Raw genomic sequence first — 47,529 nt, forward strand, 5'->3', positions numbered from 1 at the left:
TCGCGGCGTTCACCGGCCCGCCCGCGCTGCACCGGTACCCGAGGTCGATGGCCGAGCGGGTCCAGGCGGTGTGCCGGGCCATCGTCGAGGACTACGGCGGCGACGTCACCCGGATCTGGACCGAGGCCGCCGACGGGCGCGACGTCTTCCGACGCCTCAACGCCCTCCCCGGCTGGGGGAAGATGAAGGCGCAGATCTTCACGGCGCTGCTCGGCAAGCAGCTCGGGCTCGACGCCGAGGGCTGGCGCGAGGCGGCCGGGAGCTACGGCGACGAGGGCTCGCGGCGCTCGATCGCCGACGTCGTCGACCAGACCACGCTCGCCGAGGTGCGCGACTTCAAGCAGGCCCAGAAGAAGGCCGCCAAGGAGAAGGCCGCCGCGCAGGACTGAGCACAAGTTGACACCAAGTCGTGTCAACTACGAGCATGCCCGTCGTGGCGTGCTGCGTGGCTCTGGGTCTGGTGGTCGCGGTCGTCCGTGACGTCCTGCATCGGCTGGTCCCGGGCACGGCGCCCGTGCAGGTCGGCTTCGCCCCGCCGGCCCGGCGTCCGGCGCCGTCCGAGGGGGCCCGATGAGCACCGCGACCGGCCGCACCACGACGGTCCTGCTGCCCGAGGTCCCCGCGTTCGCGCCCGTCACCGCCCGCCGGATGCGCCGCGCGCTCGCCGTGTACGGCGTGGTCTGGCTCGTCGGGTCTCTGCCGGGCTGGGTCGGCGCCGGGCCGGTCGTGACGACGCTCGGGCTGGGGCTCGTCGTGCCCGGTGGCGGGTTCGTGGCGACCGGCTCGCCGGTGCTCGCCGCGGTCGCGGCGGCGGCGTTCGTGGTGTCGCTGCTGGTCTGGTGGTACGCGGGCCCGGTCGTCCTGCCGCCGCTGGTCTGGCTCCTGGCGGCGGGTGTCGCGCCGCTCGCGTCCGCGGGCGGCGTCGAGCCGTGGGCGCCGGTCGCGGTCCCGGCGGCGGTCGTCGTCGCGCCGGCGCTCGCCTTCGTCGTCCACCGGGTGCGGCACGCCGGGCAGCGCCGCCGTGGGCGGGCGATCAACGCCGAGCTCGCGCGCGTCCGGTTCGCGGTCGGGGGCCCTCCGGACCTCACGAGCGCGCTCCCCGTCGCCGAGAGCTCCCCGGAGGACCTCGCGCACCTGCGGTACTCCCTCGACGTCGCCCTCCAGCCGGTCGACGGCTTCGACGGGCTCGTGGTGCTCGAGCAGTACCGCGAGGGCGCGCTGCGCTACCAGCTGACGGCGCTCGGCGACGGCATCGCGATGTCGCAGTACACCCGCACCCCGGCGTTCTCCGGCTACGTCGCCGAGGCCCAGCGCAACGCGATCGAGAAGATGCTGCTGCGCAGGGTCTGGGGCTACTGGCGCACCGAGAACCTGTGGGGCAACCTCTCGACGAACCGCGACCCGTTCGACACCGACGAGAACATCATGCTCACCGGGTGGCACGGGACGATGGTGGGCCTCTACGAGCTGCTCAACGACGACCGCTACTCGCGGCCGGGCGCCCTGACCTACCGCTGGTCCGACGACGAGGCCTACGCGCACGACTTCCCCGCGCTCGCCCGTCAGCTGCACGGCGGGATGTCCCGCTCGGACTACGCCCTGATCCCGTGCGAGCCGAACTGGATCTACACGGTCTGCAACGCCTTCGGGATCACCGCGCTGCTCGCGCACGACCGGGCGCGCGGCACGGCGTTGTTCGAGGACGTCCGGGACCGGCTGCACCACGCCTACGAGCACGAGTTCCTGCGCCCGGACGGGCGGATCGTCGGCGTCCGGGCCCGGCACCTCGGCCTGTCGTGGAACTTCTGGGCGGGCGCGGCCGTCGCGCTCAACACCACCTACTGGCTCCACCCCGCGTTCCCCGACCTGGCCCAGCGCACCTGGTGGCTGCTGCGCCGCACCGGGCTCGCGCTGCGGGACGGACGACCGCAGCTGCCGCCCCGCCTGGTCAACCGCCTCGACCCGGGCTACTACACGCTGGGCCGGGACACGTTCGGCCAGGTCGCGATCACGATGGCCGCGCGGGAGATCGGTGACGAGGAGATGGCGGACGCGGCCGCGACGCTGCTCGCCGAGCGGGAGGGCGTCGAGGAGAGCCACGGCGCCCGGCGGATCGCGGGCGTCTCCCCGATGGTGAACTTCTACGCCGTCCTCGGACGCTTCGGGCGTCCGCACGGGCTGCGGGACCTGGTCGGCCACGGCGCGGTCCCGGCGGCCTGGCGGACCGGACCACGCCTGGCCGGGGCGGCGTATCCCGAGGTCCTCGTGGCCCGGGCGCTCACCGACGGCGACGCGCTCGACCTGGTGCTGCGGCCGGGCGCCGGACCCGTGCGCACCACGCTCGCCGTCGACCGGCTCGTGCCCGGCCGGTGCTACGCCGTCTCCGGGGCGGCCGCGGGGGAGGTCGTCGCGGACGACGCGGGCCGCGCACACGTCGAGGTCGATCTCGGTGACCGGCGCGAGGTGCGCCTCCACCCGCGGGCGTGAGGTCCGGTCAGCGTCGCGGACGCAGCGGCGCGCAGGCCGCGATGCCGACGGCCGCGAGGTGGGACACGAGGGCCTCGTCGGCGATCGGCAGGTCGTGCAGCGCCCGCCGGTCGACCACCTCGGTCACCCCGGCCACGAGCGTCAGCAGGGTGACGGCGGGGTCCTGCCCGCTGGCCGGATCGGCCGCGAGCTCGCCGGACAGGGCGGCCACGAACTCGTCGATCACCCCGTGCCGCCGCGACCGCAGCGTCGCGTGGGCGGGCGCCTCGGCCCACAGACGCGCCCAGCCGCGGTCCGCCGCGAGGGCGGTGAGCACGGACCGCACGACGACGCGGATGCGGTCCTCGAGCTCCGGCGGCGCGTCGGCGAGGGCGGTCCGCAGTGCGGTGCGCAGTGCGGCCGTGGCGTCGTCGAACACCGCGACGAGCAGGGCGTCGAGCCCGGAGAAGCTCTCGTAGAAGTAGCGCTTGGTCAGCTCCGCCCGGGTGCACACGCCGTCGACCGACAGGCCCGTCGAGCCCTGCTCGGCGATCAGCCCCCGCGTCGCGTCCAGGAGCCGCGTCCGGCGCGCGGCCGTGCGTTCGGCCGCGCTCACCCCGCGATGCGGTCGTGTCACACCCGGTGCCATCGGGAGCCATCTTGACACGGCTCCGTGTCCGGAGCAGGGTGCAAAGCTGACACGAAACCGTTCCTACTTTGTGCGGAGGCGGCATGCGTTGGGTCCTGGGCGCGACGGAGCGCCACCGGCTCACCACGCTCGACCCGGAGCGCGACCACACCGAGATCGCGCGGACGAGCCTGGAGACCCTGCACGGACACCGGGCGCTCGTGCTGGCGATGTTCACGGTGTCGTTCATGAAGCAGGTCGCCGTCCCGACCATGGGCCGCATCCTGTGGCGGCGGGGCACCGGCGACATCATCACGGACACCGCGGGTCGCAACGACGACACCATCGTCTTCTTCGGCCGCTTCCTCGAGCACGGCCCGGACTCCCCGGAGGGCATCCGGTGGATCGAGCGGCTCAACGCGATCCACGCGCACTTCCCGATCCGGGACGAGGACTCGCTCTACACCCTCGGCACGCTCGCCCTCGACCCCGAGCAGATCGCGGCCGGCCTCGGGGCCCGCCCCTTCACCCGGGTCGAGCTCGAGGGACAGTGGCGGTTCTGGCGGGCGGTGGCCGTCCGGCAGCACCTGCGGGACATCCCGGGCAGCCGGGAGGAGCTCCGCACGTGGATGCACCGGTACGAGGAGCAGGAGTTCGCGCCGAGCGAGGCCGGACGGGCGGTGGCGGACGCGCTCGTGGAGGACTTCTCGCGCCGGGTCCTGCCGGCGCCGCTGCGTCCCTTCGGGCCGGAGGTCCTGGCGGCGATCTCCCCGGAGAACCTCCGGGTCACGCACGGGCTGCCCCGACCCCGGCCGGCCGTCACCGCCGCCGTGCGGGCGGTCGGGCGGGCCTACCTCGACGGGGTCGCCGTGCGGCCGGTCCCGCGCGACCGCTCACTGGTCACCCTGTTCGACCGCCGCGGCGGCGCCTCCGGCCCCGACCGGCTCGGGTACCGCAGCGTCTGACCCGGGTCCGGGGCGGCCCGTCGTCGTGCGGTGGGATGGCGGGCATGCGCACCGTCCTCGTCGTCGGCATCGGAGCCGGCTCGCCCGGCCACCTCACGCTCGACGCCGTCGAGGCGCTCGCGTCGGTGGACGTCGTCCTGCTGCTGCACAAGCGCGGCGCCGCGGACGAGCTGACCGACGCGCGCACCGCGCTCGCCGAGCGCTTCGCCCCGCAGGCGCGGATCGTCCGTCGGCAGGACGCGCACCGCGAGCGCGGCACGACCGAGGAGGGCCGCTACCTGCAGACGACGCAGGAGTGGCGCGACGAGCGCCTCGCGCTCTACGAGGAGCTGATCGCCGGCGAGGTCCCCGACGGCGGGTCGGTCGCCCTGCTGGCCTGGGGGGACCCGGGCATCTACGACGGGACCGTCGACACCGTGGAGCGGATCGTCGAGCGCGGGAACGTCGACGTCGCGTGGACGGTGATCCCGGGGATCAGTGCCCCGGCGGCCCTGACCGCGGCGCACCGGGTGACGATGACCCGGACGGGACGACCCGCCGTCGTGACCCCCGCCCGGCAGGTCATCGCCGGCACCCCGGCCGAGCGTGCCGACCTCGTCGTCATGCTCGACGGGGCCGACCAGCACGGGGTCGACGCCCTGCCCGACGAGGCGACCGTCTACTGGGGCGCCTACCTGGGCACGCCCGACGAGACGCTGATCGGCGGGCGCCTCGGCGACGTGCGGGACGAGATCCTGTCGACCCGGGCCGAGCTGCGGGAGCGCAAGGGCTGGATCATGGACACCTACCTGGTCCGACGGGACTGAGACACTCCCCGTCGCCGCCGCTCGCCCCGCTCGCAGGCCCTGCTCCCAGCGCTCCTCCACCCGGCCGAACCGCCAGGTGGCGAGGGCGGCCGCCCAGGCGAGGACGAAGAGCCCGACGATCCAGAACCCGACGTCGTCGAGGGGCAGGGCAGCGAGCCGGGCGAGCGGTCCGTCGGTGATGCCGAGCTGGTCGACGACGATCGAGTTCAGCTCGATCAGGCCGACGACCAGCGCGACCACGACCGACAGCGACGTGATCGTGATGTTGTAGAAGACCTTGCGCACCGGGCGCATGAAGGCCCAGCCGTAGGCGAAGCACATGAACGCGCCGTCGAGCGCGTCGAAGAGGCTCATGCCCGCGGCGAAGAGGACCGGCAGGACGAGCACGGCCCACCAGGGCAGGGTCGCGGCCGCGGCGCCGCCCGCGAGGACGAGCAGCGAGACCTCGGTGGCGGTGTCGAAACCGAGCCCGAAGAGCACGCCCACCGGGTACATGTGGCCGGGCCGGCGCACCGCCCGCGTCACGCGGCCGAGGACGCGGTTCATGAAGCCGCGCTCGTCGAGGTGGCGCTCGAGCTCGGCCTCGTCGTAGTCGCCGTGGCGCATCCGCCGGAAGATCCGCACGATCCCGACCAGGACCACGAGGTTGATCACGCCGATCAGGATCAGGAAGACGCCGCTCACGGCGGTGCCGACCAGGCCGCCGACGACCTTCAGCGGGGAGTCGTCGTCGCCGATCTGGCCGGCGACGGCGCGCACGCCGAGTCCGAGCAGCAGGACGAGGACGAACACGATCGTCGAGTGGCCGAGGGAGAACCAGAACCCGACCGTCAAGGGCCGGGGCCGGCTCCCGTCCTCGCCCCGATCGGCCAGCAGCGCGCGGGTCGTGTTGTCGATCGCCGCGATGTGGTCGGCGTCGAAGGCGTGCCGCACGCCGAGGAGGTAGGCGGTCAGGCCCACCCCGAGGCCGAACACGCCCGCGTCGCCGAGGGCGTACCGGTTCGGCGCGATCACGATGGCGAGGACGCCCCAGCCGACGACGTGGAGCAGCAGCACGAACCCGGTCATCCCGGCGACGGAACGCTTCTCCGGCCACGACATCGCGAAGCGACGGGCGTGGGCGGGCGCGGTGGCGGTCACGGGACGGGAGGGTCGCCCGGTCGGGTCGCAGATGCAAGACGACTGCAGGTGGGCATGTCCGGCAATGACGCCCGGTGGGCGTCGGTGTCCGGAAATCCGCGGCCGCATCACCCGGTCGGCCCCTGCCCGACGGGCCAGTGACGTCAGCTGCCGAGATCGCGGGCCGAGCGTGCGCCCTGCGCCCGCAACCAGGCGACGAGGTCGTCGGCGCCCTCCTCCCGGGCGGCGTCGAGGGGCGTGCCGTCGGACCACGGCGGCACGTGGTCGGGGTCGGCGCCGGCGGCGAGGAGCAGTTCCGCGGTACTGCGGCGTCCGCCGTGGCAGGCGCCCCAGAGCGCGGCGCCGATCTCGTCGCCCGTCGCGCCGGCCGCGAGGGCGGCGTGGACCCGGTCGTCGAGGCCGAGCGTGGCGGCGTCGATCAGCGTCGTCGTCGCGCCGCGCTCGAGGAGGCGTCGGGCGGCCGCCCACTGCGCGAACCCCCGCGCGTCCGCGATCGGGGAGCCGCCGCCCAGGACGGCGCCGGGCGCCTCGATGTCCGCTCCCGCGTCGAGCAGCGCGTCGAGGGCCTCGACGTCGTCGCAGCTCGCGGCCCAGTGCAGCGGGGTCTCCTCGTGCGGGCCGGCGAAGCGGGCGTCGACGTCGGCACCGTGCTCGACGAGCAGCGCGATCGTCGCGGCGACCCGGGGGTGGTGTCCGGGCCAGTCGGTGGCCACGTGCAGGAGGGTGCGCGACGTCGGCTGCGGCGTCGACGCCTCGATCCGGTCCGCGGCGAGCCCGGGGTGCTCCTCCAGCAGCCGCCGGAGCGCGGTCAGGTCGCCGCGCCGCACGGCCTCGGTCGCCGCGACCGCGACCGGGTCGCCGGCGGGGATCGTCGTCACGCGGGCAGCGTCCCACGGGCGGGGGCGGGCCGATCACCAATACTTCACCACCTGCTGAGATGATCCTCGATCGTGAGAGCCCTCGCGCCGGTCGTCGTCGTCCTCGCCCTCCTGCTGTCCGCCTGCGGCGGGTCGCCCGCCGGGGAGGGCGGGACGGCCGTCGCCCTGCAGTTCCCGCCGCGCGCGGGCTACGCCTTCGACGCCGACGACGGCGGGTTGCTGACGAAGCTCGGGGTCGCCGAGCCGCTCGTGGCGCTCGACCCGCGCGGGAACCCGGTGCCGGGCCTCGCGACCTCCTGGGCCCAGGACGGCACCACGTGGCGGTTCGCGCTGCGCGAGGGCGTGCGGTTCCACGACGGTGCCGCACTCGACGCGAACGCCGTGGTCACGGCCCTGACCTACGTGCTCGGCCGCCCCGCCCCGCCGCGGGCGATCACCGACATCGGCCTGCAGGTCGCGGCCGACGGACCGATGACCGTCCGCGCCACCACGACCGCGCCCGACCCGGTCCTGCCCCTGCGGCTGAGCTCGGGGTCCACCTCGATCCTCTCGCCGGCGGCCTACCGGGGCGGCGGGCAGCCGTCGCCGGTGAACACGGCGACCGGGCCGCTGCGCATGACCGAGGCCCGCGGCACCGAGGGCGCGACGCTGGAGCGGTTCGACGGCTACTGGGGCGAGCGGGCGCGCTCCGCGCGCGTCGACGTCCGGTACGTGGGCGATCCGCAGACCCGCGAGCTGGCCCTGCGCTCGGGCGACGTCGGGTACACCGAGGGCCTGCCGGAGACCTCCCGGGCCGGGCTCCGGGCCGACCCGTCGGTGACCTTCAGCGAGTTCCCGTCGGCGCGCACGATCCTGCTGCAGCTCAACCAGTCCGCGGCGCCCTTCGCCGACGTGCGCGTGCGGCGCGCGGTGACCGCCGCGCTCGACCGGAACGTCCTCGCGCAGGCCCTCGGCGGGGCCGCCGCGCCGGCGTCCGACCTGTTCGGGCCCGCCGTGCCCTACGGGTCGACGCAGGCCCCGCCGCCCGCCGACGTGCCGGCGGCCCGCGCCCTGCTCGCCGAGGCCGGGCACGGCCCGCAGAACCCGCTGCGCGTGCGCCTCTGGACCTTCCCCAATCGCCCGGAGCTGCCGGTCCTCGCCCAGGCGATCGCCGCGCAGTTGCAGGCTGCGGGCATCACCACCGACATCACGGTGGGGGAGTACGACGCGCAGGAGCCCGAGGTCCTCGCGGGTCGCTATGACATGTTCCTGAACTCGCGCAGCTACCTGTCCGACTACCCGGACGCCGCGAGCACGCTGACCTCGGACTACACCTCCGGCGGCGCCTACGCGATCGACCGGTACCGCTCGCCCGCCTTCGACGCCCTGATGGCGCAGCTGGGCGCCGTGACCGACACGGACGCGCGGGCGCGCATCTACCGACAGGCGGCGGCGATGCTGGTCACCGACGCCGTGGGCGTGCCGATCGTCCACCCGCGCAACACCGCCGTGGAGAAGGGCGTGACCGGCTTCGTCGCCGACCCGCTGGACCTCCGGCCCGTGCTCCCGGCCCTCGCCCCGGCCGGGTGACCGGACTCCTCCCGGTGGCTCACCCCGTCGCGGCGCTCGCCCTGAGGCGCCTGGCGCTCGTCCCGCCGGTCCTGCTCGTCGCGTCGGCGGTCGTGTTCTGCCTGCCGCGGCTGCTCGGCGGGAACGTCACGCGCTCGGTGATCCGGTCGCGCAGTCTCGCCTCGGCGCCCGACCCGGCCGCCGAGGCGCGGCTGGCCGCCGAGCTCGGCCTGGACCGGCCGCTGCGCGAGCAGTACCTCGCCTGGCTCGCCGGGGCGCTGCGCGGCGACCTCGGGCGGTCCTTCACGACGAGGGCGCCGGTCGCGCCGGACGTCCTCGGCGCGACCGGGGTCTCGGGGGTGCTCGCGCTGCTCGCGCTGGCGGTGGCCCTGGCCGTCGGTCTCCCGGCCGGGGTGCTGGCGGCCGACCGGCCGGGGCGGGTCGTCGACCGGGCCGTCGACCGGGTCGGCGCGGTCGCGCTCGCGGTCCCCGAGTTCGTGGTGGGGCCGGCCCTCGTGCTGGTGGTCGCGGTGTGGGCCGGGTGGTTGCCCGCGCTCGGCTGGGGCACGGCGGACCGCGCGGTGCTGCCCGTGCTGACGCTCGCGCTCTTCCCGGCCGCGCTCGCCGCCCGCCTGGTCCGCGCCGAGACGCGGGTCGCCCTGGCGCACCCGTCGACCGCGACCGCGGTGGCCAAGGGACTGTCCCGACGACGGGTGCTCGGGGTCCACGTGCTCCCGCGCTCGCTGACCGCGGTGCTGGCCGAGGCCGGGCCGTTCCTGACCGGCACGCTCGGCGGGGCCGTGGTGGTCGAGGTCGTGTTCGACGTCCCCGGGCTCGGCCGGACGCTCGCGGAGGCCATCGGCTCGCGGGACCTGCCGACGATCCAGGCGGGGCTCGTCGTCGTGCTCGCCGTGGCGATGCTCCTGACCCTCGCGACCGAGCTCGCGGGCCGGGCGCTGGACCCGAGGTCGCGGTGAGGGTCCTGCTCGTCGTCGTGGTCGCGGCGCTCGGTGTGGTCGAGTGGCCCACGGACGCGACGGACGTCGCGAACCGGCTCGACCCGCCGTCGGGACGGCACCTGCTGGGGACCGACCAGCTGGGCCGGGACGTGCTGGCGCGGGTGCTGGGCGGCATCCGGTGGACGGTCGGGCTCGGGTTCGGCGCGGCCGTCGTCAGCCTCGTGATCGGGGTCGGGGTCGGGCTGCTGACGGGGTGGCTGGACGGGACGCGGGCGCGGATCGTGGGGACGCTCGTGCAGTCGGTGGTCGACCTCGTCGTCGCCGTGCCGACGCTGCTGGTGGGGCTGGTCGTGGCGGCGCTCCTCGGGCCGGGGCTGACGCCCGCGGTGCTCGCGCTCGTGGTCCTGGGGTGGGCGCCGTTCGCGCGGCTGGCGCACCGGCTCACCGTCGCGGCGCGGGCCGAGGGCTGGGTGCTGGCGGCACGCTCGCTCGGGGCCGGACCGACGTGGATCCTGCGGGTGCACGTGCTGCCCGCGATCGCCGAGCCGCTCCGCGCGGCGTTCACCGCCCGCTTCGTGGGCGCGATGCTGACGCTCGCGGGCCTGTCGTTCCTGGGGCTGGGGGTGCAGCCGCCGACCCCGGAGTGGGGCGCCATGCTCGCCGAGGGGCGGACGGCCGTGTTCTCGGCGCCGTGGCTCGTGGTGGCGCCGGCCGGGGCGTTGGTGCTGGTGGCCGGACTGGTCAGCCGACCTCGCCGCGTCGTCGGGCCCGGATCAGCCGGGCGATGAGCAGCGGCGCCCCGGAGACCGCCGTGACCACCCCGACCGGCCACACCGGCACCGGCCGAGCCGGGCCGTGACCGGCCGGACGAAACACGGCGTCATCCGGACGCAGCCATCGGGAAACACGCGCTTGCCAGGGTCGACGCGTGCCCGAACTCCCCGTCGCCGACGCCCACCGCCATCTCGGCGTGCTGCCCTCCTACCCGTTCTACGGCGGCCCGCCCGTCAATCCGGACATCGGCGCGCGGGAGACGATCGACCAGCTGCGCGAGGACCTCGACGCGGAGGGGACCGAGCTCGCCGTCGTCATCCCGAACTACGGCGTGCCCGACCCCGGTCCGTCGTTCGCGCTGAACGAGCTCGTGCTCGAGGCGGCGGCCAAGGACGACCGCCTCCGGGCCGGTATCTGGGCCTCGCCCCGCCCGCAGGACGCGGCCGAGACCGCGAAGGCGCTCGAGCTGGCCGCCGAGGACCCGGTCCGTGTCATCAAGATCAGTTTCCTGCTCGGCGGGTCCGCGACGGACCCGGCGTGCAGTCCGCAGCTCGACGCGATCTTCGAGACCGCCCGGCGCCACGACCGCGTGGTCCACGTCCACACCTCGCCCGGTGCGGCCTCCGACATCGACCAGGTCGGCGAGCTGGTCGAGCGCTACGCCGACGACGTGAAGCTGCACCTGGTGCACCTCGGCGGCGGGATGAGTGGCCACATCAAGCTGGTCGGCGGCCGGTTCTTCGAGTGGATCGCGGCCGGCAAGCAGGTCTACACCGACACCAGCTGGGCCATCGGGTTCGCCCCGCGGTGGCTCGCCGCCGAGATCGAGCGCCGGGGGACCGGGCACGACCGCGTGCTGTTCGCGAGCGACGAGCCCTGGGGCGACCGGATCGGCGAGCTGGTGCGCCTGCAGGCCGCCATGGGCGACGGCGAGCTGGGCCGGCTCACGCTCGCGGAGAACGCGCGGGCGCTCTACGCGTGACGGGGAGAGGCCGTCAGGCCGCGTCCTGCCGGCGGGCGTCCTCGGGGAGACGCTCCCGGCCGTCGGGGGCGCGCGACGGCGGCCGGTCCGCCGCCGGACGCGGAGCGGGAGCGGGCCGGCGGCCCAGGTGGAGCGCCAGCACGAACCCCACGACGACGAGGCCGTGCGCGAGGATGCGGGCGGGCTCGACCCGGCCGGCGAGCAGGTCGACGGCGCTGAGCGTGCCGAGCACGAGGATGAACGCCCCGAGCACCGGCAGCAGCCCCGCGACGTGCCGGACCCACCGCGCGCCCGCGAGGAAGGCGACCCCGAGGGCGAGGTTCCACGCCGCGGACTCGTGGCCCATGTGCGCCACGTCCGCACCGAGCATGGCGGCGTCCCCGTGTCCGGTGGTGCCGGTCAGCGCGAGGACCCCGAGGACCAGCTGCGCGACCCCGACCGCCGCGAGACCGACCCGGGCCGCCCACGGGCCGACGCGGCGGCGGGGTGCGGCCGGGAGCACGAGCGCGACGAGGTCGGGTCCCGGGTCGGCGGGGGCGGTACGTGCCGAGCGCGTGACCACGACGGCGCCCTCCCGCCAGGCCCGGCACCCGGGGCAGGTCCCGAGGTGGGCCTCGACGGCGGCGCGGCCGTCGGCGTCGCTCTCGCCGTCGAGGTCGGCCGAGATCTCCTCGCGGCAGTCCTCGCAGGTCATCCCCGGGTCTCCCGCACGGCGGCGCCCGGCGCCGCGCCGAGCGCCTCGACGAGATCCGCCCGGGCCCGGGCGACGCGTGAGCGGATCGTGCCGATCGGGCAGTCGCACACCGCTGCGGCCTCCGCGTACCCGAGGCCCACGACCTGGGTGAGGACGAAGGCCTCGCGGCGGTCGGGGTCGAGGGCGTCCACCGCGGCGCGCAGCACCACGCCCTCGGCGACGTCGCCGTGGCGCGGCCGCCCGAGCGGTTCGTCGGCGTCGTGCAGCTCCATGGGCGTGGCGGGTCGGCGGGCGGTGCGCCGGAGGTGGTCGGCGGCGACCCGTCGGGCGATCGAGAGCAGCCAGGTCCGGGCCGGTGCCTCGCCGCGGAAGGAGGGCAGCGAGCGGAAGGCCCGCTCGTAGGTCTCCTGCGCGAGGTCCTGGGCGACGCCGCGGTCCGAGAGATGGGTCAGCAGCCGCCAGACCTGCTGCTGGGTGAGCTCGACGAAGCGCGCGGCCGCGGCCCGGTCGCCGTCCCGGGCGAGCTCGGCGGCCCGGGTCACGGCGGCGTCGTCCACGCCCCGCACGGTAGCCCCGTGCTCCCGGGCGACGCCGTGAGCACCCTCGCACGGTCGCCCGGGAACTCCCGGGCCGTCCCCGGCGACCCCGTCACATCACGAGGAGCATGACCGCCATGCCCGCGCTCATCACGAGGTGACAGCCGGCGTCCAGGCGCGGTCCGACCGCCGCACGCACGGTCGCGACCGACGGTCGGGTCGCCAGCGCGACCCGGCCCGGCCCGTCGTCGGGGACCGCCGGCGCGGGGCCGCAGCCCCCGCCGGGGACCCGCCGCACGACCCGGACCAGCCAGAACGCCAGGGCCGCCAGCGAGACGACGGCGAGGATCTCGGTCACCCCGGTGACCCAGCCGGGCGGGCCGCCCACCGCCGCCCCACCGCCGTGGTGGTGGCCCCCGGAGGCGCCGTCCGGGGCGCCCATCAGTGCGGGCATCGCCGCGACCATCCACGCCATCGCCGCGCACATCGCCGCGTGGTAGCCCTCGACGTGGCGCTCGTGCCCCGCCGGCGGCCACACGATCCGTCGCACGAACCACACCGTCAGCACCGCGAAGACGACGATCTGGAGGGCCCCGCCCGGGCTGGACGGGGCGCCGGTGAGACCCCACGTCATGGCGAGCATCGCGAGGCTCATCAGCAGGTGCGCCAGCTCCCCGACCCGGCTGCCGCCGCGGTCGCCGGTGGCGAGCAGTGCGACCAGGCGCACGAGCGAGTAGCCCGCGGTGGCGAGGAAGGCGACCGTGAACAGCAGGGTCAGGGCGGGGGAGAACACGTGAGCACAGTCGTCGCGCGGCTCCCGCGGGTTCCCGGGAACTCCGGCGGCGCCGGCGACGACCTGACCGTCGTGGACTGCGAGCGATGTCGTGAGGCGATCTCCGCCGGTCTCGACGGCGAGGCGGGGGTGCGGGAGACCGCGCGGGCCGAGGCGCACCTCGCCGGGTGCGCGGCCTGCCGGACGTGGGCGCAGCTGGCCGCCGTCGTCACGCGACGGGTGCGGACCCGACCGGCCGACCCCGCGCCCGACCTCGTCTCCGTGCTCTTCGGCCCCGACCCGACCGGGCACCTGCGGCCGGCCTGCGGGTGCGCCGCGAGCTGCGGCTGCGGCTGCCAGCAGGGCCTCGCCTGCCGGTGCGCCCCACGGGTGGCCTGACCGACTCAGCGCAGCCCCGGCACCCGGCGCAGCGCGGCGGCGATCCCGGCGACCGTGCGCCGGTGCGCCTCGAACGGCGCCCGGGCCGGCTGGGTCTGCACGACGAGCATCGTCGCCCACGCGCGGGCGGGGTCGGTGTCCCAGCGCGCGAGGGCGTCCGCCGGGTCCTCGTCGACGCCCACGGTCCGCGACACCGCCACGCGCGGGGCGTCCATCCGGGAGCGGGTCCAGTACCGGCCGAGCTCGCCCTCCATGCCGGGCCGACCCGAGATCAGCCCGATCCCGCGGGCGGCCGCGGCGTCGACGCCGGCGCGCGACGACGTCGCCCACCAGAGCCGACGTCGCAGCGACGCCGCCGCCGGGACCAGCGCGTCGCCGCCGAGCAGGTCGCACAGCGCGTCCGCCACCGCGCCGCAGTCGTCGTGCCGCCACCCGTGGTCGCGCCCGAACGCCGCGGCCGCCCGGGCGTCGGCGCCCGCCCCGATCCCGAGCTCCAGCCGACCACCGGAGAGGACGTCGAGCGTGGCCGCGTCCTCGGCGAGCCGCCGCGGGTCCTCCAGCGGCGCGGCGACGACCGCGGTGCCCAGCCGCAGGGTCGTCGTCCGCGCGGCGACGGCCGCGAGCAGCACGAGCGGGGAGGGCAGCAGCCCCTCGAGCGCCCCGCCGTGGTGCTGGGCCACCCAGAACGTGTCGACGCCGTGCGCCTCCGCCGTCACCGCCAGCTCCACGGTCTCGCGGAACACCTCGCGGACCGGCCGGTCGCCCGCCACGTGCGTCAGGTAGCCGAGCTCCACGTGGCAGAACGTAGCCAGGCGGTCGCGTGGCGTGATGGTCGGGGCTGCGGCGACATCCCACGTGTCGGTCGGGCGCAGGGTCGGGTACGACCGCGCACGGGTCGGGATGTCGGCCCGCCGGAGCCTTCTGTTTCGGTTCACCGAAACCAGGGTGCCCAACGATCGAAATCCCTGTTTAGGATGGCCCCCGACCACTTCCGACGGACGGAGTCCACGGTGACCGAGCGCCTCACGCGGGGAGCCCACCCCGGCGCGGAGTCGGGGACCTGTCTCATGGAGCAGGTCGCCCTGACGGCGGGCGAGCCGTTCTCCGACCGTCCCCGCTGCACCGCGCCGGCGCTCGCGGCGCTGGCCCAGCAGGTCAACGACCGCGTCTCGGACGCCGCGCGGGACCGGCTCCTGCCGCTGGTCCCCGCCCTGGCTGCGGCGGGCAGCTGCGATCCGCGCGCCGCGTGGGAGCTCGTCGCCGTGTGCGCCCGGGCCGCCCTCGCCGTGCAGCCCGACGACGCGCTCGCCGGCCGGCTGCTGGCCCGGGCCGCGCGGGCGCAGCGCCGCTGGAGCCGGGTGCGGCTCGACGGCACCGCCGGGTACGTCGTCGGCCTCCGGGTCCTGCCGCACCTCACGGCCGCGTTCCACCGCGCCGCGGTGCTCGCGGGACCGGTGGGCTCGCCGGAGCGCGACGACCGGCTGGTCGCCCTGCTCCACGACGCCGTCGGCGTCCCCGCGCCCGAGGTCGCCGCGCTCGCCTGATCAGGGGTCGGTCCGACCCGACGTCAGGTGCTCGACGTGGAAGACGGCCTCGTCGAGCAACTGGGCCACGTGGTCGTCGTGCAGCCGGTAGCGGATCTGGCGTCCGACCCGCTCGCCGACCACGAGCCCGAGGTGGCGCAGCACCCGCAGCTGGTGCGACACCGCCGACTGCTCCATGCCGACGTCGGAGACCAGCTCGCCCACCGTGCGCGGCTCGTCGCGCAGGCGCAGCAACAGGTGGACCCGGCTCGGCGTCGACAACGCGTGCATGGTGCGGGCGACGGCGTCGACGGCGTCGTTCGACAGCGTCGGGGTGCTGCCGTCGGTCCCGTGCCCCATGGCCCGGGAGCCTACTCACCTCAGCGGTTGGTCAGGCATGAAAGTATGAACCAGCGTTCATCTGTGTGTACCGTGTCGGCGTGACCGCTCTCGACGCCCGTCCCGTCACGACCCCGGACCGCGCCCCCCGGCGTGCGCTCCTGCTGCGCCTGCCCGAGGCGCGGTGGGCCGGCCTCGCCCTCGCCGCGTTCGCCGTCGGTGGGCTGCTGGTGCTCGTCGGCGCCCCGGCCTGGACCTGGGGCCCGGTCCTCGCGCTCTGCTACGCGGCCGGCGGGTGGGAGCCCGCCCTCGAGGGACTGCGCGCCCTGCGCGAGCGGCGGCTCGACGTCGACCTGCTGATGGTCGTCGCGGCGCTCGGCGCGGCCGCGATCGGCCAGGTGGTCGACGGCGCGCTGCTCATCGTCATCTTCGCGACGTCGGGTGCCCTCGAGGCCTGGGCCACGGCCCGGACCGAGGAGTCGGTGGGCGGGCTGCTCGACCTCGCGCCGACCCGCGCGACGCGACTCGTCGACGGCGGGGCCGGTGCCGAGGAGGAGGTCCGCGCCGAGGACCTGGAGGTCGACGACGTCGTCCTGGTCCGGCCCGGCGACGGGATCCCCGCCGACGGCGTCGTCGTCGACGGGGCGGCGGAGGTCGACCGGTCGAGCATCACGGGGGAGCCGCTGCCCGTCCCCGCCCGCACCGGGAGCGAGGTCTACGCGGGGACGGTCGCGGCCGGCGGCGCGCTGCGGGTGCGCGTGACCCGCCCCGCCGCCGAGTCGGTCGTGGCCCGGATCGCGGAGCTCGTCGAGGAGGCGTCGCGGACGAAGGCGCGCACCCAGCTGTTCATCGAGAAGGTCGAGCAGCGCTACTCGATCGGCCTCGTCGTCGCCACCCTCGCGATCTTCGCGGTCCCGCTCGCCCTCGGTACGACCCTCGACGACGCCCTGCTCCGGGCCATGACGTTCATGATCGTCGCCTCGCCGTGCGCCCTCGTGCTCGCGACGATGCCGCCCCTGCTCGCCGCGGTGGCCAACGCCGGGCGGCGCGGCCTGCTGGTGCGGTCGGCGCAGGTGATGGAACGCCTCGGGGCGGTCGACGCGGTCGTGCTGGACAAGACCGGGACCGTCACGGTGGGCGCCCCCCGCGTCGTCGGGGAGCCCGCCGCCGAGGTGCTCGCCCTCGCGGCCGCCGTCGAGGTTCGCAGCGAGCACCCGCTCGGGCGGGCCGTCGTCGCGGCGGCACGGGGCCGTGGGCTCGCCGTCGCGGAGGTCGTCGACTTCGTCGCCGAGCCCGGTGTGGGCGTGCGCGGCACGGTGGGCGGCCGGCGGATCGGGGTGGGGCGGGCCGCCTCCCCGTCGCGCGAGGGGAACATCCGCCCTCCCCGGCCGCACGAGGGGTCCCCTCACGAGGGTGGGGCGGGCGAATCCTCCCCTCACGAGCACGCCGACGACGCCGCGATCACGTGGGTGGACGTGACCGACCTCGACACCGGCCGCGTGCTGGGCACCCTCGGGATCGCCGACGCCCTCCGGGATGACGCCGCCGCGACCGTCGCCGACCTGACCGCCCGCACCGCCGTCCCGCCGGTCCTCGCCACCGGTGACCGGGCGCGCGCCGCCGGGGTCGTGGCCGGGCGGCTCGGGGTGACCGACGTCCGGGCCGACCTGCTGCCCGAGGACAAGGTGACCGTCGTGGAGGAGCTGCGGGCCGACGGGCGCACCGTCGCGGTGGTCGGGGACGGCGTCAACGACGCCCCGGCGCTCGCCCGCGCCGACGTCGGGGTGGCGATGGGGAGCCGCGAACTGACGGTGCGGGCCGCCGACGTCGTGGTGCTCGGCGACGACCTGCGACGCCTGCCCTGGCTGCTCGACCTGGGCCGGCGCGCCCGACGCACCGTGGTCGCGAACCTGGTCGTCGCGGGGACGATCATCGTGGGCCTGGTGACGTGGGACCTCGTCGGGCACCTGCCGCTGGCCCTCGGGGTGGCCGGCCACGAGGGGTCGACGATGCTCGTGGCGCTCAACGGGCTGCGGCTGCTCCGGGGGCCGCGTCGTCCCTGACGTTCTTCATGAGCGGGACGCGCCGTGTCGCGTCTGTAGTCTGTGATACAGATCCCTGCCCGATTCCTCCCGATACTGCGCGTGACAGCACGCTTGACCGGGAGGGACCCGTTGACCACTTCGGACCACACGTCATTACCGAGCGCGCCGCCGATGCGCCGCATCGCGCTCGCGAGCATGACGGGCACCGTCATCGAGTTCTACGACTTCTTCATCTACGGCACGGCCGCCGCGCTCGTCTTCAACAAGGTGTTCTTCCCGGAGCTCGGAGCGGCCGCCGGGACCGCGCTGGCGCTCGCGACCTTCGGCGTCGCGTTCGTCGCGCGGCCCTTCGGCTCGGTCCTGTTCGGTCACTACGGTGACAAGCTCGGCCGCAAGCGCACGCTGGTCACCACGCTGCTGCTCATGGGTCTGTCGACCCTCGCGATCGGCCTGCTGCCCTCGACGGGCGTCATCGGCTGGGTGGCCCCCGCGCTGCTCGTGCTGCTGCGCATCCTGCAGGGCCTCGCGGTCGGCGGCGAGTGGGCCGGCGCCACGCTGCTCACCGCCGAGAACGCCCCGGCGAAGGTCCGCGGCAAGTACGCGCTCTACCCGCAGCTCGGCCCGTCGGTCGCGTTCGCCCTCGCCAGCGCCACCTTCCTGACGACCGCGCTGACGATGTCGAACGAGGCCTTCCTCGCCTGGGGCTGGCGCATCCCGTTCATCGGCAGCGTCGTCCTCGTCGCCCTCGGCCTCTACGTGCGCCTGGCGATCACCGAGACCGCCGCGTTCGCGAAGCGCAACGAGGCCCAGGTCGCGAAGAAGCTGCCGGTGGCCGACGTGCTCACCCGCCAGCCGAAGGAGGTCCTCCTCGGGGCCGGCTCGACGATGGCCGTGTTCGCCTTCTTCTACATCGGCGTCACCTACCTGACGAGCTACGGCACCCAGCAGCTCGGCCTGCCCCGCCCGACCGTCCTGGCCATGGGCATCGTCGGCGGCCTCGTGTTCGCCGGGACCACGATCGCCGGCGCGATCCTGTCCGACCGGGTCGGCCGCCGGAAGATGGTGATCATCGGCAACGCCGTGTCGGTGGTCGGCGGTCTCATCGCGTTCCCGATCATCGACCTGGGCACCGCGGCCTCGTTCGGCCTCGGCCTCGCCATCGTGCTCGGCGTCGTCGGCATCGCCTACGGCCCGATCGGCGCCCAGCTGCCGGAGCTCTTCCCGACCCGCTACCGCTACACCGGCGCCGGGATGGCCTACAACCTGGCCGGCGTCCTGGGCGGCGGCGTCGTCCCGCTGATCGCCACCGCCCTCGTCGCGACCTACGCGTCGAGCATGGCGATCGGGTTCCTGCTCGCCGGTCTCTCGGTGATCAGCCTGGCGTGCACGCTGCTGCTGCCCGACTCGGCCGACGAGACCATCAGCGCCGAGGCCCCCGCCCCGGTCGCGGCGGCCTGAACCTGGAAAGCGGTGGTCGTGCACGACTAATCTCCGTCCCGACCCGGGATCTCCGGGTCGGGACGGAGGTGCTCGTGGCGCAGTCGCTCGCCCGCGCGGTGCCCCGGGAGACCCCCGAGCTCGCCGTGTCCCCGTTCCTGCTCGCCGAGACCGGGCCCGTCGCGGTTCGGCTCGCCGCCCTCGGCGTGCCCCGGCGCCTGCGCGCCGGCGACCTCGTCATGCGACAGGGCGAGATCTCCGGCTCGCTCTACATCGTGGCGTCGGGCCGGCTGCGGCTCTCGCTGCTGCGTCCCGATGGCGGGGAGCGCGTCCTCGGGTACGCCGAGCCCGGCGCGAGCGTGGGGGAGACCGCCTGCGTCGACCGGGCCGCCCGGGCCGCGACGGCCGTCGCCGTGATCGACTCCGAGGTGCTCGCCGTCTCCCGCGAGGTCCTCCTCGCCGCCGCGCGCACCGACCCGGAGCTGCTCCTCGAGGTCGCGCGCCGCGTCGCGCACAAGCAGCACGTGCTGCACCTGCACCTCGCCCTGGACGCGTTGTCCGCCCGCGAGCGCATGGTCCTGCTGCTCACCCACCTCGCCGACGCCCACGGCGAGCCCGGCCCCGACGGCCTCGTCCGCCTGCGTCTGCAGCTCGGCGTCGACGACCTCGCGGCCATCGTCGGGCTCACCCGCGTCACCGCGTCGCGCGAGCTCTCCCGCCTGGTCGCCGAGGGCGTGCTGCTCAAGCAGCGGCGCTCGTTCGTCGTGCGCGACCGCCCGGCGCTGCGGCGGCTCACCGCCGCCGTCGCCGTGTAGGGGCGCTCTCGCTCCCCATCCGCCCGCGAGGTCCACGTGGGACAGGTTCGGCGGCCGGTCGGCCTGCCTGACGTGCACCTCGCGAGGCGGTCGTTTGCCGACCGCGGCCGGCCGGGCTCCCCACCGCACGATCGCGCCCCCGGGACCGGAGCCGTCCCCGCCGGCGTCGGTGAGGTTTCGACGCCACCGGTTCGGGGTTGCCTGCATCTGTCAGCTGCAGCAAGATCGCAACAAGACTCGATCACCGAGGAGACGTGCGAGCGATGGCGGAGTACTCCCTGCCCGACCTGCCCTACGACTACGGCGCTCTCGAGCCCCACATCTCGGGCAAGATCATGGAGCTGCACCACGACAAGCACCACAACACCTACGTCACCGGTCTGAACACCGCGATCGACGCCCTCGCCGAGGCCCGCGAGAAGGACACGATCGGGACGACGGCGCTGCTGTGGGAGAAGAACCTCGCCTTCAACTACGGCGGGCACATCAACCACACCGTGTTCTGGCAGAACCTCTCCCCGGACGGCGGCGACAAGCCCACCGGTGAGCTCGCGTCGGCGATCGACCGCGACTTCGGCTCCTTCGAGCTGTTCCAGAAGCACTTCACGTCGGTCGCGACGACGATCCAGGGCTCCGGCTGGTCGATCCTCGGGTTCGACACCCTCGCCCAGAAGCTGCGCATCTTCCAGCTCTACGACCAGCAGGCGAACGTGCCGCTCGGGATCATCCCCGTGGTCATGCTCGACATGTGGGAGCACGCCTTCTACCTGGACTACCTCAACGTGAAGCCGGACTACGTGAAGGCCTGGTGGAACGTCGTGAACTGGGCCGACGCCGCCAAGCGCTTCGAGTCGGCGCAGGGCACCCAGCTCGTCTGACCCCCCGACCCGCGGTGGTCGTTCCGACCAATTCGATCCACCGCGCCGGCGACGGCCCCCGTGGGACTCCCGCGGGGGCCGTCGTGCGTCTAGCGCAGCACGCATGCAGAAGCTAGATCTTGTTCCTGCCACGAAGTGGTGATTACTGTCCCGCCCCGTGATCGCCGCCCGTTTCGTCCCGGTCGTCCTCGCGGCCGCGCTGGCCCTGCTGGTCGGCGCCTGCGCCGCGCCGACGTCCGGCCCCGCCGCCGATCCCACCAGCATGGTGCTGGCCGACGGCTACGAGCCCGACGACCTCAACCCGCTGATGGGCTACGGCGAGGAGGGCGCGTCGAAGATCTACGACGGGCTGACCGCGCTGGACGCGCAGCGGCAGCCGCAGCCCGCGCTGGCCGCGGGCGCGCCCGTCGCCGCCCCCGACGGCCTGTCGTGGACCGTGCCGCTGCGCCAGGGCGTGACGTTCCACGACGGCACCGCGTTCGACGCCGCCGACGTCGTGGCCACGTACCGGGCCGTGCTCGACCCGGCCAAGGCCGCCACCGTCGCCTCCGGTCTCTCGATGGTGCGCGACGTGGTCGCCGTCGACCCCGGCACCGTCCGGTTCGACCTCGTCCGGCCGTTCCTGCTCTTCCCGGGACGGCTCACGCTGCCGATCGTCCCGTCGGAGGCGGTGGCCGCCCCCGGCCCGGCGTCGGACATGCCGCTGGGCACGAAGCCGGTCGGCACCGGGCCGTACCGGCTGGTCGAGTGGCGCCAGGGGTCGTCGATGGTCCTCGAGGCGAACCCGACCCACCACGGCGGCACACCCGCCGTCCGGCGGATCACCATCGTCTTCGCGACCGACGACAACACCCGCGCGCAGCGGGTCGCGGCCGGCGAGTTCGACGGCACCGTGCTCCCCCCCGCGCTCGCGCGCGGCATCGCCGGCCAGGCGCAGGGCATGGTGCTGCGCGAGCACAGCAGTGCGGACTACCGCACGATCACGATGCCGTTCGCGAACCCGGTGACGGCCGACCCGGCGATCCGCCAGGCGCTCAACCGCGCCGTGAACCGCCAGGGGATGATCGACGCGCTCCTGGCCGGGCAGGGCACGCCCGCGAGCACGCCGATCCCGCCGGTGCTGCCGGAGGAGGTCGAGCCGGCGGCCCAGTTCCCGTTCGATCCCGCGGCCGCGAACGCGGTGCTCGACGCGGCCGGGTGGGTGCGCGGAGCCGACGGCGTCCGGGTCCGTGGTGCGCAGCCGGCCCGCTTCACGCTCATGTACAACCCGGCCGACACGGTCCGGCGTGACCTCGCGCAGGCGTTCGCCTCCGACGCGCGGGCGATCGGCGTCGACGTCCGGCTGGAGGGGCTGGGCTGGGACGCGATCGAGCCGCGGATGGGCACCGACGCCGTCGTCCTCGGCGGGGGCAACCCGTTCGACACGGCCTTCAAGTCCTGGCAGCTCCTCGCCTCCGCGAACGCCGCCGACGGCTTCAACAACCCGGGGTCGTACCGCAACGCCGCGGTCGACCAGGCGCTCGGCGCCGCGCTCGCCGCGCCCGACCGGGCGACGCGCGCCGCGGAGCTGCGCCGCTTCCAGCTCGCCTACGCGGCCGACCCGGGAATGGTGTTCCTGACCTTCCTCGGCCACAGCTACCTGACCCGGGACCGCTTCGACGGCTACCGGCCCGTCGTCGAGCCGCACACCCACGGCACGACGTGGGGCCCGTGGTGGAACGTCGAGCGCTGGACCCCGCGCACGTGACCACCCTGACGACGCCTGCCCGCCGCCGGGGTCGCGAGATCGGCATCCTGGTGGCCTGGCGGCTCGGGGTGGCGGTGCCCGTGGTGGCCGTGGTGGCCACCGGGGTGTTCCTGCTCGCCGCCTGGTCGCCCTTCGACCCGATCTACCAGTACTTCGGCGCGGGCGTGTTCTCCGCGAGCGACGCCACGATCGCGAACGCCCGCGAGCAGCTCGGGCTGGACGACTCGGTGTGGAGCCAGCTGGGCCGGTGGTCGGGCGGCGTGTTCTCCGGCGAGCTCGGGCAGAGCCTGTCGTTCCGCCAGCCGGTGTCGACGGTGATCGCCCAACGGCTGCCGTGGACGCTGCTGCTGGTGACGCTGGGCCTCGTCGTGGCCGTCGTGCTCTCCCTGGTCGCCGGGGTGATCGCAGCGTGGCGCCAGGGCGGCTGGGTCGACCGGCTGGTCACCGCGGTCGGCCACACCCTGGAGGGGCTGCCGCCGTTCGTGCTCGCACTGGGGGCGATCGCGGTGTTCGCCGTCGCGTGGCCGGTGCTGCCGGTCGCGGGGCTCACCGACGCGGGGGCGGCCCCGACAGTCGACCAGGTGACCCGTCACCTGGTGCTGCCGGCCGTCGTCCTCGGTGTCTCGCAGACCCCCTGGCTCGTGCTGCACGTGCGGTCGTCGCTGCTCGGCGCGCTCGACGAGGACCACGTCACCGGGGCCCGGTCCCGTGGGCTGCCCGAGCGGGTCGTGGTGCTGCGCCACGCGCTGCCGACCGCGCTGCTGCCGTTCGTGACGGTGCTGGGCAACCGGCTCCCCGAACTGGTCACCGGCGCGGTGCTCGTCGAGACGGTCTTCTCCTGGCCCGGGATCGCGGCGGCCGTGGTGACCGCCGCGCTCTCGGTCGACTTCCCGCTGCTCGCGGCCCTGACCCTGTTGACGACGGCCGCCGTGCTCGCGGGTGCGCTGCTGGCCGACGTCGCCGTGCTCCTGCTGGACCCGCGGGTGAGCGCCGATGGCTGAGCTCGATCTCCGTCGACCCGCCGTCCGGCCCGGAGAGCCGTGGCGACCGGCCGGACGCCGACGCCCCGGGACGCTGCGGGCCCGGCGGACCTGGGCCGGGCGCGGCCGGCTGACGGCCGGGCTCGTCGGGCTCGGCCTGCTCGTCGCGGGGGCCGTCCTCATCCCGTGGCTCGGCGGGCTCGACCAGGGCGCGGTGGACTACACGGCGGTCCGGCAGCCGCCGTCGCTCGCGCACCCGTTCGGCACCGACGCCGTCGGTCGCGACCTGTTCCTGCGCTCCTTCGCGGGGCTCGGGGTCTCGCTGACCGTCGCGGCGTCCTGCGCGGTGATCTCGACCGTGATCGGCACGCTCTACGGGGCGCTGTCCGGTCTGCTCGGCGGCTGGCCGGATCGCATCCTCATGCGCGCCGTCGACGGGGTGAACGCCGTGCCGCACCTGCTGCTCGGCATCGTCATCGTGGCGCTCTACCGCGGCAGCGTGCTCGCGGTGATCGCGTCGATCGGGCTGACCCACTGGACCACGGTCGCGCGGGTGGTGCGCTCCGAGGTCCTCTCGCTGCGCGGTCGGCCCTTCGTCGACGCCGCGATCAGCGGTGGGGCGACCCGTCGGCGGGTCCTCGGTCGCCACCTGCTCCCGGCGGTGGTCCCGCCCGCCGTGCTCTCCAGCGTGCTGATCCTGCCGCACGCGGTGTGGCACGAGACGGCGCTCTCGTTCCTCGGCCTGGGGCTCCCGCCGCACCTGGCGAGCCTGGGCAACATCCTCGCGGAAGGACGGCAGGCGGTGCTGCTCGGCAGCTGGTGGATCGTCGTGTTCCCGTCGGCGCTCCTGGCGGCGACGACGCTCGCGGTCGCGGGGATCGCGGCCTGGTGGCGGGACCGCGCCCGGCCGCGACGACGCTCGGAGCTGGCGCTGTGAGCGCCGCCCTGGAGGTCACGGGGCTCGACGTCCGCTTCCGGCTGCGGGGCGGTCGGACGGTGCGGGCCGCGAGCGAGGTCGACCTCACCCTGGCCCGTGGCCGGCTGCTCGCGCTGGTGGGGGAGTCGGGGTGCGGCAAGTCGGTGCTCACCGAGGCGCTGACCGGCCTCCTGCCGGGCAACGCCGAGACCCGGGGCCGCGCGGTCCTGCACCCGGGGCCCGACCTGCTCACCGCGCCCGAGGCGGTGCTGCGGGACGAGGTGCGGGGCCGGCGGATCGGCCTGGTGGGCCAGTCGGCGGGCACCTTCCTCACCCCGACCCGCACCGTCGGCGCCCAGCTGCGCGAGGCGGTACGCCACCTGGGCGGCACCGCGTCGGTCGCCGAGCTCGCCGACCGGGCGGGCCTGCCCGGCGCCGCACTCGAGCTCTACCCGCACGAGCTCTCCGGCGGCACCGCACAGCGGGCGGGCCTGGCCGGGGCGCTCGCCGGCGACCCCGACGTGCTCCTCGCCGACGAGCCCACGGCGGGGCTCGACCGGCCGCTCGTGGAGCACACGACCGACCTGCTCGTCGCCCTCGCCCGGTCCGGCGTGGCGGTCCTGCTCATCACCCACGACCTCCGGGCCGTCCAGCGGCTCGCCGACGAGGGACCGGTCGACCTCGCCGTGATGTACGCGAGCCGGATCGTCGAGACCGGGCCCGCCGCCGCGGTGTTCGCGCGGCCGTGGCACCCGTACACCGCCGGGCTGGTCGACGCGCTGCCCGGCGAGCGCTTCGCGCCGATCCCGGGGCACCCGCCGGAGCTGACCGACCTGCCGTCGGGGTGTCCGTTCCGGCCCCGGTGCGGCCGTGCCGACTGCTCCGACGACCCGGACCTGGTCGCCCACGGCGACCGCGCCGTCGCCTGTGCCCCGGCGGAGGCGTCGTGAGCCTCGTCGGGGAGGGCCTGGTCGGCGGGTGGCGGCGGGGACACGCCGTGGTCGACGGGCTGACCGTGCGCGTCGAACCCGGGCGGGTGCTCGGCGTGGCCGGGCCGAGCGGGTGCGGGAAGTCGACGCTGGTGCGGATGCTCGCGCTGCTGCACGACCCGTGGCGCGGGGTCGTGTCGGTCGACGGCACCGCGGTGCCGCGGACCCGCTACCGGGCGCCCGCCGCGCTGCGCCGCCGGATCGGCGTGGTCTTCCAGGCGCCGCGGGCCGCGGCCGACCCGCGGCTGACCCTCGAGCAGGTGCTCACCGAGCCGCTGCGCGCGGGCGGCGAGCGGGACCGGACGGTGCTCGCCGCCCGGGCGGAGGAGCTGTGCGACCGGGTCGGGCTGACGCGCGACCTGCGCTCGCGGCGCCCGCACGAGGTCTCCGACGGCCAGCTCCAGCGGGCCTGCCTGGCCCGCGCCCTCGCCGGCGGACCCGACTACCTGCTCTGCGACGAGATGACCGCGATGCTCGACGCGTCGACCACCGCCGCCCTCGTGGCGGTGCTCGGCGCGGAGGTGGGACGGGGCCTCGGTGTGCTCACGGTCTCGCACGACGAACCGCTGCTCGCGGCCTGGGCGGACGAGGTCCTGCGCCCCTGGTGAGCCCGGATGATTGCCCGCCATGCCACGGGGGACCCGGGATGGGACAGTGGACATGGAGGTGGTGGCGTGAAGCGGCGTCACGACGACGAGCCGGTGCTGATCACCGAGGCCGCCGTCTCGTTCGAGGACGAGTTCGCAGCGCGCAAGAAGCGGTACTCGCTGATCATGGCGTTCCGCATCCCGTGCCTCGTGCTCGCCGGCATCTTCGGCATCGGGTTCAACTGGCCCTGGGTGGCGGTCGCCTTCATCGTGCTGTCGGTGCCCCTGCCGTGGGTCGCCGTGCTGATCGCGAACGACCGTCCGCCGAAGAAGTCGCAGAAGGTCAACCGCTACCGGTCCGACCGGACGGCGCTGCCGAAGGTCAGCGAGGCCCGGATCATCGAGGCCGCCGAGGCGCTCGACGCGCGGGCCCACCGCACCGACGGTCCGCGCCAGGCGCAGCAGGACGGCCCCGACCACGCCCCACCGCGGACCGGGACCGACGGCTGACGGGTCCCGGCCCCTGGGTCACAATGGAGCCATGAGCCAGACCGCGGTCCTCCCCGACGTCCGCCCGGACGCCACGGATCGGACGAACGACGACGATCCGAAGATGTTCCACTACGTCCGCAAGGACAAGGTGGCCGAGAGCGCCGTCATGGGGAACATGGTCGTGGCGCTGTGCGGGGAGACCTTCCCGGTCACGCGCTCGCCGAAGCCCGGCTCGCCGGTCTGCCCGGCGTGCAAGGAGATCTTCAACAAGCTGCCGCGTGGCGGCGGGGACGACGAGTAGGTCACCGTCCCCCGAGGGCCTCCCACCGACGGAGGCCGGTGCCGTCCTGCCCACCAGCTCCCCGGAGGGTCCTTGACCACGCGCGCGCCCGGACGTCCCGGCTCGACGACCGCCACGGACACGCCCTCGGCCCCGCCCCTGCGGCAGTGGCAGCGACGGGCCCTGACCCGCTACCTCGCGGAGCGCCCGAAGGACTTCCTCGCGGTCGCGACGCCGGGCGCGGGGAAGACGACGTTCGCGCTGCGGGTCGCGGCCGAGCTCCTGGGCGACCGCACGGTCGACACGGTGACGATCGTCTGCCCGACCGAGCACCTCAAGCACCAGTGGGCGGGCGCCGCGACGCGCGCCGGGATCGCGATCGACCCGGAGTACTCGAACTCGGTCGGGAAGCTCTCGGCGGACTTCCACGGCGTCGCCGTCACGTACGCGCAGGTCGCGGCGCACCCGATGCTGCACATGAACCGCACCGAGTCGCGGCGCACGCTGGTGATCTTCGACGAGATCCACCACGCCGGGGACGCGAAGTCCTGGGGCGAGGCCACCCGGGAGGCCTTCGGCGGTGCGACGCGCCGGCTCGCCCTCACCGGGACGCCGTTCCGCTCCGACGACAGCCCGATCCCGTTCATCACCTACGAGCCCGACTCCGCCGGCGCCCTGCGCTCGAAGGCCGACCACTCCTACGGCTACTCCGACGCGCTCGCCGACGGCGTCGTGCGGCCCGTGGTGTTCCTGGCCTACTCCGGGCAGGCCTCGTGGCGCACGAGCGCCGGGGAGGAGATGACGGCCCGGCTCGGGGAACCGCTCACCGCCGAGCAGACGTCGCGGGCCTGGAAGACGGCGCTCGACCCCAAGGGCGACTGGATGCCCGCGGTGCTCCAGGCCGCCGACACCCGCCTCACGCAGCTCCGGCAGGGCGGCATGCCCGACGCCGGGGGCCTCGTCATCGCGACCGACCACACCACCGCCAAGGCCTACGCGAAGATCCTCGGCCGGCTCTCCGGCGAGGAGCCCGTCGTCGTGCTCTCCGACGACCCCAAGGCCTCCGGGCGGATCGCGACCTTCTCCGCGTCGAACGACCGCTGGCTCGTGGCCGTCCGCATGGTCAGCGAGGGCGTCGACGTCCCGCGCCTCGCCGTCGGGGTCTACGCCACGAGCGCCTCGACGCCGCTGTTCTTCGCCCAGGCGGTCGGCCGCTTCGTGCGGTCGCGGCGCTCGGGGGAGACGGCGTCGGTCTTCCTGCCCAGCGTGCCGACCCTGCTGGGGCTGGCGAGCGAGCTCGAACTGCAGCGCGACCACGTGCTCGGCGAGCCGCACCGGCCGAAGGAGGGGCTCGACGACGAGCTCCTCGAGCAGGCGAACCGCACCGAGGACGAGCCGGGCGAGCAGGAGAAGAGCTTCGAGGCGCTCTCGGCCGAGGCGGAGCTCGACCAGCTGATCTACGACGGGGCCTCGTTCGGGACGGCGGCGGGCGCCGGCAGCGACGAGGAGCAGGACTACCTTGGGCTGCCGGGCCTGCTCGACCCCGACCAGGTGCGGGCGCTGCTGCGCAAGCGGCAGAGCGACCAGCTCGACGAGGAGGCGCGGCGGACCCGGGAGGCCCCACCGGAGCCGGCCGCCCCGCCGCCCGCGCGACTGAAGCCGTCCGCGGCGGAGAAGCTCAAGGAGCTGCGCCGCGAGCTCAACACGCTCGTCGCCGCGCACCACCACCGCACCGGGCAGCCGCACGGCGTGATCCACGGCGACCTGCGCAAGGCGTGCGGTGGACCGGCGACCCCGGTCGCGACGGCGGAGCAGATCGAGGAGCGCATCACGACCCTGCGGTCGTGGCGGTCGCAGCCGGGGCGCTGACCGTCGGTCAGTGCTGTGTCCGACATCACACTGTCGAGTGACGTGTGCCGACCGTGGCGATCACGTCGCGAAACGTGGCCGTCATGGGCGACACGTGCTCGTCACGCACCGTCGCGACGGCCCCGCCCGGCCGACGACCGCCCCCGGACCCCGGGTCACGCCACGGGGTGAGGGCGCGAACCACCCGTCCGTGCGCGTCATCGCGCGCGCCCGCGCGTGTCGCCGCGGGCCGGCGGACACGGCCCGACAGCGACCCGCCGTCGGGACGGGCGGACGGGCCCGGACACGACGACGGCGGGCGGGGACCGTCCTGGTCCCCGCCCGCCGTGGTCTCGAGCCTTCTGGCGGCGATCGGCGTCGCCGCAGGTCAGCGGGCCGTCAGGCCGACTCCCCGGCCTGCACGTCGATGGAGAGCTCCTTCATCTTCGCCTCGTGCGTGCGGGCGTGGTGCCCGCAGAAGAGGAGTTCCCCGCCGGAGGGCAGGATGGCGCGGACCTTCGCCGCTGCACCGCAGCGGTCGCAACGGTCCGAGGCGGTGAGTTCTGGCCGGGTCAGGGTTCCGGGCATCGTCATCTCCCTCCGTTCGGAGACCGGTGTGGGAACCGGTCCCGCAGGCTCCGGCCGAGTGACCGTCGCCCCTCCACTGTGTCAGACCGGAGCGACGACCGCTCGTGTTCACACGCTGCTTTGTCCTCGGTCACGTACCGCTCATCGACGGATTGCGACCGTTGTTATCCGGGAAGGGGTCGGACCACACGATGGTGAGTCGATCTTCGACGACGAGCGGTCCCCCCGCGCCGTTACTCTTCGTGCTCGGCGGCGCGTCGATGTACGTGGGCGCGGCGCTCGCCGTCGGCCTGTTCGAGCGGGTGTCGCCCGCCGGGGTCGCGTGGCTGCGCCTCGCCGGCGCGGCGGTCGTGCTCGCGGTGTGGCGCCTCGCGGCCCGGCGCTGGTCCCGGGCCGCCCGGGGCGGGCGGGTGCGCTGGTCCCGACGCCGGGTCGCGCTGGCCGGGGCCTTCGGGCTCGTGACGGCGGGCATGAACATCGTCTTCTACGAGGCGATCGCACGGTTGCCGCTGGGCACCGCGGTCGCCGTCGAGTTCGCCGGCCCGGTCCTCGTCGCGGCCCTCGGGTCCCGGAGCCGGCGCGACTGGTCGGCGCTGGCGCTCGTCGTCGTCGGGGTCGCCCTGATCGCGGACGTGCGCCTCGAGGGCTCGCCCGCGGGCGTCGTGTTCGCGCTGCTCGCCGCGCTCCTGTGGGCCGGCTACATCGTGCTCGGCGCGCGCGTGTCGAGCGGCTCGGGGTCGACGGGGGAGGGGATCGACGGGCTCGCGATCGGCTTCGTCGTCGCCGCCGTCGTGCTCTCGCCGCTGGCCCTGACGGCGGGCCCGATCGCCGGGGAACCGCTGCTGCTCGGCTCCGCGCTGGCGCTGGGCGTGCTGTCGTCGGTCGTGCCCTACGTGCTCGACCAGGTCGTGCTGCGCCGCGTCGGCCGCGCCCGCTTCGCGCTGCTCCTCGCCCTGCTGCCCCTGACCGCCACGGTGGTGGGCCTCGTCGGGCTCGCCCAGATCCCGGCACCGCTCGAGGCGGTCGGGATCGCGGCCGTCGTCGTCGGGGTGGCACTGCGGCGGGAGCCGGCCGCCGATCCACCGGCCGGCGACCCACCCGCGTGAGGGGAACCCTCGTGCCACGAGAGCGCTCGAATCCTCCCCTCACGAGGGGGCGCCGCCGACGGTGGGCGCCCACGGTCGACGAGATCGACCGAAGGTGCCCGTCGCTCCATCCGGGGGTGCGGTGCTGACTAGCCTGACCTGCGCTGTCGTCGACGAGGGGTGGGGAACGTGACCGAGGAGCTGCGCGAGCGCGGCCGGGAGCTGGCGGCCGCGCTGGCCGCCGACGGGGTGGCCGGGCTGATGGTCGTCTGGGCCGACAACAACGGCATCCCGCGCTCGCGGACGGTCCCGGTGTCGGCGCTGCCCCAGGTGGCGGTGAGCGGGGTCGGGGTCACCCACCTGTTCGCCGTCTTCGACACGAACGACGCCATCGCGTTCGGCTCGCCCGGCATGGAGAACGCCTCCGGCGACGTCCGGCTCGTCCCGCAGCTCGACCGGATCACCCGCCTCGCCGGTCAGCCCGCCTTCGCCTGGGCGCCCGGGAAGCAGCTCGCCGCCGACGGCGGGCCGTGGGCGTTCGACCAGCGGTCGGTGCTCGAGCGGGTCGTCGAGGGCCTCGCCGCCGACGGCTGCTCCGCCCTGGTCGGCTACGAGATGGAGTTCGGCGTCTTCGAGCCGGAGACCGACCCGGACGACTCCGAGCTGCTCCCCGCCCACCACGGTCCCGCCTACAGCCCGCACGCCCTGCTGCCCATCGACGGCTTCGTCGCCTCGGTGATGCGCGACGCCGAGGCCAACGGCCTGCGGCTGGGGCAGATCCACGCCGAGTACGGGCCGGCCCAGGTGGAGCTCTCGCTCGCCGCGGCCGACCCGCTGACCGCCGCCGACCAGCAGCTCCTGGCCCGCCAGACGGTGCTGGCGGCCGCCGAGGCGCACGGCCTGCGGGTGTCCTTCGCGCCGCTGCCCACGCTCAGCGGGGCCGGCAACGGCTGGCACGTGCACACGTCGCTGTGGCGCGGCGGCGAGAACCTCCTCGCGGGCGGTCCGGAGGGCCCACGCGGTACCGCCGGCGCGGGCTACGTCGCCGGGCTCCTGCGCGACCTGCCCGCGCTCGCCGCGGTCACCGCCCCCTCGCAGGGCTCGCTCGCCCGGCTGCGCCCCGGCTTCTTCGCGGGCGCGTTCTCCGGCTTCTGGGGCGTGGAGAACCGCGAGGCGCCGCTGCGCTACGTGCCCGGCTCGGCCCTGCTCGGCGAGGACCACGCCAACGTCGAGCTCAAGACCTCCGACGCCTCCGCCAACCCCTACCTCGCCCTGGCGGCCATCCTGACGGCGGGTGCGGCCGGGGTCGAGGAGAACCTCGTCCCGCCGCCCCCGACCGCCGCGGACCCGGGCACCTGGAAGAAGAAGGAGCGCGCCGCCGCGGGGATCGAGAAGCTGCCGACCACCCAGGCCGAGCAGGAGGAGGCGCTGCGCGCGAACCCGCGGATCGCGGGCGTGCTCGGCGACGAGCTCCTCGAGGCGTTCCTCGCCGTCCGCCGCGCCGACGCGGCGTGGGCCGCGGAGAAGGACACCGAGGAGGTCCTCGCGGCCTGGCGCTGGCGGTACTGAGCGGCCTCGCAGCGATCCGACGGCAGCGGGGCGATCATCGTGGGCGTGGGACGTCCCGGGTACCGCAGCGCGGCGAGCGCACTCCTGACCGCGGCCGTCCTGCTGCCCGAGGTCATCGGGGTCGACCGGACGGCGCCGTGGCCGATCGTCACCGCGTTCCGCCGCCGGCTCGCGCTCGGGGCCGCCGGGGTCGCCGGGATCGCGGCGGCCCGGCCGGGAGCGCGACGCGACGTCGGGCTGGGCGTCGGTGCGGTCGCCGCGGCGGCCCTCGCCGTCTCGACCGTGCGGCACCGTCGCCGCCCGGGCGGCACCCGGGTCGGGGAGCCGCTCGCCGTGCTCGGCGCCAACGTGTGGATCGGGCGGGCGGACCCGGTCGCGCTCGCCGCGACGATCCGCCGGGGACGCCCCGACGTCGTCGTGCTGCTCGAGGCCGGCGACCGCTTCCGGCACGCGCTCGCCGTCGAGATCGACGACCTGGGCTACCGCGGCTGGTCGTGCGCCCCCGGGCGGGCCGAGGTGGAGGCGGCCGGCGCCGGGGACCACGCGTGCACGTCGGTGCTCGCCGCCCCCGCGCTCGGCGCCGTCACGGTGCGGGCGGTCACCCGGGACACCGCGTCCGGCTGGATCGAGCTCACCGGCGGGGCGCTCGGCGACACGCGGGTCCTGGCCGTGCACCCCGCGGTGCTGCTGCCGAGCCGCACCCACGAGTGGCGCCGCGAGCTGGACCGCCTCGCGGGACTCGTCGCCGACGACCCGCGGCCGACGGTGGTCGTCGGCGACCTCAACGCGACGCTGGAGCACCGGGCCCTGCAGCGCGTGCTGCGGGGGATGCGCTCGGCGGCCGCCGAGGTGGGCCGGGCCCGCGAGGGGACCTGGCCCGCGCAGCGCCCGCGCCGGCTCGGCGTCGCGATCGACCACGTCCTCGTGTCGGACGCGGTGGGCGTCGGGTCCGTCGAGGTCCTCGACGTGCCCGGCAGCGACCACCGCGCCCTGCTCGCCCGCCTCAGGCGGCCGAGAGCCGCCGCAGCTCGTCGTCGCTGAGCCGCAGCGAGACCGCGGGCAGGATCTCGCCCAGCTGCGCCAGGGTGCGCCCCGAGGCGATCGGCGCGCCCACCGTCGGCTGTGCGGCGAGCCAGGCCAGCGACACCGCGGCCACGGGCACGTCGTGGGCCGCCGCGATCTCGTCGAGCACGCCGAGGACGGCGACGCCGTGGTCGTCGAGGTAGGCGCGGGCGCCCTCGGCGCGGGCGCTCGCCATGGCCCCGGATGAGGCCCCGGAGTCGACCTGGTCCGATCCCGGCCGGTACTTCCCGGTCAGGAAGCCCTTCGCGAGCCCGAAGTACGGGTAGCAGACGAGGCCCTCGCGCTCGACCAGCGGCGCCAGGTCCCGCTCGTAGTCCCGCTCGACGAGGTTGTAGTGCGGCTGCACCGCGCTGAACCGGGTCAGGTCGTGCTTGTCGGCGAGCTCCAGCGCGCACGCGAGCCGGTCGGCGTCGAAGTTGGACGCCCCGACCGCCCGGACCTTCCCGGCGCGGACGAGCTCGTCGAACGCGCCGACGTAGTCCTCCTGCGGGGTGTCGGGGTCGTCGCGGTGGGCGTAGTAGAGGTCGATGTGGTCGGTCTGCAGGCGACGCAGCGAGTCGTCGCACGCGGCACGGATGTTCTCCGGGCGCAGGCCCTTGCGCTGCTCCCAGGAGCCGACCTTCGTCGCGATGACCACGTCGTCGCGGCGCCCGGTGCGCGCCAGCCAGTTCCCGATCACGGTCTCGGACTCGCCGCCGGAGTTGCCCTCGGCGCGCGCCATGTAGGAGTCGGCGGTGTCGATCATGCGGCCGCCGGCGTCGACGAAGGCGTCGAGCAGCGCGTGGGAGGTCGGCTCGTCGGCGGTCCAGCCGAAGACGTTCCCACCCAGGCACAACCCGTCGTCAGGAAGAGCAGTCATGCCCCCGGTCTACCCCGCCCGACGGGGGCAGACCCTGCACGCGTCGCGCGGATCTTGGTCGGGTGATCGGCGTGGTGGCAGGGTCGGCGACCGTGGAGGAACTGCTCGGTGAGGTGGCCGCCCTCGGGGACGCGCCGACCCTGCTCGTGGCCTGCGGCTTCGACGGCGCGCTCGCCCCGCTCGGGGACGACCGGGCGCTGCAGCAGTCGTCCGAGGCGCTGAACGTGCTGCTCGCCCTGCCCGGGACCACCGTGGCGGTCGTCTCCCGACGGCCCGCCGACGAGATCGCCGAGCTGATGTTCCTCTCCGGGGCCAAGGGCGGGCTGCGGATGCTCGACCCCGACGCGGTGGAGCCGCTGCGCCGGGAGCTCGGCGCGGTGGCCCTCGTCGTCGACACCGACCCCGCCACCCTCGCCGGGCTGGGCGCGGGCGACCTCGGCGTCCTCGTGGACGCCGACGCCGATCCCGACGCCGACCCCGAGCACGGCGTCTACCGCGTCGCGGAGGCCGAGGACGTCGTCGACGTGCTCGAGGAGCTGGTCGGCGCCCGGCGTCACTGACCCGCGAGCGCCGCCAGCACCGCCGCGTGGACGGTCGGCCGGGCGATGAGCAGGTCGGGGGAGTACGGGTCGTCCTGCCCGTAGGGCACGGGCGAGCCGTCGACACGCGTGGCGAGCAGACCCGCGGCCATCGCGACCGCCATCGGCGCGGCGTTGTCCCACTCGTACTGCCCGCCGGAGTGCAGGTAGACGTCGGCCTCGCCGTCGAGCACCGCCAGCGTCTTCACCCCGGCCGCGGAGCGCTTGACCAGCCGCACCGCGAACGCGCGCTCGACCGCGCGGAGCTCGTGCGGGGGGCGCGAGCGGCTCACCGTGACCGCCAGCTCGTCGCCGATCGGGTCGTCGGGGACGGGCGCGACGGTGCCGGAGTCGACGAGGGCGTCGCGCCCCGGGATCGCGACCGCGCCCGCGGCCAGCTGCCCGTCGACCACGAGGGCCACGTGCACGCCCCACTCGTCGGTGCCGCGGCCGAACCCGGAGGAACCGTCCAGCGGGTCGACGATCCACAGCCGGTGGGCGCCCCGGCGCCCGCGCGGGTCGAGCGAGCCCTCCTCGGAGAGCACCGCGTCGTCGGGCCGGCGCCGGGCGAGCTCGGCGGTGAGGTACTCGTGCGCCCGCTCGTCGCCGGCGTATTCGCGGTCGCGGCCGGGCGACGTCGCGTCGCGCAGGTCGAGCAGCAGACGTCCGGTGGCATCGGCCAGCTCCCGGGCCAGCGCGGCGTCCTCCGCGTAGGCGGGGCTGCCGGGTATGACGGTGTCGGGGGAGCTCACCCCCCGATCTTCGCCCACGACGCCGGGTGGGTGCGCGGTGGCAGGGTGGTGACGTGCTCGGTGTGGTGACCGCGGTGGCGTGGGTGTGGCTCGGGATGGTGCTGGCGATCTCGTTCCTGGAGGCGCCGCTGAAGTTCCGCGCCCCCGGCGTCACCCTCCCGGTCGGCCTCGGCATCGGCCGGGTCGTCTTCCGCGCCCTCAACGCCGTCGAGGTGGTGTTCGCGGTCGTCGTGGTGGTCGGCCTGGTCCTCGGTCCCGTCCGGACGGCGGGGGTGGTCGCCGTGGGGCTGCTGGCGGTCCAGCTCGTGGCGGTGCGCCCCGTGCTGACGCGCCGGTCCGACCGCGTCCTCGCGGGCGGGGACACCGGCCGGCGCAGCCACGCGCACCTGGTCTACGTCGCGCTCGAGGTGGCGAAGGTGGCTGCGCTGGTGTGGCTCGGGGTGGCCGCCACGGCCGCGCCGTGAGGTCGGGCGTCGCGCCGGACCCGTCCGGTCCTAGGTGTACTGACCGGACACGTTGGTTGAACCGGTGTGACGACACGGTCTGAATGATCTTGAGGGGAGGACCTCTCGGGAGTGCTGTGGAGCTGTCTGACGGCACCCACTCACGACCGGGAGGTCCTCCGTGGCCCACGCTAACGCGGCGCTGACCCCGCGCGGCCGATTGAAGCTCGCGCGTCTGATCGTCGAGCAGAACTGGCCGATCGCGCAGGCCGCGATCCGCTTCCAGGTCTCGTGGCCGACCGCCAAGCGCTGGTCGCAGCGCTACCGCGAACTCGGCGAGGCCGGCATGGTCGACCGGTCCTCACGCCCGCACCGCATGCCGCGCACGACCCCGCGGCCGGTGATCCGCAAGATGGTGCACCTGCGCTGGAAGCAGCGCCTGGGCCAGCTCGAGATCGCCGCCCGGCTCGGGGTGGCGGCCTCCACGGTGCACCTGTGGCTACGCCGCTGCGGCATCAGCCGACTCGGTCACCTCGACCGGGCCACCGGGGAACCCGTGCGCCGCTACGAACACCCCCACCCCGGAGCGATGATCCACGTCGACGTGAAGAAGCTCGGGAACATCCCCGACCAGGGCGGATGGCGCTACGTCGGCCGCGCCCAGGGCAAGCGCAACCGGGCCGCCACCGCGCACCGTGGCCGCAGCGCCCGACGCGCCCCGCTGATCGGGACCGCCTATGTCCATACCGTCATCGACGACCACTCCCGCGTCGCCTACGCCGAGATCCACGACGACGAGAAAGCCGTCACCGCCATCGGGGTCCTGGTGCGCGCCGTGGCCTGGTTCGCCGCCCGCAACGTGACCGTCGAGCGGGTGCTCTCCGACAACGGGTCGGCCTACAAGTCCCACGCCTGGCGCGAGGCCTGCGCCGAGCTCGGCGTCGTGCACAAGCGGACCCGGCCCTACCGGCCCCAGACCAACGGCAAGATCGAACGGTTCCACCGCACCATGACCGCCGGGTGGGCCTTCCGACGGCTCTATCTGAGCGAATCCCAGCGCCGCAAAGCGCTCCCGGGGTGGCTGCACGAGTACAACCACCACCGGCCCCACAGCGCCATCGGCAGACAGGCCCCGATCACCCGCTTGACCAACCTGTCCGGTCAGTACACCTAGGGCGTCTCCGCGGCGATCAGGACGCGGGCGAGCTCGTCGAGCACCGCGCCCCGGGCCTCGTCGCGTTCCGGGGCGGTCTGCGGGTTCTGGTCGAGCAGCAGACGCGCGAGGCTCGCGAGGCTGACCACCTGGGCGCCGAACTCCTCGGGCCCGCCGAGCTCGCCGAGCAGCTCGCCGACGGCGCGCAGGTCCCCGGCGTCCATGGCCCGGATGACGGCCACGCTGCGCTGGTGGACGTCGGCCGGGTCGGGGCCCGGGAGGTCGTCGGCCTCGGGGTGCTGGGTCATGGCACGGAGCATCACAGACCCGGTGCGGGCGGGCTCAGCGGAGGGCGATCACGGACTTGGTGATCTGGCTGCGCGCCACGAGCCGGTCGCCGACGGTCGCGGTGGCGCTCACGAACCCCAGACGCCGGGTGCGGCGTTCCAGGACCGCCGTCACCAGCACCTCCTCGTCGCGCTGCCCGGGGCTGAGCAGCTGCGTCGAGATGTGGTGGGTGACGGCGTGCTCGTCGTCGGCGAGTTCCGGGAGCAGCGTGAGGAAGCCCTGCAGCTCGAGGATCGCGCCGAGCGCCCCGGCGTGCAGGGTCCCGCCGGGGTTGAGGGCCAGGTCGCGCACCGGGAACACCAGCCCGCCGGTAGGCGCCGCCGGTTCCGCGGGGCGGGCCCCCAACGCCTCCTGCAGCGGGATGGCCAGGGCGGCCGCGGCCCTGGCCCCGAGCGACGCCGCGTTCAGCGGATGCCCTCGCGGCGCAGCACCGAGAGCGCCCAGGCGGCGAGACCGCCGAGCACGATGCACACGGCGAGCAGGGCGGCGAACCACCAGACGCCGGTGACGATCAGCCCGACCAGCCACACCAGGCCGAACACCACGTTGAAGCCCAGCAGGAACACGTAACGGCGGCGTTCGTCGGGGCGGACCCGCTCCTCCATCGGCACGGGTCCACGCTAGCGCCTCAGAAGCGGAGCACCGGCTTGATGGTCCGCCCCTGCGCGGAGTCGGTGAACGCCTGCTCGATGTCCGCGAAGTCGTAGTGGCGGACGAGCTTGTCGAACGGGAAGCGCCCGGCGCGCCAGAGCTCGATCAGACGCGGGATGAACAGGCGCGGCACCGCGTCGCCCTCGATGATCGTCGTGAGGGTCCAGCCCTTGAGCAGCGAGGCCGCCGTCTCCAGCGGGACCTCCGTGCCGATCGGCGCCTGGCCGAGCAGGCCCGCCACGCCGCGGACGGCGAGCGAGTCCACGCACTGGCGCAGCACCGACCCGACGCCGGTGGTCTCGAGCGCGTAGTCGACGCCGCGGCCGCCGGTGATCTCCAGGATGCGCGCCACCGGGTCCTCGCGGGACGCGTCGACGCCGTGGGTGGCGCCCAGCTCGTCGCGGGCGAAGGCGATGCGGTCGGCGACCGTGTCCACCGCGATGATCGTCGAGCAGCCCGCCACGACCGCGGCGAGGATCGCGGCGTCGCCCACCGCACCCGCGCCGTAGACCGCGATGGTGGAGCCGGCCTCCGGGTCGAGGCTGTTCAGCACCGCGCCCGCACCGGTCTGGATGCCGCAGCCCAGCGGGCCCAGCATGTCCAGCGGCAGGTCCCGGTCGACCACCACGAGGCTGCGCGCCGAGACCACCGAGTGGGCGGCGAACGACGACTGCCCGAAGAAGTGCGAGGACACCGACGTCGAGCCGTCGCGGAAGGCGGTGCTGCCGTCCGGGCGGGTGCCGCCGATGTTGCGGGCGGCGAACTCGGCGCAGTAGCCCGGCGCCCCGGAGTCGCACTGGGCGCAGTGCCCGCAGGAGTTGAACGAGAGCACCACGTGGTCACCGACCTCGACGGTGGTCACGCCCGGGCCGACCGCCTCGACGACCCCCGCGCCCTCGTGGCCCAGGACCGCGGGCAGCGGGATCGGGACGAGCTGCTCGCGCAGCACCTGGTCGGTGTGGCAGACCCCGCTGGCCACCATCCGCACCACGACCTCGTCGGGCCCGGGGTCGTCGAGTTCCAGCTCGCGCATCTCGAACGGGGCGTTGGTGCTCGGTACGACGGCGGCCGTGGTCCTCATGGATGCATCGAACCAGAACGGGTGACCGGTGACACGTCATCGCGACGGCGGCGGAGGCGGGGCCACGCGCCCAGCCCGACGAACATCCCGACCAGGGCGACGAGGAGCCCGACCACGGCCCGCCCGGTCAGCGGCTCGGCGAGCAGCGGCACCGCGAGGAGAGCGGTCGTCGCGGGGGAGAGGTTCATCAGCGCGGACACGTGCACCGTCGAGCGCCGCCGCAGGAGCACGAACATCACCGCGAAGGTCCCGGCGGAGTTGATCACGCCCAACCAGGCCACCGCGACCCACCCACCGGCCCCGGTGGGGAGCCACTGCGGGGCGAGGAATGGCATGGCCACGAGCAGGACCAGCATCGACGTCACCATCTGCACCGCGACGCCGGACGCGACGGGCGTGTCGTCGTTGAAGCGCTTCTGGTAGAGCGTGCCCGCCGTCAGGAACGCCATCCCGAGCACGGGCAGCAGCACCGGGCCGACCGGTCCGCCGGCGGAGAGGCCGCCGGAGGCCACGATGTACACCCCACCCGCCCCGATGATCAGCCCGATCGCCGGGGCGGCGCCGAGCCGGGTGGAGAGCACCAGCGGGGTGAGCAGCCCGACCAGCAGCGGGGCCAGCCCGACGACGAGGCTGGTCAGCCCGGCGGGCACGCCGCGGGCGAGACCCGTGAACACCGCCGAGAACACACCGACCTGCAGCAGCAGCGCGGTGACGACGAGATGCACGAGCGACCGACCCCGCGGCATCGCCGGCCGCAGCCAGGCCGCTGCCACGCCCGTGGCCGCCGCCGCGATGACGAACCGCCAGAACAGCACCGTCGGGACGTCGGTGGTGCGGGTGGCGAGCTTCGCCGCGATGAACCCCGACGCCCACAGCAGCACGAACAGCACGCTGAGCAGCGGGACGGTCCACCGCGACGACGTCACGGGAGCAGAGCCAACGCGAGATCGATGTCCCACGCAAACGACGACGGCCCCCGGGCCGGAGCTCGGGGGCCGTCGTCGGTGGAGACCTAGTCCAGGTAGTCGCGCAGCACCTGGGAGCGCGACGGGTGGCGCAGCTTCGACATCGTCTTCGACTCGATCTGGCGGATGCGCTCGCGCGTCACGCCGTAGACCTGGCCGATCTCGTCGAGGGTGCGCGGCTGGCCGTCGGTGAGCCCGAAGCGCAGCCGGACCACGCCGGCCTCGCGCTCGGAGAGCGTCGCGAGGACCGACTGCAGCTGGTCCTGCAGCAGCGTGAAGGACACCGCGTCGACCGCGACGACCGCCTCGGAGTCCTCGATGAAGTCACCGAGCTGCGAGTCGCCCTCGTCGCCGATGGTCTGGTCCAGCGAGATGGGCTCCCGGGCGTACTGCTGGATCTCCAGCACCTTGTCCGGGGTGATGTCCATCTCCTTGGCGAGCTCCTCCGGGGTGGGCTCACGGCCCAGGTCCTGGAGCAGCTCGCGCTGGATGCGGCCGAGCTTGTTGATGACCTCGACCATGTGCACCGGGATGCGGATGGTGCGCGCCTGGTCGGCCATCGCGCGGGTGATGGCCTGGCGGATCCACCACGTCGCGTAGGTCGAGAACTTGTAGCCCTTGGTGTAGTCGAACTTCTCGACCGCACGGATCAGACCGAGGTTGCCCTCCTGGATCAGGTCCAGGAACGCCATGCCGCGGCCGGTGTAGCGCTTGGCCAGCGAGACGACGAGGCGGAGGTTCGCCTCGAGCAGGTGGGACTTGGCGCGCTCGCCGTCGCGGACGATCCAGCGCAGGTCGCGACGCATCTGCGTCTGCAGCTCCTGCTGGGTCTCCGCGACCTTGCGCAGCCGCTCCGCCGCGTAGAGGCCGGCCTCGATCCGCTTGGCGAGCTCGACCTCCTCCTCGGCGTTGAGCAGCGCCACCTTGCCGATCTGCTTGAGGTAGGCGCGGACCGAGTCGGCGGAGGCGGTGAGCTCGGCGTCCTTGCGCGCCTGGCGCAGCGCCTCGGACTCCTCCTCGTCCCAGACGAAGTCGCCGGACTTCTTGTCCTCCTCGGTGGGCTCCTCGGTCTCGACCTCCTCGACGACGACCTCGGCCCCGAGGGCCTCGACCTCCTCGGTGAGGTCGGCGTCGCCGGGGGCGTCCTCGAGCTCGCCCTCCGGCGCCTCGCCGTCGGCGCCCTCGCCGCCCTCGGTCTTCGCGCCCTTCTTGGCGGGCGCGGCCTTCTTCGCGGGGGCCTTCTTGGCCGGCGCCTTCGTCGCGGCGGCGCCCTTGGGGCCGGCCTTCGTGGCGGTCCGCGCCCGGGTCGTCTTCGGGGCCGCGGCGGGCGCGGCGGCGTCGGCGTCCTCGGTGACCACCCCGAGCGGGCCCGAGGGCTGCTCCGCCGTGGCGGTGGTGGCGCGACGGCGGGCGGAATCTGCGGCTGCCACAAACGACCTTTCGCGACGATCTACTGCAGGGGCGAGGAGGCGGACACCGGATCGACGGACCCGGGGCCGGGGCGATCTCGACGCGGAGTGGTCGGGAAGGTTTGGGCTCCGGCTCCGGCGGTGAACCGCCGCAAGCTGACAGCCATTGTAACGACGCCGGGTGACCGGCGCCCGTACCTCACAGGCAGGCGGCGCGTGGCGACCCGTCGTCGGGAAGGAACCGCAGGTCAGGGGCTCGTGTCCTCGGCCGCGGCCATCGCCGCCCCGACGATCCCGGCCTGGTTCTGCAGCTGGGCGACCACGATCTCGGTCCGCGCCTCCAGCAGCGGCAGCCACTTGTCCGGCTTCTTGCTCACCCCGCCACCGAGGATGAACAGGTCGGGCCAGATCAGGTCCTCGAGCACCTGCAGGTAGCGGGAGAACCGCTTGGCCCACTTGCCCCACGACAGCTCCTCGCGCTCGCGGGCGGAGGCCGAGGCGCGGGTCTCGGCGTCGTGGCCGTCGACCTGGAGGTGCCCGAACTCGGTGGAGGGCAGCAGACGCCCGTCGAGGAAGAGCGCCGAGCCGATCCCGGTGCCGATGGTGAGCATGCACACCACGCCGCGGCGGCCGGCGCCCGCGCCGAAGCGCACCTCGGCGAGCCCGGCCGCGTCGGCGTCGTTCAGGACGAACACCGGACGACGTCCCAGGCGCTCGCCGAAGAGGGTCACCGCGTCGGTGCCGGGCCAGGCCGGGTCGATGTTGGCCGCGGTGTGCGCGATGCCGGTCTTGACCACCGAGGGCAGCGTGATGCCCACCGGGCCGTCGTAGGCGTGCGCCTCGACCACGGCCGCGACGGTGTCGGCGACGGCCTCCGGCGTGGCCGGGTGCGGGGTCTCGATCCGGACCCGGTCGGCCAGCAGCTCCCCGGTCCCGGTGTCGACCACGTTGCCCTTCACGCCGGTGCCGCCGACGTCGATTCCCAGCCGTCGCATCCCGTTCACACCCCGTCCCCTCGTGCGATATCGGGCGAGCCTAGCCAGATGTGGTCGGATGGGGACGTGGACGACCGGGACCGCTCCGAACTCGCCGTCGGCCTGGAGAAGATCGCCGTGGAGGTGGCGCGGGAGACCGCCGAGCTGGCCCTCGCGGTGCGCGACCGGGTGGTCGGCGACCGCTCCGTCGCGGACATGACCACCAAGAGCTCCGCCACCGACGTCGTCACCGCGGGCGACCGCGAGTGCGAGGCGCTCGTGCGCGAGCGCCTCGCCGTGCTGCGCCCCGACGACGCGGTGCTCGGCGAGGAGGAGGGCGGCGCCACCTCGCCGCGCCCCGGGCAGGTCCGCTGGGTGGTCGACCCGATCGACGGCACCGTGAACTACACGCACGGCCTGCCCTGGTTCTCGGTGTCGCTGGGCGCCGAGGTGGACGGGCGGGCCGTCGCCGGCGCGGTGGTCGAGCCCGTGTCGCGCCGGGTGTGGAGCGCCGCCGTGGGACAGGGTGCGCGCCTGGACGGCCGTCTCCTGCGCGCGTCGTCCCTCGCGCGGGTCGAGCTCGCCGTCGTCGGGACCGGTCTCGCCTACGACCCCGACCGGCGCGCCCGCCAGGCCGCCCTGCTCGGCCGGGTCGCGGGCTCGATCGGCGACGTCCGGCGGCAGGGCTGCGCCTCGCTGGACCTCTGCTCGGTGGCGGCGGGCTGGATCGACGGCTTCTACGAGCACGGCCTCAAGCCGTGGGACTGGTGCGCGGGCGCCCTGATCGCCGAGGAGGCGGGGGCGGTGGTGCGCCGACCGTCGTCCGGGGCCGGTCCCGACGACGGGTGGGGCCCGGAGGCGACGTTCGCCGCCGGTCCCGCGCTGGCGGGACCGCTGGCCGACCTGCTGCGCGCGGCCGGGGCGGCGCAGCTGTAGCTACTGCGAGCAGTCCACGTCGCGGAGCGTGGACAGCGAGGTGGGGTCGGTGCCGGGCACCGGCGCGCCGGACTCGGAGCCGCGGGCGAGCGCCTTGAGGGCGTCGTTCACGCCCGCCCCCGGGGTGATGTCCCGGAAGTCGCTGCCCAGGGCGAGGTCGACCGCCGACCCCTGCCGCCCGTCGTCGACCAGCTCCGCGCACGGCACCACGAGCGAGAGGGTGCGGGCGGCGGAGGCGCCGTCCGCCCCGTAGCGGATCTGCCCGACGCAGCTGAGGTCCTGCGCGGGGTAGAGCGGGTCGTTGTCGGGCTGCGCGGCCTCGGGCATGCCGAGCTCGCCGAGCTCCACGGCCGCGAGCTGGGCCTGGCCGCGCTGGCCGGCACCGTTGAGCACCCGCACGGCGACCGCGGACGGCGCGGCCGCGGCCGTCTGGTCCAGGGCGGTGCGGGCCTGCACGGTGCCGCCGCCCGAGGGCGGGGTGTTGCAGGAGGTGACCGACTGGGCCGTCGAGTTCACGAACACCACGATCCAGGTGAGGAGGCTCGCGACGGCCAGGACGATCACCAGCAGGGCCATCGGCAGCAGGTGTCGCCGCCGGTACCCGCCGGCGCGCGGGAGGGAGGACGAGGCGGCCACGGCGGCGAGCGTAGACGCCCCGCCGTGGCGTCGGCGTGTCCGCCGCACCGACGTCCCGTCCACGTCCGGTCGTGCGCGATCGGATTGTCGGGCGGACCACACGGATGGACGAGCCGACCCGTGGGCATCCGTCTGCGCGGTCGGCTACCCTTCCGCCGCTCCACGGCACGGTCGAGCAGGTGCGGGCCCCTCCGGGCCGGTCTCCGACACCCGTGCCGGTGAGATCCGGGTCACTCCGGCGACCGGCACAAACCGTGGACGTCCCGCGTTGTGCGGGCGCACGACCGAGAACTCCGCATGACGAGGGTGGGACACACCATATGGCGACCGACTACGACGCCCCGCGCCGCAACGAGTCCGACGAACTCGGGGAGGACTCGCTCGAGGAACTGAAGGCCCGGCGGAACGAGGCGCAGTCCGCGGCCGTCGACGTCGACGAGACCGACACGGCCGAGAGCTTCGAGCTCCCGGGCGCCGACCTCTCCGGGGAGGAGCTGACGGTCCGGGTGCTGCCGAAGCAGGCGGACGAGTTCACCTGCGGCAGCTGCTTCCTGGTCCATCACCGCAGCCGCCTCGCCGAGACCCGCGGCAACGCGTTCATCTGCCGCGACTGCGCGGCCTGACACACCGTTTCCTCCGCCCGGTCCGGGACTCCCCGGGCCGGGCTTCTCCGTCCGGCGTCACTCCCCGCGGATCTGGGCGAGCAGACGCTCGGGGTGCCGGGTGGAGACGACCCAGTAGGGCGTGGGGTCGTCGGGGTCGACGACCTCGAGCCGCACCGCGCTCGGGACCCACGGCCGGTGCAGGACGAAGGCCGCCGGGTCGAGCTGCGGGCCGAGGGCCCGCTGCTTGCTCTCCCCGCGCACCACGTCGGCGCGCCCCACGAAGCGGGTCGGCAGGTGGGCCGGGCCGGCCCACACCTCGCGCTCGCCGTCGGCACCCGGGGCCACCCCGACCCGCGTGCGGCCGACCCGCGCCAGGATCAGCACCGCGAGCGGCAGCAGCACCACGTAGGGCAGCCAGGAGCGCACCCCGGGGAACCCCATGTGGACCTCCGCGGCGAGCAGCCCGGCCATCAGCAGCGACGGCGGCCACGCCCACCAGGGCAGACGGAGGCGCTCGAGGCCGGCCGGGGACGCGCTCGGGGCGGGTGCTCGGGTCACGACCCCAGGGTAGGACGAGCGGCGCAGGCGCCGGGGAGGGCTGCGGCCGGCCGGTGCCCCGCGGCTACCCTCGTGCGTCGTGTCCGAGCTCGATCTGGTCCGTCTCGACCCGGGGCTGCCGCCGCCCGAGCGCGCGCACCCGGACGACGCGGGCCTCGACCTGCGGACCACCGTCGACGTCCGGATCGACCCGGGGGAGCGGGTGCTCGTGGGCACCGGGGTGGCGATCGCGCTGCCGCCGGGACACGTCGGCCTCGTCTGCGCCCGCTCCGGGCTCGCGGCCCGGCACGGGATCGGGCTGGTCAACGCCCCCGGGGTGGTCGACGCCGGGTACCGCGGCGAGATCCGGGTCTGCCTGGTCAACCACGACCGGCACGCGCCGGTCGAGCTGCACCGCGGCGACCGGGTGGCCCAGCTGCTCGTGCAACGGGTGGAGCTGCCGACGGTCCGGGTGGTGGACGCCCTGCCTGGGTCCACCCGGGGTGCGGGTGGCTTCGGGTCGACCGGGTCGGGTGACAACCTGCGTGACCCTCGCCCGTTTACATCACGAGAAGGTCACGGGCAGGGTATTGAGTACACGGCGGGTTCCGCCGATGGACAGATCGACGCATGACCGGGACGGCCACGACGCGTGGCCGGTGACGAGGGAGCTCTGAAGGCAGTGGTCGCGACCGAGCCGGCGCGCGGGCGCCACCGCAAGGGCCGTATCGCCCAGGTGCCCGGGCACGGTGAGCCCGCGGGCCGCCGGCACCACCAGCACCACGGGCCGTGGGACGCCGAGAACGCCCCGCGGGACGGTCGCCTGCGCCTCGACCTCGGGTCGGTGCAGCTCCCCGTGCCGCCCGGCGCCACCCTGGTCGCGGAGCCGGACCCGTCGGGCCCGCTGCGCGCGGTGCACGTCATGGTCCCCGAGGGCCGGCTGACGGTGAGCGCCTTCGCGGCGCCCCGGACGGGCGGGCTGTGGACCGAGCTGGTCGAGGAGCTGGCCGCCCAGCTGCACAACGAGGGCGCCACCATCCGGCGCGACCGCGGCGAGTGGGGCCGCGAGCTCGTCGCGCGCAACGGGGACGTCGTCGCCCGCGTCGTCGCCGTCGAGGGGCCCCGCTGGCTGCTGCGCGGCGTCGGCACCGGGCCCGCCCAGCACGCCCTGACGCTGCACGGGATGCTGCGCGACATGGTCCGCGGCACCGTGATCGTCCGGTCGCCCGACCCGCTGCCGGTGCGCTCGCTGCTGCCCCTCGAGGTGCCCGACGACGTGCCGGAGCCGTTCCGCGACACGCTCTACCAGACCCTGCCGACGCGCCCCCGCCAGATCGCGGGCCAGGACGGGCCCGTGATCCCCATGATGCTGCCGCAGAAGGCGGATTCCGGGACGTCCCCCGGGCGTTCCTGATGGCGTTATCCTGACGACGGGTCCGCCGAAGGGCCGAGTGGCAGCCGGGTGCCCGGCTGCCTGCAGCGAGGAGCAGCCGGATGGGCAAGAGCCCCGGGTTCATGTCGCGGATGGTCAAGAAGCTCACCTCCGACGTGTCCGACCTGGACGCGGAGGACCTCTCCGCCGAGGTCGAGCGCTCCGGGTGCCAGAAGGCCAGCGAGTGCTCGGGCACGGGTGAGGCGATCACCGTGAAGGGCCGTCTGCGGTCGGTGGAGATCTGTCCGCGGGACTCGGTGGCCACGTTGGAGGCCGAGCTCTTCGACGGGACCGACGGTGTCACCCTGGTGTGGATGGGCCGTCGCCGGATCCCCGGCATCGAGCCGGGCCGCACGCTGCGCGCGAGCGGGCGGGTGGCGGTCCGCGACGGCCGCAAGGTCATCTACAACCCGTACTACGAGCTGCAGCGAGCCCCCTGACGGGGCTGACAGGAGCGCGTCATCACCCCCCGACACTCCGCCGGCCGTCCGACCGACCAGCCGGGTCCCGCCGAGCCCCCCACCGTCGCCTTCGCCCCGGTGCGGCCGGACGCCCCGACCGCACCGGTCGCCGGGCCGGCGGGGGTGGAGCCGGCGGCGGATCCGTCGGACGGGGCGGAGGAGCGTGCGGAGCGGGCACCCACGCTGCTCGAGCAGATGGGCGGGGTGGCCGGGGTGGTGACCTCGGCGGTCCCCGTCGTCGTGTTCGTGCTCGTCCAGGCGGTGTTCTCGAACCTCGTCGCCTCGATCGTCGCGGCCGTCGCCTCCGCCGTGGCGGTCGCGGTCTGGCGGCTGGTGCGCGGTGAGAAGGTGCAGCCGGCCCTGTCGGGGCTGTTCGGCGTCGCCGTCTGCGCCCTGATCGCCTGGCGCACCGGCGAGGCCAAGGGCTTCTTCCTGCTCGGCATCTGGACGAGCCTGGTCTACGGCGGCGTGTTCCTCGTGTCGGTGCTGGTCCGCCGGCCGCTGGTCGGGGTGTTGTGGCACCTGGTCAACGGCGACGGGCAGGGCTGGCGCTCCTCCCCGGCACTCCTGCGGGCCTACGACCTCGCCACCCTGGCCTGGGTCGTCGTGTTCGGCGCCCGGTTCGTGGTGCAGCGCTGGCTATACGACTCGGCGTACGCCGAGACCTGGCTGGGCTGGGTGCGGCTCGCCATGGGCGTCCCGCTCGCCCTGCTCGCCGCCGCCGTGACCGTGTGGGCGATCCGGCGGGCCACCGAGGCCGCGAAGGAGCAGGCCGAGCAGGCCGAGCACGCGGAGCAGTCCGGGGGTCCGGCCCCGGCCTGAGCTCACTGCTAAACCCTGGTACTGCAGGGAGGTGGTGACACCTTGCTGCGGCACCCCGGTGCCGTTGGTGCATCGCCAAGCTGAGCGAGCTCGTTGAGGGCCTGCCTGAGAGTTCGCGAGCCCGACGGCCCGGGGCGTG

53 protein-coding genes and 1 pseudogene (1 of these 54 only partly in view) are annotated in these 47,529 nt (G+C 75.1%); 34 read left to right on the top strand and 20 right to left on the bottom strand.

Annotated features, from left to right (window positions below):
- Both LN037_RS22000 and LN037_RS22005 read left to right on the top strand, forming a co-directional pair.
- Positions 1–389, top strand: the 3' portion of a protein-coding gene (locus tag LN037_RS22000) for an HhH-GPD-type base excision DNA repair protein (protein ID WP_230756895.1). 199 nt of this gene lie to the left of the window's left edge; only the last 389 of its 588 coding nucleotides appear in the window; its start codon lies beyond the left edge, outside the window; it ends in the stop codon at positions 387–389.
- Between the two features lie 181 nt (positions 390–570).
- Positions 571–2,487 carry a linalool dehydratase/isomerase domain-containing protein gene (locus LN037_RS22005; protein ID WP_230756898.1) on the top strand — a complete coding sequence of 639 codons (1,917 nt, stop codon included), beginning with the start codon at positions 571–573 and terminating at the stop codon, positions 2,485–2,487.
- Positions 2,488–2,494: 7 nt separating this feature from the next.
- On the opposite strand, the gene LN037_RS22010 is transcribed toward LN037_RS22005, so the two are convergent.
- Entirely contained in the window at positions 2,495–3,082 is a 588-nt protein-coding gene (locus LN037_RS22010; protein WP_230756901.1) for a TetR/AcrR family transcriptional regulator, read from the bottom strand.
- A 116-nt stretch (positions 3,083–3,198) separates the two neighbouring features.
- Between LN037_RS22010 and LN037_RS22015 the strand changes: the two genes are divergently transcribed.
- Positions 3,199–4,059 (top strand): oxygenase MpaB family protein, encoded by an 861-nt coding sequence (locus LN037_RS22015; protein WP_230756914.1) that lies wholly within the window; start codon positions 3,199–3,201, stop codon positions 4,057–4,059.
- Positions 4,060–4,103: 44 nt separating this feature from the next.
- The gene (cobF, locus tag LN037_RS22020) at positions 4,104–4,865 is read left to right on the top strand and encodes a precorrin-6A synthase (deacetylating) (RefSeq protein ID WP_230756917.1); all 762 of its coding nucleotides are present in this window, start codon (positions 4,104–4,106) and stop codon (positions 4,863–4,865) included.
- 33 nt (positions 4,866–4,898) lie between these two features.
- Here cobF and nicT read toward each other — a convergent pair.
- A pseudogene (gene nicT, locus LN037_RS22025) lies at positions 4,899–5,966 on the bottom strand (Nickel transporter NicT); the annotation flags it as partial.
- 182 nt (positions 5,967–6,148) lie between these two features.
- Positions 6,149–6,883, bottom strand: coding sequence for an ankyrin repeat domain-containing protein (locus tag LN037_RS22030; RefSeq protein ID WP_230756918.1), 735 nt, complete (start codon positions 6,881–6,883; stop codon positions 6,149–6,151).
- Positions 6,884–6,955: 72 nt separating this feature from the next.
- Here LN037_RS22030 and LN037_RS22035 point away from each other — a divergent pair, with 72 nt between their 5' ends.
- The 4 genes from LN037_RS22035 to LN037_RS22050 all read left to right on the top strand — a co-directional run bounded on the left by LN037_RS22035 (position 6,956) and on the right by LN037_RS22050 (position 11,146).
- Positions 6,956–8,452 carry an ABC transporter substrate-binding protein gene (locus tag LN037_RS22035; protein WP_230756920.1) on the top strand — a complete coding sequence of 499 codons (1,497 nt, stop codon included), beginning with the start codon at positions 6,956–6,958 and terminating at the stop codon, positions 8,450–8,452.
- Positions 8,453–8,466: 14 nt separating this feature from the next.
- Positions 8,467–9,408, top strand: coding sequence for an ABC transporter permease (locus LN037_RS33795; protein ID WP_230756922.1), 942 nt, complete (start codon positions 8,467–8,469; stop codon positions 9,406–9,408).
- Positions 9,405–10,178, top strand: a complete 774-nt coding sequence (locus tag LN037_RS22045) for an ABC transporter permease (RefSeq protein ID WP_230756924.1) — start codon at positions 9,405–9,407, stop codon at positions 10,176–10,178. The genes LN037_RS33795 and LN037_RS22045 overlap by 4 nt, the downstream gene beginning before the upstream one ends.
- 140 nt (positions 10,179–10,318) lie before the next feature.
- Positions 10,319–11,146, top strand: a complete 828-nt coding sequence (locus LN037_RS22050) for an amidohydrolase family protein (protein WP_230756926.1) — start codon at positions 10,319–10,321, stop codon at positions 11,144–11,146.
- A gap of 13 nt (positions 11,147–11,159) precedes the next feature.
- On the opposite strand, the gene LN037_RS22055 is transcribed toward LN037_RS22050, so the two are convergent.
- The 3 genes from LN037_RS22055 to LN037_RS22065 all read right to left on the bottom strand — a co-directional run bounded on the left by LN037_RS22055 (position 11,160) and on the right by LN037_RS22065 (position 13,169).
- Positions 11,160–11,840, bottom strand: a complete 681-nt coding sequence (locus LN037_RS22055) for a zf-HC2 domain-containing protein (protein ID WP_230756928.1) — start codon at positions 11,838–11,840, stop codon at positions 11,160–11,162.
- A complete protein-coding gene (locus tag LN037_RS22060) occupies positions 11,837–12,397 on the bottom strand; it encodes a sigma-70 family RNA polymerase sigma factor (RefSeq protein WP_230756931.1) in 561 nt (186 codons plus the stop codon). Before LN037_RS22060 ends, LN037_RS22055 begins: the two co-directional genes overlap by 4 nt.
- Before the next feature lie 91 nt (positions 12,398–12,488).
- Positions 12,489–13,169: a DUF5134 domain-containing protein gene (locus tag LN037_RS22065; RefSeq protein ID WP_230756934.1), complete on the bottom strand. Its 681-nt coding sequence runs from the start codon at positions 13,167–13,169 to the stop codon at positions 12,489–12,491.
- Between LN037_RS22065 and LN037_RS22070 the strand changes: the two genes are divergently transcribed.
- Positions 13,170–13,547: a zf-HC2 domain-containing protein gene (locus LN037_RS22070; protein WP_230756937.1), complete on the top strand. Its 378-nt coding sequence runs from the start codon at positions 13,170–13,172 to the stop codon at positions 13,545–13,547.
- A gap of 5 nt (positions 13,548–13,552) precedes the next feature.
- Here LN037_RS22070 and LN037_RS22075 read toward each other — a convergent pair whose 3' ends face one another.
- Positions 13,553–14,341, bottom strand: a complete 789-nt coding sequence (locus LN037_RS22075) for an LLM class flavin-dependent oxidoreductase (protein WP_230756940.1) — start codon at positions 14,339–14,341, stop codon at positions 13,553–13,555.
- Positions 14,342–14,557: 216 nt separating this feature from the next.
- Here LN037_RS22075 and LN037_RS22080 point away from each other — a divergent pair, with 216 nt between their 5' ends.
- Positions 14,558–15,091, top strand: a complete 534-nt coding sequence (locus tag LN037_RS22080) for a hypothetical protein (RefSeq protein WP_230756942.1) — start codon at positions 14,558–14,560, stop codon at positions 15,089–15,091.
- Here LN037_RS22080 and LN037_RS22085 read toward each other — a convergent pair whose 3' ends face one another.
- Positions 15,092–15,430: an ArsR/SmtB family transcription factor gene (locus LN037_RS22085; RefSeq protein ID WP_230756945.1), complete on the bottom strand. Its 339-nt coding sequence runs from the start codon at positions 15,428–15,430 to the stop codon at positions 15,092–15,094. It abuts the gene before it with no gap.
- Between the two features lie 80 nt (positions 15,431–15,510).
- Here LN037_RS22085 and LN037_RS22090 point away from each other — a divergent pair, with 80 nt between their 5' ends.
- The 12 genes from LN037_RS22090 to LN037_RS22145 all read left to right on the top strand — a co-directional run bounded on the left by LN037_RS22090 (position 15,511) and on the right by LN037_RS22145 (position 28,444).
- Positions 15,511–17,472: a heavy metal translocating P-type ATPase gene (locus tag LN037_RS22090; RefSeq protein ID WP_308286174.1), complete on the top strand. Its 1,962-nt coding sequence runs from the start codon at positions 15,511–15,513 to the stop codon at positions 17,470–17,472.
- A 177-nt stretch (positions 17,473–17,649) separates the two neighbouring features.
- Positions 17,650–18,912, top strand: a complete 1,263-nt coding sequence (locus LN037_RS22095) for an MFS transporter (RefSeq protein WP_230756948.1) — start codon at positions 17,650–17,652, stop codon at positions 18,910–18,912.
- Between the two features lie 74 nt (positions 18,913–18,986).
- Positions 18,987–19,706 (top strand): Crp/Fnr family transcriptional regulator, encoded by a 720-nt coding sequence (locus LN037_RS22100; protein ID WP_230756954.1) that lies wholly within the window; start codon positions 18,987–18,989, stop codon positions 19,704–19,706.
- Positions 19,707–19,969: 263 nt separating this feature from the next.
- Positions 19,970–20,584: a superoxide dismutase gene (locus LN037_RS22105; protein ID WP_230756956.1), complete on the top strand. Its 615-nt coding sequence runs from the start codon at positions 19,970–19,972 to the stop codon at positions 20,582–20,584.
- 157 nt (positions 20,585–20,741) lie between these two features.
- Positions 20,742–22,331, top strand: coding sequence for an ABC transporter substrate-binding protein (locus tag LN037_RS22110; RefSeq protein WP_230756958.1), 1,590 nt, complete (start codon positions 20,742–20,744; stop codon positions 22,329–22,331).
- Entirely contained in the window at positions 22,328–23,332 is a 1,005-nt protein-coding gene (locus LN037_RS22115; RefSeq protein WP_230756961.1) for an ABC transporter permease, read from the top strand. The genes LN037_RS22110 and LN037_RS22115 overlap by 4 nt, the downstream gene beginning before the upstream one ends.
- Positions 23,325–24,248: an ABC transporter permease gene (locus LN037_RS22120; protein WP_230756964.1), complete on the top strand. Its 924-nt coding sequence runs from the start codon at positions 23,325–23,327 to the stop codon at positions 24,246–24,248. The genes LN037_RS22115 and LN037_RS22120 overlap by 8 nt, the downstream gene beginning before the upstream one ends.
- The gene (locus LN037_RS22125; RefSeq protein WP_230756966.1) at positions 24,245–25,177 is read left to right on the top strand and encodes an ABC transporter ATP-binding protein; all 933 of its coding nucleotides are present in this window, start codon (positions 24,245–24,247) and stop codon (positions 25,175–25,177) included. The genes LN037_RS22120 and LN037_RS22125 overlap by 4 nt, the downstream gene beginning before the upstream one ends.
- Entirely contained in the window at positions 25,174–25,824 is a 651-nt protein-coding gene (locus LN037_RS22130; RefSeq protein WP_230756968.1) for an ABC transporter ATP-binding protein, read from the top strand. The genes LN037_RS22125 and LN037_RS22130 overlap by 4 nt, the downstream gene beginning before the upstream one ends.
- A 66-nt stretch (positions 25,825–25,890) precedes the next feature.
- The gene (locus tag LN037_RS22135) at positions 25,891–26,313 is read left to right on the top strand and encodes a DUF3099 domain-containing protein (protein ID WP_230756970.1); all 423 of its coding nucleotides are present in this window, start codon (positions 25,891–25,893) and stop codon (positions 26,311–26,313) included.
- Between the two features lie 31 nt (positions 26,314–26,344).
- Entirely contained in the window at positions 26,345–26,596 is a 252-nt protein-coding gene (locus LN037_RS22140; RefSeq protein WP_230756972.1) for a DUF3039 domain-containing protein, read from the top strand.
- Positions 26,597–26,668: 72 nt separating this feature from the next.
- Positions 26,669–28,444 carry a DEAD/DEAH box helicase gene (locus LN037_RS22145; protein WP_230756974.1) on the top strand — a complete coding sequence of 592 codons (1,776 nt, stop codon included), beginning with the start codon at positions 26,669–26,671 and terminating at the stop codon, positions 28,442–28,444.
- A gap of 378 nt (positions 28,445–28,822) precedes the next feature.
- On the opposite strand, the gene LN037_RS22150 is transcribed toward LN037_RS22145, so the two are convergent.
- Entirely contained in the window at positions 28,823–29,017 is a 195-nt protein-coding gene (locus LN037_RS22150; RefSeq protein WP_230756975.1) for a DUF7455 domain-containing protein, read from the bottom strand.
- A gap of 254 nt (positions 29,018–29,271) precedes the next feature.
- Here LN037_RS22150 and LN037_RS22155 point away from each other — a divergent pair, with 254 nt between their 5' ends.
- The 3 genes from LN037_RS22155 (at position 29,272) to LN037_RS22165 (ending at position 32,706) form a co-directional block, all read left to right on the top strand.
- Complete coding sequence (locus tag LN037_RS22155) at positions 29,272–30,117, top strand: EamA family transporter (RefSeq protein ID WP_230757034.1); 846 nt, start codon at positions 29,272–29,274, stop codon at positions 30,115–30,117.
- Between the two features lie 180 nt (positions 30,118–30,297).
- Positions 30,298–31,665, top strand: a complete 1,368-nt coding sequence (locus LN037_RS22160) for a type I glutamate--ammonia ligase (RefSeq protein ID WP_372460514.1) — start codon at positions 30,298–30,300, stop codon at positions 31,663–31,665.
- Positions 31,666–31,710: 45 nt separating this feature from the next.
- Complete coding sequence (locus LN037_RS22165) at positions 31,711–32,706, top strand: endonuclease/exonuclease/phosphatase family protein (RefSeq protein WP_230756979.1); 996 nt, start codon at positions 31,711–31,713, stop codon at positions 32,704–32,706.
- Here LN037_RS22165 and LN037_RS22170 read toward each other — a convergent pair.
- Complete coding sequence (locus LN037_RS22170; protein WP_230756981.1) at positions 32,669–33,607, bottom strand: aldo/keto reductase; 939 nt, start codon at positions 33,605–33,607, stop codon at positions 32,669–32,671. The genes LN037_RS22165 and LN037_RS22170 overlap by 38 nt on opposite strands.
- A gap of 71 nt (positions 33,608–33,678) precedes the next feature.
- On the opposite strand from LN037_RS22170, the gene LN037_RS22175 reads away from it, so the two are divergent.
- The gene (locus LN037_RS22175) at positions 33,679–34,167 is read left to right on the top strand and encodes an HAD family hydrolase (RefSeq protein ID WP_230756983.1); all 489 of its coding nucleotides are present in this window, start codon (positions 33,679–33,681) and stop codon (positions 34,165–34,167) included.
- Here LN037_RS22175 and LN037_RS22180 read toward each other — a convergent pair.
- A complete protein-coding gene (locus tag LN037_RS22180; protein WP_230756985.1) occupies positions 34,161–34,937 on the bottom strand; it encodes an inositol monophosphatase family protein in 777 nt (258 codons plus the stop codon). The genes LN037_RS22175 and LN037_RS22180 overlap by 7 nt on opposite strands.
- 53 nt (positions 34,938–34,990) lie before the next feature.
- Here LN037_RS22180 and LN037_RS22185 point away from each other — a divergent pair, with 53 nt between their 5' ends.
- Together LN037_RS22185 and LN037_RS22190 are read left to right on the top strand one after the other, a co-directional pair.
- Positions 34,991–35,401, top strand: a complete 411-nt coding sequence (locus LN037_RS22185; protein ID WP_372460513.1) for a hypothetical protein — start codon at positions 34,991–34,993, stop codon at positions 35,399–35,401.
- A 160-nt stretch (positions 35,402–35,561) separates the two neighbouring features.
- Entirely contained in the window at positions 35,562–36,554 is a 993-nt protein-coding gene (locus LN037_RS22190) for an IS481 family transposase (protein WP_230756987.1), read from the top strand.
- Here LN037_RS22190 and LN037_RS22195 read toward each other — a convergent pair.
- From LN037_RS22195 to ppgK, 7 genes are all read right to left on the bottom strand, one after another.
- Complete coding sequence (locus tag LN037_RS22195) at positions 36,551–36,841, bottom strand: hypothetical protein (RefSeq protein ID WP_230756990.1); 291 nt, start codon at positions 36,839–36,841, stop codon at positions 36,551–36,553. The two genes, LN037_RS22190 and LN037_RS22195, sit on opposite strands and share 4 nt — an antisense overlap.
- 34 nt (positions 36,842–36,875) lie before the next feature.
- Positions 36,876–37,172: a PaaI family thioesterase gene (locus tag LN037_RS22200; RefSeq protein ID WP_230756993.1), complete on the bottom strand. Its 297-nt coding sequence runs from the start codon at positions 37,170–37,172 to the stop codon at positions 36,876–36,878.
- Between the two features lie 113 nt (positions 37,173–37,285).
- On the bottom strand, positions 37,286–37,492 hold the full coding sequence (locus tag LN037_RS22205) for a hypothetical protein (protein ID WP_230756995.1): 207 nt from the start codon (positions 37,490–37,492) through the stop codon (positions 37,286–37,288).
- A 17-nt stretch (positions 37,493–37,509) separates the two neighbouring features.
- Positions 37,510–38,613 carry an NAD(P)-dependent alcohol dehydrogenase gene (locus LN037_RS22210; protein ID WP_230756997.1) on the bottom strand — a complete coding sequence of 368 codons (1,104 nt, stop codon included), beginning with the start codon at positions 38,611–38,613 and terminating at the stop codon, positions 37,510–37,512.
- Positions 38,610–39,539, bottom strand: coding sequence for a DMT family transporter (locus LN037_RS22215; protein ID WP_230756999.1), 930 nt, complete (start codon positions 39,537–39,539; stop codon positions 38,610–38,612). The genes LN037_RS22210 and LN037_RS22215 overlap by 4 nt, the downstream gene beginning before the upstream one ends.
- 86 nt (positions 39,540–39,625) lie before the next feature.
- Positions 39,626–41,008, bottom strand: a complete 1,383-nt coding sequence (locus LN037_RS22220) for an RNA polymerase sigma factor (RefSeq protein WP_230757001.1) — start codon at positions 41,006–41,008, stop codon at positions 39,626–39,628.
- Between the two features lie 227 nt (positions 41,009–41,235).
- Complete coding sequence (ppgK, locus tag LN037_RS22225) at positions 41,236–41,982, bottom strand: polyphosphate--glucose phosphotransferase (RefSeq protein ID WP_230757004.1); 747 nt, start codon at positions 41,980–41,982, stop codon at positions 41,236–41,238.
- 66 nt (positions 41,983–42,048) lie between these two features.
- Here ppgK and LN037_RS22230 point away from each other — a divergent pair, with 66 nt between their 5' ends.
- The gene (locus LN037_RS22230) at positions 42,049–42,897 is read left to right on the top strand and encodes an inositol monophosphatase family protein (protein WP_230757006.1); all 849 of its coding nucleotides are present in this window, start codon (positions 42,049–42,051) and stop codon (positions 42,895–42,897) included.
- On the opposite strand, the gene cei is transcribed toward LN037_RS22230, so the two are convergent.
- Positions 42,898–43,533 (bottom strand): envelope integrity protein Cei, encoded by a 636-nt coding sequence (gene cei / locus LN037_RS22235; RefSeq protein ID WP_230757009.1) that lies wholly within the window; start codon positions 43,531–43,533, stop codon positions 42,898–42,900.
- Between the two features lie 320 nt (positions 43,534–43,853).
- On the opposite strand from cei, the gene LN037_RS22240 reads away from it, so the two are divergent.
- Entirely contained in the window at positions 43,854–44,156 is a 303-nt protein-coding gene (locus LN037_RS22240; RefSeq protein WP_018334507.1) for a DUF4193 domain-containing protein, read from the top strand.
- A 57-nt stretch (positions 44,157–44,213) separates the two neighbouring features.
- Here the strand turns inward: LN037_RS22240 and LN037_RS22245 are convergent, their stop codons facing one another.
- Positions 44,214–44,696 (bottom strand): DUF3093 domain-containing protein, encoded by a 483-nt coding sequence (locus LN037_RS22245; RefSeq protein ID WP_230757011.1) that lies wholly within the window; start codon positions 44,694–44,696, stop codon positions 44,214–44,216.
- 79 nt (positions 44,697–44,775) lie between these two features.
- Here LN037_RS22245 and dut point away from each other — a divergent pair, with 79 nt between their 5' ends.
- From dut to LN037_RS22265, 4 genes are all read left to right on the top strand, one after another.
- Positions 44,776–45,309, top strand: coding sequence for a dUTP diphosphatase (dut, locus tag LN037_RS22250; RefSeq protein ID WP_230757014.1), 534 nt, complete (start codon positions 44,776–44,778; stop codon positions 45,307–45,309).
- 48 nt (positions 45,310–45,357) lie between these two features.
- Entirely contained in the window at positions 45,358–46,089 is a 732-nt protein-coding gene (locus tag LN037_RS22255; protein WP_230757017.1) for a DUF3710 domain-containing protein, read from the top strand.
- Between the two features lie 80 nt (positions 46,090–46,169).
- On the top strand, positions 46,170–46,547 hold the full coding sequence (locus LN037_RS22260) for an OB-fold nucleic acid binding domain-containing protein (protein ID WP_230757021.1): 378 nt from the start codon (positions 46,170–46,172) through the stop codon (positions 46,545–46,547).
- Positions 46,548–46,646: 99 nt separating this feature from the next.
- Positions 46,647–47,390, top strand: a complete 744-nt coding sequence (locus LN037_RS22265; RefSeq protein ID WP_230757023.1) for a DUF3159 domain-containing protein — start codon at positions 46,647–46,649, stop codon at positions 47,388–47,390.
- The last annotated feature ends 139 nt before the right edge of the window (positions 47,391–47,529 follow it).

The sequence above is a fragment of the Actinomycetospora soli genome, assembly GCF_021026295.1.
Lineage (GTDB): Bacteria > Actinomycetota > Actinomycetes > Mycobacteriales > Pseudonocardiaceae > Actinomycetospora > Actinomycetospora soli.

What these genes read in the sequence shown, in the direction of transcription:
- LN037_RS22155 (WP_230757034.1), top strand. Translation starts at nt 29,272, where the DNA reads ATGTACGTGGGCGCGGCGCTCGCCGTCGGCCTGTTCGAGCGGGTGTCG.
- LN037_RS22015 (WP_230756914.1), top strand. Translation starts at nt 3,199, where the DNA reads ATGCGTTGGGTCCTGGGCGCGACGGAGCGCCACCGGCTCACCACGCTC.
- LN037_RS22055 (WP_230756928.1), bottom strand. Translation starts at nt 11,840, where the DNA reads ATGACCTGCGAGGACTGCCGCGAGGAGATCTCGGCCGACCTCGACGGC.
- LN037_RS22140 (WP_230756972.1), top strand. Translation starts at nt 26,345, where the DNA reads ATGAGCCAGACCGCGGTCCTCCCCGACGTCCGCCCGGACGCCACGGAT.
- LN037_RS22150 (WP_230756975.1), bottom strand. Translation starts at nt 29,017, where the DNA reads ATGACGATGCCCGGAACCCTGACCCGGCCAGAACTCACCGCCTCGGAC.
- cobF (WP_230756917.1), top strand. Translation starts at nt 4,104, where the DNA reads ATGCGCACCGTCCTCGTCGTCGGCATCGGAGCCGGCTCGCCCGGCCAC.
- ppgK (WP_230757004.1), bottom strand. Translation starts at nt 41,982, where the DNA reads ATGCGACGGCTGGGAATCGACGTCGGCGGCACCGGCGTGAAGGGCAAC.
- LN037_RS22085 (WP_230756945.1), bottom strand. Translation starts at nt 15,430, where the DNA reads ATGGGGCACGGGACCGACGGCAGCACCCCGACGCTGTCGAACGACGCC.
- LN037_RS22210 (WP_230756997.1), bottom strand. Translation starts at nt 38,613, where the DNA reads ATGAGGACCACGGCCGCCGTCGTACCGAGCACCAACGCCCCGTTCGAG.
- LN037_RS22240 (WP_018334507.1), top strand. Translation starts at nt 43,854, where the DNA reads ATGGCGACCGACTACGACGCCCCGCGCCGCAACGAGTCCGACGAACTC.
- LN037_RS22170 (WP_230756981.1), bottom strand. Translation starts at nt 33,607, where the DNA reads ATGACTGCTCTTCCTGACGACGGGTTGTGCCTGGGTGGGAACGTCTTC.
- LN037_RS22095 (WP_230756948.1), top strand. Translation starts at nt 17,650, where the DNA reads ATGACGGGCACCGTCATCGAGTTCTACGACTTCTTCATCTACGGCACG.
- LN037_RS22105 (WP_230756956.1), top strand. Translation starts at nt 19,970, where the DNA reads ATGGCGGAGTACTCCCTGCCCGACCTGCCCTACGACTACGGCGCTCTC.
- LN037_RS22120 (WP_230756964.1), top strand. Translation starts at nt 23,325, where the DNA reads ATGGCTGAGCTCGATCTCCGTCGACCCGCCGTCCGGCCCGGAGAGCCG.
- LN037_RS22005 (WP_230756898.1), top strand. Translation starts at nt 571, where the DNA reads ATGAGCACCGCGACCGGCCGCACCACGACGGTCCTGCTGCCCGAGGTC.
- LN037_RS22260 (WP_230757021.1), top strand. Translation starts at nt 46,170, where the DNA reads ATGGGCAAGAGCCCCGGGTTCATGTCGCGGATGGTCAAGAAGCTCACC.
- LN037_RS22195 (WP_230756990.1), bottom strand. Translation starts at nt 36,841, where the DNA reads ATGACCCAGCACCCCGAGGCCGACGACCTCCCGGGCCCCGACCCGGCC.